Source organism: Nitratireductor sp. GZWM139 (assembly GCF_030068685.1).
GTDB lineage: Bacteria > Pseudomonadota > Alphaproteobacteria > Rhizobiales > Rhizobiaceae > Nitratireductor > Nitratireductor aquimarinus.
Genome location: NZ_JAMQML010000008.1, coordinates 113614 through 169436 on the forward strand (window position 1 = coordinate 113614; position 55823 = coordinate 169436).

General features: G+C 63.6%; 55 protein-coding genes (2 of these 55 only partly in view). 22 read left to right on the plus strand and 33 right to left on the minus strand.

From position 1 onward, the window contains the following. Both acs and NDI72_RS11790 read left to right on the plus strand, forming a co-directional pair. Positions 1-1292, plus strand: partial view of an acetate--CoA ligase gene (acs, locus tag NDI72_RS11785; RefSeq protein ID WP_283800547.1) — the 3' portion only. The gene continues 664 nt to the left of window position 1, outside the view; only the last 1292 of its 1956 coding nucleotides appear in the window; its start codon lies off the left edge, out of view; it ends in the stop codon at positions 1290-1292. Between the two features lie 273 nt (positions 1293-1565). After that, the gene (locus NDI72_RS11790; RefSeq protein WP_283800548.1) at positions 1566-1904 is read left to right on the plus strand and encodes a hypothetical protein; all 339 of its coding nucleotides are present in this window, start codon (positions 1566-1568) and stop codon (positions 1902-1904) included. 224 nt (positions 1905-2128) lie between these two features. Here NDI72_RS11790 and NDI72_RS11795 read toward each other — a convergent pair whose 3' ends face one another. Together NDI72_RS11795 and NDI72_RS11800 are read right to left on the minus strand one after the other, a co-directional pair. After that, a complete protein-coding gene (locus NDI72_RS11795; RefSeq protein ID WP_283800549.1) occupies positions 2129-2584 on the minus strand; it encodes a thermonuclease family protein in 456 nt (151 codons plus the stop codon). Positions 2585-2624: 40 nt separating this feature from the next. Beyond that, entirely contained in the window at positions 2625-2831 is a 207-nt protein-coding gene (locus tag NDI72_RS11800; RefSeq protein ID WP_283800550.1) for a DUF1674 domain-containing protein, read from the minus strand. 119 nt (positions 2832-2950) lie between these two features. Between NDI72_RS11800 and htpX the strand changes: the two genes are divergently transcribed. The 3 genes from htpX (at position 2951) to NDI72_RS11815 (ending at position 7233) form a co-directional block, all read left to right on the plus strand. Further along, positions 2951-4000 (plus strand): zinc metalloprotease HtpX, encoded by a 1050-nt coding sequence (gene htpX, locus NDI72_RS11805; RefSeq protein WP_283800551.1) that lies wholly within the window; start codon positions 2951-2953, stop codon positions 3998-4000. After that, positions 3997-5406 carry an RsmB/NOP family class I SAM-dependent RNA methyltransferase gene (locus tag NDI72_RS11810; RefSeq protein WP_283800552.1) on the plus strand — a complete coding sequence of 470 codons (1410 nt, stop codon included), beginning with the start codon at positions 3997-3999 and terminating at the stop codon, positions 5404-5406. Before htpX ends, NDI72_RS11810 begins: the two co-directional genes overlap by 4 nt. A gap of 105 nt (positions 5407-5511) precedes the next feature. Continuing rightward, complete coding sequence (locus NDI72_RS11815) at positions 5512-7233, plus strand: heparinase II/III family protein (protein WP_283800553.1); 1722 nt, start codon at positions 5512-5514, stop codon at positions 7231-7233. Between the two features lie 60 nt (positions 7234-7293). Here NDI72_RS11815 and NDI72_RS11820 read toward each other — a convergent pair whose 3' ends face one another. Continuing rightward, entirely contained in the window at positions 7294-8313 is a 1020-nt protein-coding gene (locus tag NDI72_RS11820; protein WP_283800554.1) for an alpha/beta hydrolase family protein, read from the minus strand. A gap of 402 nt (positions 8314-8715) precedes the next feature. Between NDI72_RS11820 and NDI72_RS11825 the strand changes: the two genes are divergently transcribed. Further along, positions 8716-9729 (plus strand): helix-turn-helix domain-containing protein, encoded by a 1014-nt coding sequence (locus NDI72_RS11825; RefSeq protein ID WP_283800555.1) that lies wholly within the window; start codon positions 8716-8718, stop codon positions 9727-9729. Here NDI72_RS11825 and NDI72_RS11830 read toward each other — a convergent pair. The 3 genes from NDI72_RS11830 to NDI72_RS11840 all read right to left on the minus strand — a co-directional run bounded on the left by NDI72_RS11830 (position 9720) and on the right by NDI72_RS11840 (position 11489). Further along, positions 9720-10343, minus strand: coding sequence for a LysE family translocator (locus NDI72_RS11830; protein ID WP_283800556.1), 624 nt, complete (start codon positions 10341-10343; stop codon positions 9720-9722). The genes NDI72_RS11825 and NDI72_RS11830 overlap by 10 nt on opposite strands. A 1-nt stretch (position 10344) precedes the next feature. After that, positions 10345-10797 carry an Lrp/AsnC family transcriptional regulator gene (locus NDI72_RS11835; RefSeq protein ID WP_113153449.1) on the minus strand — a complete coding sequence of 151 codons (453 nt, stop codon included), beginning with the start codon at positions 10795-10797 and terminating at the stop codon, positions 10345-10347. Between the two features lie 266 nt (positions 10798-11063). After that, a complete protein-coding gene (locus tag NDI72_RS11840; protein ID WP_206548001.1) occupies positions 11064-11489 on the minus strand; it encodes a GNAT family N-acetyltransferase in 426 nt (141 codons plus the stop codon). Between the two features lie 141 nt (positions 11490-11630). On the opposite strand from NDI72_RS11840, the gene purH reads away from it, so the two are divergent. Beyond that, the gene (gene purH / locus NDI72_RS11845; protein WP_206995341.1) at positions 11631-13247 is read left to right on the plus strand and encodes a bifunctional phosphoribosylaminoimidazolecarboxamide formyltransferase/IMP cyclohydrolase; all 1617 of its coding nucleotides are present in this window, start codon (positions 11631-11633) and stop codon (positions 13245-13247) included. Positions 13248-13362: 115 nt separating this feature from the next. Here purH and NDI72_RS11850 read toward each other — a convergent pair whose 3' ends face one another. After that, positions 13363-14763 (minus strand): MFS transporter, encoded by a 1401-nt coding sequence (locus NDI72_RS11850; protein WP_113153452.1) that lies wholly within the window; start codon positions 14761-14763, stop codon positions 13363-13365. Between the two features lie 28 nt (positions 14764-14791). Continuing rightward, on the minus strand, positions 14792-19591 hold the full coding sequence (locus tag NDI72_RS11855; protein ID WP_206548004.1) for an NAD-glutamate dehydrogenase: 4800 nt from the start codon (positions 19589-19591) through the stop codon (positions 14792-14794). A 125-nt stretch (positions 19592-19716) separates the two neighbouring features. On the opposite strand from NDI72_RS11855, the gene NDI72_RS11860 reads away from it, so the two are divergent. Beyond that, positions 19717-20298, plus strand: coding sequence for a peroxidase-related enzyme (locus NDI72_RS11860; RefSeq protein ID WP_283800557.1), 582 nt, complete (start codon positions 19717-19719; stop codon positions 20296-20298). A gap of 19 nt (positions 20299-20317) precedes the next feature. On the opposite strand, the gene NDI72_RS11865 is transcribed toward NDI72_RS11860, so the two are convergent. Beyond that, positions 20318-20866 carry a L,D-transpeptidase family protein gene (locus NDI72_RS11865; protein WP_283800558.1) on the minus strand — a complete coding sequence of 183 codons (549 nt, stop codon included), beginning with the start codon at positions 20864-20866 and terminating at the stop codon, positions 20318-20320. A gap of 154 nt (positions 20867-21020) precedes the next feature. On the opposite strand from NDI72_RS11865, the gene NDI72_RS11870 reads away from it, so the two are divergent. Further along, on the plus strand, positions 21021-21704 hold the full coding sequence (locus NDI72_RS11870; protein WP_113153456.1) for a response regulator transcription factor: 684 nt from the start codon (positions 21021-21023) through the stop codon (positions 21702-21704). A 53-nt stretch (positions 21705-21757) separates the two neighbouring features. Beyond that, on the plus strand, positions 21758-22213 hold the full coding sequence (locus NDI72_RS11875) for a Crp/Fnr family transcriptional regulator (RefSeq protein ID WP_206548006.1): 456 nt from the start codon (positions 21758-21760) through the stop codon (positions 22211-22213). A gap of 95 nt (positions 22214-22308) precedes the next feature. Here NDI72_RS11875 and NDI72_RS11880 read toward each other — a convergent pair whose 3' ends face one another. The 6 genes from NDI72_RS11880 to tesB all read right to left on the minus strand — a co-directional run bounded on the left by NDI72_RS11880 (position 22309) and on the right by tesB (position 29796). Then, positions 22309-23118: an exodeoxyribonuclease III gene (locus NDI72_RS11880; RefSeq protein ID WP_113156068.1), complete on the minus strand. Its 810-nt coding sequence runs from the start codon at positions 23116-23118 to the stop codon at positions 22309-22311. A 143-nt stretch (positions 23119-23261) separates the two neighbouring features. Continuing rightward, positions 23262-23897, minus strand: coding sequence for an outer-membrane lipoprotein carrier protein LolA (locus NDI72_RS11885; protein WP_283800559.1), 636 nt, complete (start codon positions 23895-23897; stop codon positions 23262-23264). A 108-nt stretch (positions 23898-24005) separates the two neighbouring features. Then, entirely contained in the window at positions 24006-26606 is a 2601-nt protein-coding gene (locus NDI72_RS11890) for an FtsK/SpoIIIE family DNA translocase (RefSeq protein WP_283800560.1), read from the minus strand. Between the two features lie 393 nt (positions 26607-26999). After that, entirely contained in the window at positions 27000-28346 is a 1347-nt protein-coding gene (amt, locus tag NDI72_RS11895; protein ID WP_283800561.1) for an ammonium transporter AmtB, read from the minus strand. 25 nt (positions 28347-28371) lie between these two features. Continuing rightward, positions 28372-28710: a P-II family nitrogen regulator gene (locus tag NDI72_RS11900; protein ID WP_113153460.1), complete on the minus strand. Its 339-nt coding sequence runs from the start codon at positions 28708-28710 to the stop codon at positions 28372-28374. Between the two features lie 219 nt (positions 28711-28929). Then, complete coding sequence (tesB, locus tag NDI72_RS11905; protein WP_283800562.1) at positions 28930-29796, minus strand: acyl-CoA thioesterase II; 867 nt, start codon at positions 29794-29796, stop codon at positions 28930-28932. 131 nt (positions 29797-29927) lie between these two features. On the opposite strand from tesB, the gene NDI72_RS11910 reads away from it, so the two are divergent. The 3 genes from NDI72_RS11910 to NDI72_RS11920 all read left to right on the plus strand — a co-directional run bounded on the left by NDI72_RS11910 (position 29928) and on the right by NDI72_RS11920 (position 32925). Continuing rightward, a complete protein-coding gene (locus NDI72_RS11910; RefSeq protein WP_113153462.1) occupies positions 29928-31172 on the plus strand; it encodes a ubiquinone biosynthesis hydroxylase in 1245 nt (414 codons plus the stop codon). 56 nt (positions 31173-31228) lie between these two features. Next, on the plus strand, positions 31229-31666 hold the full coding sequence (locus NDI72_RS11915; protein ID WP_113153463.1) for an OsmC family protein: 438 nt from the start codon (positions 31229-31231) through the stop codon (positions 31664-31666). 128 nt (positions 31667-31794) lie between these two features. Beyond that, entirely contained in the window at positions 31795-32925 is a 1131-nt protein-coding gene (locus tag NDI72_RS11920) for a Glu/Leu/Phe/Val family dehydrogenase (RefSeq protein ID WP_283800563.1), read from the plus strand. A 62-nt stretch (positions 32926-32987) separates the two neighbouring features. On the opposite strand, the gene msrA is transcribed toward NDI72_RS11920, so the two are convergent. Then, entirely contained in the window at positions 32988-33629 is a 642-nt protein-coding gene (gene msrA, locus NDI72_RS11925; protein ID WP_502888398.1) for a peptide-methionine (S)-S-oxide reductase MsrA, read from the minus strand. Positions 33630-33813: 184 nt separating this feature from the next. Here msrA and NDI72_RS11930 point away from each other — a divergent pair, with 184 nt between their 5' ends. Then, on the plus strand, positions 33814-35127 hold the full coding sequence (locus tag NDI72_RS11930) for an MFS transporter (RefSeq protein ID WP_283800564.1): 1314 nt from the start codon (positions 33814-33816) through the stop codon (positions 35125-35127). Between the two features lie 205 nt (positions 35128-35332). On the opposite strand, the gene NDI72_RS11935 is transcribed toward NDI72_RS11930, so the two are convergent. The 6 genes from NDI72_RS11935 to NDI72_RS11960 form a co-directional block, all read right to left on the minus strand. Further along, positions 35333-36115 carry a succinate dehydrogenase iron-sulfur subunit gene (locus tag NDI72_RS11935; RefSeq protein WP_113153467.1) on the minus strand — a complete coding sequence of 261 codons (783 nt, stop codon included), beginning with the start codon at positions 36113-36115 and terminating at the stop codon, positions 35333-35335. Between the two features lie 12 nt (positions 36116-36127). Continuing rightward, on the minus strand, positions 36128-37975 hold the full coding sequence (gene sdhA / locus NDI72_RS11940) for a succinate dehydrogenase flavoprotein subunit (protein ID WP_113153468.1): 1848 nt from the start codon (positions 37973-37975) through the stop codon (positions 36128-36130). Between the two features lie 8 nt (positions 37976-37983). Then, positions 37984-38367, minus strand: a complete 384-nt coding sequence (gene sdhD / locus NDI72_RS11945) for a succinate dehydrogenase, hydrophobic membrane anchor protein (RefSeq protein ID WP_113153469.1) — start codon at positions 38365-38367, stop codon at positions 37984-37986. Positions 38368-38369: 2 nt separating this feature from the next. Next, the gene (sdhC, locus tag NDI72_RS11950) at positions 38370-38777 is read right to left on the minus strand and encodes a succinate dehydrogenase, cytochrome b556 subunit (RefSeq protein ID WP_113153470.1); all 408 of its coding nucleotides are present in this window, start codon (positions 38775-38777) and stop codon (positions 38370-38372) included. A 224-nt stretch (positions 38778-39001) separates the two neighbouring features. After that, complete coding sequence (locus NDI72_RS11955; protein ID WP_113153471.1) at positions 39002-39364, minus strand: hypothetical protein; 363 nt, start codon at positions 39362-39364, stop codon at positions 39002-39004. Between the two features lie 7 nt (positions 39365-39371). After that, a complete protein-coding gene (locus tag NDI72_RS11960; RefSeq protein WP_113153472.1) occupies positions 39372-39863 on the minus strand; it encodes a GNAT family N-acetyltransferase in 492 nt (163 codons plus the stop codon). 155 nt (positions 39864-40018) lie between these two features. On the opposite strand from NDI72_RS11960, the gene NDI72_RS11965 reads away from it, so the two are divergent. Genes NDI72_RS11965 through NDI72_RS11975 form a run of 3 tightly spaced genes read left to right on the plus strand, consistent with a single transcriptional unit; the run spans position 40019 to position 42553 of the window. Further along, positions 40019-40363 (plus strand): hypothetical protein, encoded by a 345-nt coding sequence (locus NDI72_RS11965; RefSeq protein WP_349632274.1) that lies wholly within the window; start codon positions 40019-40021, stop codon positions 40361-40363. Positions 40364-40400: 37 nt separating this feature from the next. Further along, a complete protein-coding gene (locus NDI72_RS11970; RefSeq protein ID WP_283800566.1) occupies positions 40401-41726 on the plus strand; it encodes a hypothetical protein in 1326 nt (441 codons plus the stop codon). Between the two features lie 47 nt (positions 41727-41773). Further along, positions 41774-42553, plus strand: coding sequence for a COG3904 family protein (locus NDI72_RS11975; protein ID WP_283800586.1), 780 nt, complete (start codon positions 41774-41776; stop codon positions 42551-42553). A gap of 256 nt (positions 42554-42809) precedes the next feature. Here the strand turns inward: NDI72_RS11975 and NDI72_RS11980 are convergent, their stop codons facing one another. Then, on the minus strand, positions 42810-43028 hold the full coding sequence (locus tag NDI72_RS11980; protein ID WP_206545680.1) for a helix-turn-helix domain-containing protein: 219 nt from the start codon (positions 43026-43028) through the stop codon (positions 42810-42812). A 5-nt stretch (positions 43029-43033) separates the two neighbouring features. Next, positions 43034-43579: a DUF2975 domain-containing protein gene (locus NDI72_RS11985; protein WP_283800567.1), complete on the minus strand. Its 546-nt coding sequence runs from the start codon at positions 43577-43579 to the stop codon at positions 43034-43036. 83 nt (positions 43580-43662) lie between these two features. Here NDI72_RS11985 and NDI72_RS11990 point away from each other — a divergent pair, with 83 nt between their 5' ends. From NDI72_RS11990 to NDI72_RS12005, 4 genes are all read left to right on the plus strand, one after another. After that, positions 43663-44280 carry a hypothetical protein gene (locus NDI72_RS11990; RefSeq protein ID WP_283800568.1) on the plus strand — a complete coding sequence of 206 codons (618 nt, stop codon included), beginning with the start codon at positions 43663-43665 and terminating at the stop codon, positions 44278-44280. Positions 44281-44503: 223 nt separating this feature from the next. Continuing rightward, positions 44504-45205, plus strand: a complete 702-nt coding sequence (locus NDI72_RS11995) for a gluconate 2-dehydrogenase subunit 3 family protein (protein WP_206548013.1) — start codon at positions 44504-44506, stop codon at positions 45203-45205. Between the two features lie 2 nt (positions 45206-45207). Further along, on the plus strand, positions 45208-46977 hold the full coding sequence (locus NDI72_RS12000) for a GMC family oxidoreductase (protein WP_113153478.1): 1770 nt from the start codon (positions 45208-45210) through the stop codon (positions 46975-46977). 11 nt (positions 46978-46988) lie between these two features. Further along, entirely contained in the window at positions 46989-48329 is a 1341-nt protein-coding gene (locus tag NDI72_RS12005) for a cytochrome c (RefSeq protein ID WP_283800569.1), read from the plus strand. A gap of 187 nt (positions 48330-48516) precedes the next feature. On the opposite strand, the gene leuC is transcribed toward NDI72_RS12005, so the two are convergent. The 9 genes from leuC to NDI72_RS12050 form a co-directional block, all read right to left on the minus strand. Then, complete coding sequence (gene leuC / locus NDI72_RS12010; protein WP_113153480.1) at positions 48517-49932, minus strand: 3-isopropylmalate dehydratase large subunit; 1416 nt, start codon at positions 49930-49932, stop codon at positions 48517-48519. Between the two features lie 395 nt (positions 49933-50327). Beyond that, a complete protein-coding gene (locus NDI72_RS12015; protein WP_113153482.1) occupies positions 50328-51149 on the minus strand; it encodes an amino acid ABC transporter permease in 822 nt (273 codons plus the stop codon). Between the two features lie 62 nt (positions 51150-51211). Beyond that, complete coding sequence (locus tag NDI72_RS12020; protein ID WP_283800570.1) at positions 51212-52018, minus strand: transporter substrate-binding domain-containing protein; 807 nt, start codon at positions 52016-52018, stop codon at positions 51212-51214. A 173-nt stretch (positions 52019-52191) separates the two neighbouring features. Next, a complete protein-coding gene (gene rplS / locus NDI72_RS12025) occupies positions 52192-52716 on the minus strand; it encodes a 50S ribosomal protein L19 (protein ID WP_113153484.1) in 525 nt (174 codons plus the stop codon). Positions 52717-52928: 212 nt separating this feature from the next. Next, on the minus strand, positions 52929-53282 hold the full coding sequence (locus NDI72_RS12030; protein WP_206545672.1) for a DUF4260 domain-containing protein: 354 nt from the start codon (positions 53280-53282) through the stop codon (positions 52929-52931). Beyond that, positions 53279-53980, minus strand: coding sequence for a tRNA (guanosine(37)-N1)-methyltransferase TrmD (gene trmD / locus NDI72_RS12035; protein ID WP_206545671.1), 702 nt, complete (start codon positions 53978-53980; stop codon positions 53279-53281). Before trmD ends, NDI72_RS12030 begins: the two co-directional genes overlap by 4 nt. Further along, positions 53977-54594 carry a ribosome maturation factor RimM gene (rimM, locus tag NDI72_RS12040; protein WP_283800571.1) on the minus strand — a complete coding sequence of 206 codons (618 nt, stop codon included), beginning with the start codon at positions 54592-54594 and terminating at the stop codon, positions 53977-53979. The genes trmD and rimM overlap by 4 nt, the downstream gene beginning before the upstream one ends. 51 nt (positions 54595-54645) lie before the next feature. Beyond that, positions 54646-55008: a cell division protein ZapA gene (locus NDI72_RS12045; protein ID WP_206545669.1), complete on the minus strand. Its 363-nt coding sequence runs from the start codon at positions 55006-55008 to the stop codon at positions 54646-54648. Positions 55009-55017: 9 nt separating this feature from the next. Then, entirely contained in the window at positions 55018-55290 is a 273-nt protein-coding gene (locus NDI72_RS12050) for a DUF4164 domain-containing protein (protein ID WP_206545668.1), read from the minus strand. 444 nt (positions 55291-55734) lie between these two features. Between NDI72_RS12050 and tkt the strand changes: the two genes are divergently transcribed. After that, positions 55735-55823, plus strand: partial view of a transketolase gene (gene tkt / locus NDI72_RS12055; protein WP_206545667.1) — the beginning only. 1906 nt of this gene lie beyond the right edge of the window; only the first 89 of its 1995 coding nucleotides appear in the window; the start codon lies at positions 55735-55737; its stop codon lies beyond the right edge, outside the window.

Consider the following 55823-nt stretch of genomic DNA (forward strand, 5'->3'; position numbering starts at 1 on the left):
AGCGCACCGCCGGCAAGATCAACTGGTTCGAGGGCCGCGACCTCTGGTACCACGAGGAAACCGCGAAGGCGGAGCCGGTGTGCGAACCGGAGAAGATGAACGCCGAAGATCCGCTGTTCATCCTCTACACGTCCGGCTCCACCGGCAAGCCAAAGGGCGTGCTGCACACCACGGGCGGCTATCTCGTCTACGCCTCGATGACGCATGAATATGTGTTCGACTATCACGAGGGCGACGTCTACTGGTGCACGGCCGATGTGGGCTGGGTCACGGGCCACAGCTACATCGTCTACGGTCCGCTGGCCAACGGCGCCGTCACGCTGATGTTCGAGGGCGTGCCGAACTATCCGGACGCATCCCGCTTCTGGCAGGTGGTCGACAAGCACAACGTCAACATCTTCTACACCGCCCCCACCGCCATCCGCGCGCTGATGGGCGCCGGCGACGACTTTGTCACCTGCACCTCGCGCAGCTCCCTGCGCATTCTCGGTTCGGTCGGCGAGCCGATCAATCCGGAAGCATGGGAGTGGTATTACAACGTGGTCGGCGAGAAGAAGTCGCCCATCGTCGATACCTGGTGGCAGACGGAGACCGGCGGCATTCTCATCACGCCGCTGCCCGGCGCAACGGATCTCAAGCCCGGCTCGGCCACCCGCCCCTTCTTCGGCGTGCAGCCGCAGCTCGTCGATGGCGAGGGCAAGGTGCTCGAAGGCGCGACCAGCGGCAATCTGTGCATCACGGATTCCTGGCCCGGCCAGATGCGCTCGGTCTATGGCGATCATGAGCGCTTCATCCAGACCTACTTCTCCACCTACAAGGGCAAGTATTTCACGGGTGACGGCTGCCGCCGCGACGAGGACGGCTTTTACTGGATCACCGGCCGCGTCGATGACGTGATCAACGTGTCCGGCCACCGCATGGGCACGGCCGAGGTCGAATCCGCGCTGGTCAGCCATGACAAGGTGTCGGAAGCCGCCGTCGTCGGTTACCCGCACGATGTGAAGGGTCAGGGCATCTACTGCTACATCACGCTGATGGCCGGCGAAGAGGGTTCCGAGGAGCTCAAGAAAGAGCTGGTTGCGCATGTGCGCAGCGAGATCGGCCCGATCGCCTCGCCGGACAAGATCCAGTTCTCGCCGGGCCTGCCGAAGACCCGCTCGGGCAAGATCATGCGCCGCATCCTGCGCAAGATCGCCGAGGACGATTACGGCGCGCTGGGCGACACCTCGACGCTCGCCGATCCGGCCGTGGTCGACGATCTGATCGACAACCGTCAGAACAAGAAGGGCTGACGCCCTGCCCGGAGCCGGAAGCGGCTCCCGGGCGCATACAAACGGACTTTGGGCAGAACGCCGCGCATTCACCCGAATGCGCGGCGTTTTCTTTGCCCCTTGCACGAGGCGGCATCCATCTCCACATTGTGTGTATCGTCAACGAACCGAAAGGGGGTGATCCAATGTCGAGTGATTTCCGTTCAAACGTGGTCTCGATGGATTGCCTTCACGGGGAGCAGACTTCCCGCTGAAGCGCATGAAACGCGGACGGCCTGCTTCGGCAGCCTGACCATGACCGCGTGCGAATTCGAAAACACGGGGCCGTTCCTTCGGGAGCGGCCTTTTGTTTTGGGGATGGGTTCAGCAGCCGATTTCGGCACGGATTTTGTCGACGATTTCCTTGTTTGGACAAACATTCTCGCAGGGAATACCGTCCTTGTCGGCGTCAGCGCGTTTATAACCTTCACACCACATGATCACGGCCTCGCGGCACGAGCTGACCGATTTGCAAGTTCTTCGTCGTTGAACGAGCAGAACCTTGCCATTTCCGGCCCAGGTAGAAGACGGCCTGATCAAATCCGCATTCGCCGGTGGCTGAGCCACAAGCAAAGCACCGCACGTCAGCAGTAAAGTGAAAATCCCCCGTCCCATCGTGAGAATATGAGCCGGCAACGGTACAAGTTCAAGCAGTCTGCATAATACCAAAGCGGCTAAGCGTTCTGCCAGAATGCCTAAGGCAGTTCCAGGCATCCAGGGAACGAGCTAAAGGCCCATGAGGCACTGCCCTTCTAGACTTGTCGAACAGTGATAGCGCTGGATGAGGGGCGAGCGCCGACGCTTCAAAAACCGCCCCATCAGCAGACAAACGAAACCCGCCGGCCACCGCCATAGGCAGCCACCAGCTGCGCATCGAGCAGCCGCGCGGCCACATCGCCACCCGGCTCCGTCGCGACATCGGCCAGAACCCGCCCGTAATATTTGCCGCCGCTGATGGCGCTGATCCAGACCGTTCCGCCATCCAGAAGCGCTTCAAGCGCAGCCTTCGCCTGGCGGGCCGCCGCCTTCTCGGCGGCGCATCGGCTGCGAAGCTCCGGCGCATCGACGCCGCGAATGCGCACACTCACCGTGATGCGCTGCCCCGGCCATATATGCGCCTCGGCAATGAAAGTATCGCCGTCAACAACGCGCAGAACGCTGGCCCGCACAGGGCCCGGTATCGCCTCTCTGCGCCCGGCAAGCGCAGCCGTCTGCCCGCTCCAGAAGAGCGCGAGCAAGACAAAGACCATGCATTTCAGGCGAGACCGGATCATGGAAGGAATATATTCCTTCATTGGGATCCGGGCAACCCTGTCAGAAATCGGTGGCGATGCCCTTCACTTCCCAGTCGCCGTAGCGCGCCGGGTCATGGCCGCCGCGCCCGCCCAGCTCCTTCGGAGCCTTTGCCGCAGCAGCCTCGATGTCCTTCAGTCGCGCCTCGGCTTCCGCCAGCGCACGCTCGGCTGCCGGCGAGAGAACCTTTGCCGACGCATCTTCTTTTCGGTCCGTTTCGTCTTTCACCGCAACTTCCTCTCGAAAACCGGATTATTGAATACACGAAGCGCGTACCCCATCATATAAGCGATTGGTCGCGCGGTCGAAAATGCCCGGCGCGGCCTGTTTCTGGAGCTTGGACAACAATGAACACGATACGCACCGCGATGCTCTTGGCCTTCATGACGGCCCTTTTCATGGGCGTGGGCTATCTGATCGGGGGCAGTGGCGGCATGATGATCGCCTTCCTGTTTGCCGCCGGCATGAATCTGTTCAGCTACTGGAATTCCGACAAGATGGTGCTCAAAATGCACCACGCCGTCGAAGTGGACGAGCGCAACGCCCCGGAATATTACGCCATCGTGCGCGATCTGGCGGCCCGCGCCGGCCTTCCCATGCCGCGCGTCTACCTGATCAAGAACGACCAGCCCAACGCGTTTGCCACCGGCCGCAACCCGCAGAATGCCGCCGTCGCAGCCACCACCGGCCTGCTCGACCGGCTGAGCTATGAAGAGGTCGCCGGCGTGATGGCGCACGAGCTCGCCCATGTGCAGAACCGCGACACGCTGACCATGACGATCACCGCGACGCTGGCCGGCGCGATCTCCATGCTCGGCAATTTCGCCTTCTTCTTCGGCGGCAACCGCGACAACAACAATCCGCTCGGCTTCATTGGCGTGCTCGTTGCGATGATCGTCGCTCCGCTCGCCGCCATGATGGTGCAGATGGCCATCAGCCGCACCCGCGAATATTCGGCCGACCGGCGCGGCGCGGAGATCTGCGGCAATCCGCTGTGGCTCGCCTCCGCGCTCGACAAGATCGCCCGGCGCGCCAAACAGGTGGTCAATCAGGACGCCGAGCGCAATCCCGCCACCGCACACATGTTCATCATCAACCCGCTGTCGGGCGAGCGCATGGACAATCTGTTCTCCACCCACCCCGACACGGACAACCGCATCGCGGCCCTCTACGCCATGGCGGAGGAACCCCGTGGCGGCGGGCGGCAGGCCCGGCCTTCCGCCCCACAGCGCGATCCCGCCCCCGAAGAGGATGCTAACCACGGTCCGTGGGGGGCAAGACCGGGGGCGAGACCGGACGCACGGCAAGACGAACCGCCTCAGCGACCAAAGCCCGCCCCAAAGCCCCAGCAGAAATGGGGCCGTGACGCCGATGGATCGAAAGGCCCCTGGTCGTGAGCCGCCCGAACGCACGCCGCACGCCCGGGAAGAAGCCCGCCGGTCAGAACCGCCCGACAAATCAGGAGCCTGATAAGCCCGATCTTGCCAAACCGGGCCTTGAAACGCGCCGCGTGGCGACAAAGCTGCTCGCCGCCGTCGTGGATGCCCACGCCTCGCTCGACGGGCTTACCGACCCGGCCCATGGCCAGCCCAATTTCCGCGCGCTCGATGCACGCGACCGGTCGCTGGTGCGCGCCATCCTGATGAGCGCCCTGCGCCATCGCAGCACCATCGAGGCCCTGCTCGCGCGCCGTCTGGAGCGCCCCCTGCCGGCCAATGCCCGCGCGCTCTCTCACGCGCTGCATGTGGCGGCAGCACAGATCCTGTTTCTCGAAGTGCCCGACAGCGCCGCCGTCGACCTCGCCGTCACCCAGGCGAAGAGCGACCCGCGCCTTGCCCGCTTTGCCGGTCTCGTCAATGGCGTGCTGCGTAATCTGATCCGCGTGAAGGCGCGCGCACTGCCCGCCGCCCTCGACCAGACGCGTGAAGCGCCGGACTGGTTTGCCGGGCGGCTGGAAGCGGCCTATGGCGCGGAGACCACCGCCGCCATTCTCGCCATGCATCGCGTTGAGCCGCCGGTGGACTTTACCGTCAAGGAAGACCCGCAGCGCTGGGCCGAGGCGCTGGGCGGCATCGTGCTGCCCACGGGCACCGTGCGGATCGCCCGGCTCGAGGCCGGCGTCGACACGCTTCCGGGCTTCGAGGAGGGCGCGTGGTGGGTGCAGGACACGGCTGCAAGCCTGCCCGCAAAGCTGCTCGGCGACATTGCCGGCGCGCGCGTGGCGGATCTCTGCGCCGCCCCCGGCGGCAAGACCGCACAGCTCATCCATGCCGGCGCAAATGTCACCGCCGTCGACCTGTCGAAGAGCCGCCTGAAGCGGCTTGCCGAGAACCTGACGCGGCTTCGCCTCGACGCTGAGATCGTCGAGTCCGACATCCGCAAGTTCCAGCCGGACACGCCCTTCGACGCCATCCTCATCGACGCCCCCTGCTCGTCCACCGGCACGGTGCGCCGCCACCCGGATGTGCCGTGGACCAAGTCGCCTGAAGACATCGAGAAGCTCGCCGCCCTGCAGCGCGCCCTGCTCGACCATGCCGTCACGCTGGTGAAACCCGGCGGGCGGATCGTGTTTTCCAACTGCTCGCTCGACCGGGCCGAAGGCGAGGACATGCTTGAAGCCTTCCTGGCCGAAACGCCGGACGTGGCGCTCGATCCCATCCAGCCTGACGACGTGCCCGGCATCGCCGCCTTCGTCACGCCCGAAGGCTTCCTGCGCACCACGCCCGCCGACACGCTCGGCGAGGATCCGCTGGCGCGGGGGCTCGACGGCTTCTTCGCTGCGCGCCTCATTCGCCAGCGCTGAGCCGGCCCTGCCATCTGTGCGTCCTGATATATTTCAACTTCGCACAAATCTTTGAATCATTTAGACTCTCGCCTGATTTGGGGTCACAGAAAGAAAACTCGGTCGTTGGATCAAGCACGAGGACATTCCCCCCACGAGCTGTGGGGCCTTGTTGCGCGGCAGGCGTGGGCGCGCCTGCGCCGCCGCTTGCGCGCGGGCCCAACCTATCGCTGGCGCTATTCCGGCCGCACGCCCGAGCGGGTGCTGATCGCCCCGCCTGATCTGCGCATCGCAGACCCGCAGGTGGCGCGCGACATCTATCACGGCCAGTTCCTGCTCGCCGGCCAGCTGGTCGAAACACGCGGCCAGTCGCCGTTCCGCGTTCCCGTTACCGACCGCCCCTGGCAGGAGGCCCTGCACAGCTTCCGCTGGCTGCGCCACATGCGCGCCGCCCAGAGCGACCTCGCCTCTGCCAATGCCCGCGCGCTGGTGGAAGAGTGGATGACGCTCTACGGCAAACGCATCTCCGGCACACCATGGGAGCCCGGCACCACGGCCAAGCGTCTCATCGCCTGGCTACAGCATTCCTCGGTGGTGCTGCAGGGAGCGGAGCTGCCCTTCTATCGCCAGTTCCTGAAAATGCTCGCCGTGCAGATGCGCTATCTGCGCACCAACACCCGCGAGATGCCCGATGGCGAAGACCGGCTGCGCGCCCGCATCGCGCTCGCCTTCTGCGCCCTTTCGCTGCCGGCCCCCGCCGCCGCGGTCAAGACAGCGAGCCGCAATCTCGCCCAGGAGCTCGAACGCCAGATCCTCGCCGATGGTGGCCATGTATCGCGCAATCCGCGCGCCATCATGGAGCTTCTGACCGACCTGTTGCCGCTCCGGCAAACCTACACCAATCAGGCCGAGCAGCCGCCGCAGGCGCTCATCGACGCCGTGGAGCGCATGCTGCCGGCGCTGCGCTTCTTTCGCCACCGTGACGGCTCGCTCGCCCGTTTCAACGGCATGGGCATCACCCAGCACGACAGCGTCGCCGCCATCCTGCGCTATGACGACACCGGCGGCGCGCCGCTCCTGCATGCACCCCATTCGGGCTATGAGCGGCTGGCGCTCGGCGCCACCACGGTTATCGCCGACACGGCCGCTCCGCCACCGGCAGACCTCTCCCATTTCGCCCATGCGGGCTGCCTCTCCTTCGAGATGTCGTCGGGCCGGCACCAGTTCGTGGTCAACAGCGGCATCGACAATTACGGCGATGACAGCTACCGCCCGCTTGCCCGCACCACGGCGGCCCATTCCACCGTCACGCTCAACGACACGTCGCAGGCCCGCTTCAGCCTCTCCTCGCGCTGGAGCGAGCTGATCGGCACGCCGCTCATCGGCGGCCCGCGCAAGGTCGAGTGCCAGCGCGACGACGCCAATGGCGTCCATCGCTTCACCGCCAGCCACAATGGCTATGTCTCGCGCTTCGGCCTCCTGCATGAGCGCGCCCTCTCCCTTTCCGAAGACGGCGCATTTCTCGAAGGCGTCGACCGCGTCATGCGCCCGGACGGCTCGCCGTCCATGGCTGTCGGAAACGATGCCGTGGCCGTGCGCTTCCACATCCACCCCGACATCGACATCTACCGCGATCCCGAAGGCCGCCACATCCTCGCCGGCGAGGCGACCGACACCTGGCTCTTCACGGTCGAGAACATCGTTCCCGTGGTCGAGGAATCGATCTTCTTCGCCGGCCTTGGCGGCCCCCGCAAGAGCCGCCAGATCGTGCTTTACACCGCAGCTTCCGAGAACCCGGAAATCCGCTGGCAACTGCGCAAGACACACGCGATCAACGGCAACAGCTAGATCAGCCCAGATTGGGCGAACCACGCACGACGCCAATGCAGCCAAGTGTCACGCGCTGGCTCAAAGCCCGGCAAACGCCGCGATCTCCTCGACAATCGCCTCGTGAACCGCCGCCCGGTCCGCGCCTTCCGGATCGTCGCACACCGGATCGTCCTTTTCCTCAGCCAGCATTGCCGCCCCTTCCGGCTTGCACTCCGCGAGGAAGGTGAAGTGATGCGCCGGGGCAATCGTCTTCAACACGGCAGAGGGCAGCTTTCCGGCAAGATCGCTCCCGTCCGGCCCCACATCCGCCGCCTTGAACAGATGCGCCTCCCCAAGATTGATGAGCAGCACCGGCATGTCGGTCCCCGCAATGCTTTCAGGCGTCGCCGCATAGGTCATGCCTGGATCGATGGCGATGGCCCGTCCGATGCGATCATCGCGCAGTTCCGCGCCAAAGCCATCCGGCAATGCATTCAGATCGACGCCACCCTTGGCGAAGAACACGCAGTCCTGACCACCATCACCAATCCAGGCGCAATAGTCGGCAAACGCATCAGGATCGAAGCGCAGCCCGGCAAGGTTCAGCGCCGTAGCCCCGCCCAGCGAAAAACCCAGCGATGCGATGCGGGACCGATCCACGTGATCGGCAAAAGCCGGCTCATCAAACAGCGCATCCAGCACAGCGCTCAGATCGGCCGCCCGCTCATCGAGCCGCACCGAGCGGCGTGGCGAGGAATCGCCCGACGTGCTGCCCGGGTGGTTCACCGCCAGCACCATCGCGCCGCGCAAGGCAAGCGCTGAGGAAAGCCACGAGATGGCGTCCATATTGCCGCCCGAGCCATGCGACAGCACGAACAGCGGAAACCGCCCTTCCGCCACCCCCGCACCCACATAGGCGGACGTGCCCTGAAACACCGCATTGTCGCCCACCAGCCCGCGATAGGTCGGCGTGCCCGCCGGATACCACACCGAAGCCGCCAGAACCGACGGGCGGTGATCCGCCTTCACGGTCAGTCGGTCATAGCCGGCAAACGGCTGGGCCAAGGCCGCGCCCGTCAGACCCATGCCAATGAGAAAAGCAGAAAGCAGTTTTTTCATATCCGTCATCCTTTCATCTGGATGACGCCAATCTGCCCGGGCCACCGGCAATCCGCGTCCTTGAACCGGTTTCAGGTCGCGCCAAACCGAATTTCGCACCATGGGTTCTGGATGCCGTGCGTGGTTCGACAAGCTCACCATGAGGGATGGCATTGGTTGTGCCCCCCCTCAACGGAAGCTCTTTGCAAAGCACCACTTCCCTCATGGTGAGCTTGTCGAACCACGCACAACGTCAACGCAGTGGAAACACCGCGTACCGAATTCGAACGCACAGAAGGCGTTTCACCCTACCGTACAAGCACCGGAGCATCGGAAACCCGGAGACCACTTTTTGATCCGATGCTTCGGCGGATATTGCCACCGGCCGGTGGCGATGCCACAACCCAAGCCCTTGCAGGAAACATGCAGACACCGCCCATGCTGGTTCTTCCCATTCCGGTGATCGTCGCGCTCGTGCTCGGTGCGCTCCTCATCCGGATCGCCATTTCCGGCGAGCGCCCGCCATTCCTGATGGCGCTTCTTGCGGCCTGCGCACTGCAGAGCCTCATCGTTTCGCTGCGCCAGCATTACGGCATAGACGCACTCCTGCCCCTTCAGCCCGTCACCGCCACCTTCGTGCCGCCGCTCACATGGCTGGCATTCCAGACGGCCTCGTTCCGGCCATTCTCGCTGCCGCGCGATCTCGTGCATCTGACGGCGCCGGCCTTCGCCGCCTTCTGCGTCATCTTTGCGCCCGGCACGCTGGACGTTGTGGTGCCGGGCGTCTTCGTTCTCTACGGGGTCGCCATTCTGGTGAAGCTGCGCCGCAGCGGCGACGACCTGCCTCTGGCGCGGCTTGAGGCCGGTCGCCTGCCGGCCCGGCTCTGGGGCGGCATCGGCCTCGCTCTCATCCTGTCCGCGCTTAGCGACGCGCTCATTGCGCTCGCCGTCATGACCGGCCAGAGCTGGCTGCCGCCGCTCATCATCAGCGTCTTCTCGTCAGCCGCCCTGCTCGCCATCGGCCTGTTGAGCGTGTCGCCCAGCGCCACCGGCGAGCCAGAGCCGGAAACCATGGCCGAGCCCCCGCATCCAAGCGAAGAAGACGCCCATCTCGTCCAGCGGCTCGACGCGCTGCTTCAGTCCGAAACGCTCTATCTCGATCCCGCACTCACACTTGCGCGGCTCGCCCGACGGCTCCACGTGCCGGTCAAGCAGCTCTCTTCGGCCATCAATCTGGTGAGTGGAGAGAACGTCTCGCGCTACATCAACGCGCACCGCATTCATCATGCCTGCCGCGCGCTGGAGGATGGCGCGAATATCACCGACGCCATGCTCTCAAGCGGCTTCAACACCAAGTCCAATTTCAATCGTGAATTCCGGCGCATCACCGGCACGACGCCAAGCGAATGGAAGCCCGGCCCCGCCGATCAGAGATAGGCGAACGCCACCGACCCGATTGCGAAAGCGGCGAACGCCAGAAGGATCACGCCGGAGATGCGCGACACCCAGCGCGACAGGCTGTCCGGCAGCCGCGTGCGCGCCAGCGCCACCCCGCCGCTCAGAATGAACCACCAGAGCAGCGAGCCGAGGAAGACGCCCACAACCACCACCAGCGCATCGGCGGGATGCGGAGAATCCGCCAGCCCGAGCCCGGCAAACATCGCCGCAAAGGCCAGAATGGTCATCGGGTTGGTGATCGTCAGGAAAAAGGTCGCGGCAGCCGTTCCGGCGAGATCGCTCGCCCGCGCCTCCGCTGCGGCCCGAACAGGCGCAGGCGACAGGCTCTTCCAGCCCAGCCAGGCGAGAAACGCCCCGCCGACAAGCTTGAGCGGCACATCCACGACCGCCAGCGCGGCCGCGAAGGCCGCAAACCCGATGGCCGCCAGCGCGGCATAGACGGCATCGGCCAGCGCCGTGCCCAGCCCGCCGGCAACACCGGCCCACAGGCCATGCTCCAGCGTCCTGTTCACACACAGGGCGCCAATCGGTCCAAGGGGCGCTGCCACGGCCAGCCCGAGCAGCAGGCTTTTGCCGAACAGCAGCGTGTCCATGTCAGGGCTTCTCGACCGGTGCGAAGGAGCCGGGCTCCACGGTCGACAGTGCGACGACAGACTCGCTGCGCGCCAGAAAGCCATGCTTCTTCATGTCGTCCAGCACGCTCTCCACATCGGCCAGCTCCGGCACCCGCGCCTTGATCAGATAGGACCACGGCCCCGTCACATGGTGGCATTCCTCCACCGCCTTGTGCGCGGAGGCAAAGATCCGGAAGGCCTCTTCATTGACGTTCTGAACCAGCGACACCCAGATGAAGACCAGAACCGGGCAGCCAAGCGCGTCAGGATCGGCGTCCACCGTGAAACGCCGGATCACGCCGCTCGCGGTCAGCCGGCGGATGCGCTCATTGACCGCCGATGCGGAAAGCCCCACCACGCCGCCAATATCGGCAAGCGAGCGCCGGGCGTCTTCGGCGAGAAGAGTCACGATTTTACGGTCGATCTGATCCATGTCAGGCCCTGATCCTGAGAAACAAACTCAATACCGTATATTTTATCGCAAATTGAATTGCAATATGCAAAATATATAGTTTTTAGAGTTTATACCGCATAATTTGCGGTTCCGCGTCACTTCTCACGTTCAGGCCGTCATGCTTGCCTTTGGCAAAACGGCAGCGCGTTCCTTTTTGCCACAGCCAAAGGCGTGGGTCGAGCGCCACCCCGTCCAGCGTCCATGCCCGGCTTCAGGGCAGGAGAACCATTTCTGCGGCCAGCGGTCTACCGCTCCCGACCGTGCCAGAACGCATCGCTGATCCGGTTCATGCCGATGCGCTCGTAGAAGCCCACCGCATCCGGCACGGAAGCCAGCATCAGGCTCACCTCCGGGCCGAGTTCGCGGCGGGTCGCATCGATCAGCCCCTGGCCGATGCCAAGCCCCTGCGCCTTCGAAGAGACCGCGAGGTCGGAAAGATAGGCGCACCACGAAAAGTCCGTCACCGAGCGGGCCACGCCCACCAGCGGCTTTCCCTCCACATTGCGCCGCGCCGTCATCACCAGACCAGCGCCCGCAATCATGCGCTGAAGCCGCGCCTCGTCATCCACCGGGCGGATCGCATCCAGACCGGACTCGCGCAGCACCTGGGCAAACTCGGACACCGGTAAATCCGGCTCGCAGGCGTAAAGAACAGCGGGTTTCTCCATCATGACGCGCAGCAATGCCTTTTTGCCCCGACAATGCAACCCGTTTCAGTGGCAAAAGCGCCCCGCAACCCGCGCCACGCTTGATTTGCATGCCGCCTGCCGGTACGTCCCCAGCATCCTTTCCCAAAGCCGGAGCCGCCTCGCATGTCCGTTGCAGCAAAGAACATTCCCGCACCCGATCTCGTTCCCGTCCGCCGTGCGCTCCTGTCGGTCTCCGACAAGAGCGGCATCGTCGATTTCGCCCGCGCGCTTTCGGGCCGCAATGTCGAGATCGTCTCCACCGGCGGCACGTCCAAAACACTCGCCGGCGAAGGCATCGCCGTGCGCGACGTTTCGGAGCTGACCGGCTTTCCCGAGATCATGGACGGGCGCGTGAAGACGCTGCATCCGGGCGTTCATGGCGGCCTGCTCGGCATTCGTGACGATGCGGACCATGCGAGCGCGATGAAAGAGCACGACATCGCGCCCATCGACCTTCTGGTCATCAATCTCTATCCGTTCGAAGAGGTGCGTTTCGGCGGTGGCGATTATGCAACCACGGTCGAGAACATCGACATCGGCGGCCCGGCCATGCTGCGCGCGGCAGCCAAGAACCACGCCTATGTGGCCGTGGTCACGGAGCCGGCAGACTATGCCCGCATCCTTGAGGCCCTGGCCGAAAACGATGGCGCACTGCCCTACCGCCTGCGTCAGGAACTGGCCGCCAAGGCCTTTGCCCGCACCGCAGCCTATGATGCGGCCATCTCCGGCTGGTTTGCTGAAACGCTCGAGGTCGACGCACCGGATTTCCGCGCTGTCGGCGGCAAGCTCAAGGAAGTGATGCGCTACGGCGAGAATCCGCACCAGAAGGCAGGCTTCTACGTCACCGGCGAAAGCCGCCCCGGCGTCGCCACCGCGACCCAGCTTCAGGGCAAGCAGCTTTCCTACAACAACATCAACGACACGGACGCCGCCTTCGAACTCGTCTCCGAGTTCTCGCCGGAGCGCTCCGCTGCCGTCGCCATCATCAAGCACGCCAATCCGTGTGGCGTGGCCGAGGGCGCGACGCTGCGCGAAGCCTATGAGAAGGCGCTCGCCTGCGACCCCGTCTCCGCATTCGGCGGCATCGTGGCGCTCAACCGCCCGCTCGACGCGGAAGCGGCCACCGAGATCGTCAAGATCTTCACCGAAGTCATCATCGCGCCCGACGCGACCGAAGAGGCGCGCGCCATCGTCGCCGCCAAGAAGAACCTGCGCCTGCTCGTCACCGGCGGCCTTGCCGACCCGCGCGCACCCGGCCTCTCCGTCAAGACCGTGGCCGGCGGCGTTCTGGTCCAGTCGCGCGACAATGGCGTGGTCGATGATCTCGACCTCAAGGTCGTGACCAAGCGCGCGCCGAGCGAGAAGGAAATGGCCGACCTCATCGTCGCCTTCCGCATCGCCAAGCACGTCAAGTCGAACGCCATCGTCTATGTCCGCGACGGCGCGACCGTGGGTGTTGGCGCCGGCCAGATGAGCCGTGTCGATTCCGCCCGCATCGCCGCCCGCAAGGCGGAAGATGCAGCCGAAGCTGCCGGCAATGCAGAGCCGCTGACCAAGGGATCGGTCGTCGCTTCAGACGCCTTCTTCCCCTTCGCCGACGGTCTTCTGTCCGCCGTTGAGGCCGGCGCCACCGCCGTCATCCAGCCGGGCGGTTCCATGCGCGACGACGAAGTCATCGCCGCCGCCGACGAGCATGGCATCGCCATGGTCATGACCGGCATGCGCCACTTCCGCCACTAGAGCAATTCCAGGAAAAGTGGGACCCGGTTTTCCGTCCGGACTTGCGCAAATACAATAAGCTAGAGCGTTTTCGCAGTTCCAGGAAAAGCGGGAACGCTACCCCTGAACAGACAGATCAGGAGGCATCCGCCTCCTGATGCCTGCTCTTCACGAAGGGCACCAGCACAAGGCCGATGAGGAACAGCGCCAGGATCGGCGTCACGCCGAGACGCTGTGCATCCTCATTCGAAAAGCCGAAACTCTCCGAAGCGAAATAGCCCGTCGCAATGGCGATGGCGAACGGCCCGATAAAGGCCGTGGCCTTGCCCGAAAGGGCATAGAGCCCAAAGGCTTCCGTCACCCGCTCGCGCGGCACCTGGTCCACCAGAAGCGTGCGCGACGCCGCCTGTATCGAACCGCCCGCAGCCCCGATGAACGCACCCGCCACGAAGAAGGCGATGTCCGGCAGGCTGCTTGCCCCGCCGCCGCTGATCGGCATGAACAGGAGCTCGTCGCGCGTGGTGGAGATCACCAGAAGCGCGCACAGCGTCAGCACCACGATGGAGATGCTCACCACGAGTTTCGGCCCGAAACGCCGGTCCATCCGCCCGCCGAGCCACGCGCCCAGCGCGCCCGTTACATTGGCGAGAATGCCGAACAGGCCGATCTGCGTGATCGACCAGGACAGCACGCCCGCCGCATAGATGCCGCCAAAGGCATAGAGCGCGTTGAGCGCATCGCGGTAGAACATGGATGACAGGAGGAAGCTGAAATAGCTGCGCTGTCCCGGCAGCCGCTTCAGCGTGCCGCCCAGCCGCTTCATCCCCTCGCGGATCGCTCCCGTCGCTGCCCTGCGGCGCGGCGCGTCCGGCGTGAACAGGAACATCGGCAGCACGAACAGCGCATACCACAGGGCCGTCAGCGGCCCCGCCGCGCGGTCGCCCTCATGCGTCGCCGCATCAAGGCCGAAGATCGGCTCGAAGCCGAGTAGCGTGCGGCCCGTGTCCGGCTGCGCCGCCATGAAGCCAAGCACCAGCACCAGCGACAGAAGCCCGCCAATATAGCCAAGCCCCCAGGCCGAGCCCGAAAGCCGGCCAAGCTCGGAGCGTGGCACAAGGTCCGGCATCATCGCATTGTTGAAGACGGCGGCGAATTCCATGCCGAACACGGCCAGCGCGACGCCCATGAGAATGAGCGTGACATGCCCGCCGCCCGGCGTGGCGAACCACAGCGAGGCGCAGGCGATAATGCCAATCAGCGAGAACACGAAGATCCACGGCTTGCGCGGCCCCGTCGCATCGGCAATCGCGCCAAGAATGGGCGAGGAAAGCGCAATCGTGAGACCGCCGATCCCCGTCGCCAGCCCCCACAGCTCCTGTCCGCGCGCCGCATCCGGCGCCACGGAGGCGGCGAAATAGGGCGCAAAGACGAAGGTGATGATGAGGGTATGAAAGGGCTGCTGCGCCCAGTCGAACAGCATCCAGCCCCAGATGCCACGGCGGGGCACAGTCCTGTGCTCCGCCTCTGGCCGGTTCATAACCGCGTCATCCGGCGCCCCGGCTGCATCAGACACTCAGGTCACTCATCAGACCGGACGCGACGGTGAGACGCGAAACGGTCAGGTCACCGCCCTCCACCAGCGAGTGCAGACGTTCGCGCACGCGCACGACATGCTCGCCGCCGGCCTCGACCCATTTCGCAGCCGGATCGTCGTCCTTCGCGTAATCGGTGAGTGCTGCAATGCTCATGCCACGACGGGCCGCGCTGATCATGTCGGTGGCGCGGAACAGCGCCAGCCCGTCATAATAGTCCGACGGCACGATGGCATGCGCGGCATCCTCGATCCGGCCGATGCGGAAGGCCTCGGTGACACCGAAGAACGCCCTTGCGGCCTTCTCCAGCGGCGCACCGGATTTCTCCGCCACCAGTTCGATGTCCGGCACCATCTGCGCAACCGAGAGGAAGGCGAGACGCCTGGCCAGTTCCTCCGGCGCACCCGACGCCACAAGCTGCGCCTGACGGTTGTCCAGACGCTCGCGCATGAAGGCCGGCAGCATCGGCAGAAGCTTCGGCTCCAGCGCCTTGCGCGCGGCCAGCAGGCGCTCGATGCGCTGCCCGACGGTTTCCTTGCCGCTCACATTCTTGAGCTGCCAGGAGGTCGCCGCGTAAATCAGACGCCAGACGAGCTGGTAGAGCTCGAGCTGCGCCATGCCGTCGATCCGGTTGTCCAGCGCGTCGATGGCCCTGTAGACGTCACGCAGTTCGAAGCCCTCGCGCACCACGGCAAAGGCGGCGACGATATCGGCAGCCGGCTGCCCCGTCAGATCCTGCAGGCGCGTCACGAAGCTCGGCCCGCCACGGTTGATCACATCGTTTGCCAGTTCGGTGGCGATGATCTCGCGCTTCAGACGGTGCGCACGGATTTCCGTTTCGTACTTTTTCGCCATGCGGTCGGGGAAGTAGGCGAACAGATCCTCTTCCAGATGCGGCGCATCCGGCACCGGGCTCGCAACGATCTCATCGAACAGCACGATCTTGGCATAGGCCAGAAGCACGCCGATCTCCGCACGCGTCAGCGGCTCGCCGCGGCTTTCGCGGTCGGCCAGCTCCTGCGGCCCGGGCAGGAACTCGACCGCCCGGTCGAGAAGCCCGCGCTGCTCGAGCAGCGTCATCATGCGCGCCTGGTGCGGCATTTCCGGCATGCCCCGCTTGACCACCTGCGAGATGGCCAGCGTCTGCTGGTAGTTGTTGGCAAGCACCAGCCCGGCAACCTCGTCGGTCATCTCGGCCAGAAGCTTGTCGCGCGCAGGCCGTTCGAGCCCGCCGCCACGCATCGCCGCCGCCAGCGCGATCTTGATGTTGACCTCCACGTCCGACGAGTTCACGCCGGCCGAGTTGTCGATGGCGTCGGAGTTGCAGCGGCCGCCCTTCATGCCGAACTCGATGCGGGCAAGCTGGGTCATGCCCAGATTAGCCCCTTCGCCGACCACTTTCGCGCCCACTTCACGCGCAGCCACGCGGATCGCGTCATTGGCGCGGTCACCCACATCCTGATCGCTTTCGCCAGCGCCGCGCACATAGGTGCCGATGCCGCCGAACCACAGAAGGTCCACCGGAGCGCGCAGGATCGCCATCATGATCTCGGTGGGAGACGCCGTCACCTTGTCGAGCCCGATCGCGTCAGCAGCCGCCTTGGGCAGCGTGATCGACTTCTGCGACCGCGAGACGATGACACCGCCCTTGGAGAGCTTGTCCTTGTCGTAGTCCTGCCAGCTTGAACGCCCCATGTCGAAGAGGCGCTTGCGCTCGGCATAGGAAACCGCCGTATCCGGATCGGGGTCGATGAAGATGTCGCGGTGATCGAATGCCGCCACCACCTTCGTGCAGGTGGAAAGCAGCATGCCGTTGCCGAACACGTCGCCCGACATGTCGCCCACGCCCACGGCGGTGAAGGGCTCCGTCTGGATGTCGCGGTTCATCTCGCGGAAATGCCGCTTCACGGCCTCCCACGCACCGCGCGCGGTGATGCCCATTTTCTTGTGGTCGTAGCCGGCCGAACCGCCCGAGGCGAACGCATCGTCGAGCCAGAAATCATGCGCCTGGCTGATGCCGTTTGCCGTGTCGGAGAACGTTGCCGTTCCCTTGTCGGCGGCCACCACGAAATACGGATCGTTGCCGTCATGGCGGACCACGCCTTCCGGCGGCAGAACCCTGTCGCCGTCCAGATTGTCGGTCAGCGACAGTAGGCTGGAGATGAAGTTGATATAGGCTGCACGGCCCGCCTCGAAGACTTCCTGGCGGTTGCCGCCAACGGGCAGACGACGCGGGTAGAAGCCGCCTTTCGCGCCCACGGGCACGATCACGGCATTCTTCACCTGCTGCGCCTTCACCAGTCCCAGCACCTCGGTGCGGTAGTCCTGCGCACGGTCGGACCAGCGCAGGCCACCACGCGCCACCGGGCCGTAGCGCAGATGCACGCCCTCCACTTCCGGACCGTAGACGAAGATTTCGCGCCACGGGCGCGGCTGCGGCAGGCCGGTGATGGCGCGGGAATCGAATTTCAGCGCCAGCGACCGCACCGCCTCGTCCTCCTTCGGACGATAATGGTTCGTGCGCAGCGTGGATTCGATGAGGTTCAGGAAGCGGCGGATGATCGTATCATCATCCAGGTTCGGCACCGCATCCAGATCGGTCTCGATGGCCTTGCACAGCGCTTCGGCCTCGTCCTTCGCGCTGGCCTTTTCGGCCCGCGCCGGGTCGAAACGCACCACGAAGAACTCGAACAGCCTGCGCGCGATCTGCGGATAGCGGTTCAGCGTCGCCGCGATGAAGCCCTGGCTCTGCGGAATGTTGGCCTGCGCCAGGAAGCGGCTGTAGGCGCGCAGAATGGCGATCTCGTCCACCCGCAGGCGCGCGGTCTGCGCCAGCGCGTTGAGGCGGTCGTCATCATGCTCGCTGCGCCAGACCGAAAGGAACATCTCCTCGAACAGCGCACCCTCGTCCGAAAGGTCGATGGCCCCGTCAAAGGCGTTCTCCAGCTCCATGTCATGCACGAAAATCTGGGCGCTGTCGGTGTCGTCGGCGTCGCCGACCTCGAAGGTCCGCTCGCTGATCACACGGAAACCCATGTTCTCCAGCAGCGGAACGCGCTCGGTCAGCGGCACCGGCGTATCGTAATGATAGATCTTCAGCGCTGCCTGCGCCTCGTCCTGATCTTCATGACGATGGAAATCGATGGCGATCGGGTTCTTTCTGGAAAGCCGGCTGATGCGCTCGGCATCGATCAGCGCCGTCTCCGCCGAAAAACCGTTGCGGTAGCTGTCGGGGAAGCCAGCCGCCACCTTGGCGAGCTTGATGTCGGCGCCGGTTTCTTCCACCGCCTCCTGCAGCGCGTCGTCCCAGGTGCGCACGATCTTGCGGATTTCGGCTTCCAGCGTCTCCGTCTCGATGCGCGGGGTCTTGCCGCCCGAACGCCCGATGATGAAGTGAACACGCGCCAGCGTGCCTTCCGGGAAGGCCGGATAATAGGCCGAGACGCGACCCTTGAAGACGTCCTTCAGGTAATTGCCGATCTCCACGCGCGCCTGCGAATCGTAGCGGTCGCGCGGCACGAAAACGATCACCGACACGAAGCGGTCGAACTGGTCGACGCGGTAGAGGGCGCGCACGCGCGGGCGCTCGCCCAGCGCAAGGATCGCCTCGGCATGCTTGCGCAGGATCGGCAGGCCGATCTGGAAAAGCTCGTCGCGCGGATAGGATTCCAGCACATTGGTGAGCGCCTTGCCCGAGTGATCGGTGGGCGCAAAGCCGGATTTGACGATCACGGCTTCCGCCTTGGAGCGCAGATACGGGATCTTCATCACCGAGCGCGTGTAGGCGGTGGAGGTGAACAGGCCCACAATGCGCAGCTCGCCGGTCAGCTTGCCCTCATCATCGAACGTCTTGATGCCGATATAGTCGAGATAGGCGCGGCGGTGCACAACCGTCTTCGCGTTTGCCTTGGTCACGATGAACGGATCGGGACCATGCAGGAAGGCGCGGATTTCCGGCGTCGTCGAAACGGTCTCATTTCCGCGACGCAGAACCAGAACGTCGGGATCGGATAGGATGCCGAGGCCCTTCTTGTCGGCGCGCTCCAGCGTGCCGCTTTCCTCACCGCCGGTGTAGAGGAATTCGCGCATGCCGAGGAAGGTGAAATTGTCGTCGCGCAGCCATTCCAGGAAGGCAATGGCCTCGGCCACGGCGTCTTTTTCCAGCGGCACCGGCGCGTAGCGCAGCTCGGTGATCTGCTGGTCGAGCCGGGCCAGCATCGGCTTCCAGTCGGCAACGGCCGCGCGCACCTGCGCCAGCGTCTTGTCGAGCTGCGCCTTCAGGCTCTCGCTCTGCTCGTCGGTCAGTTTCGGCAGGTGAACATGGATAAGGCTCACCTTGTCATCGTCGGGGCCGACCTTGGTGTTCGCCACGTCGCCGACGATCTCGTCCACACCGTTCTTGCCATGCCGGACCACCAGAACCGGGTGCAGCACCAGCGTCGCCTCGACGCCGAATTCGCTGAGTTCGCTCATCACCGAGTCGAACAGGAACGGCATGTTGTCGTTCACGAGCGTCACCGTCGTGACGCCCCGGCCGCAACGCTCCACGCCGGTACTGTTGTCCACGCGAACCACGCTGGTGCCGGGCTTGTGCGCCGAAATCGCCGACGCTGCGTCCTCGGCCGCCAGCAGCAGTGCGGCGTCCTCATACGCGCGAAGGTCCTCCGCTGGCGCGCGCGACAGAATGATCTGATGCACGCTCTCCACGCCTCCAGTCTTGCCCTTGGCTCCGCCCTTCTTGGCGGTCTTGGAGGTCTTTGCTTTGGCTACCATGCCGAAAAATCCCTGTTGGTTTACCAAACTGGCCCATCGTATTCAGACAAAAGCGGTTTGACGACCCGTCATTCCACCATGCAGGCTCCATACACCTCTATTCCTATCGAAAGGGTGTTCGCAAAATGACGCAACCGGTCACTGCATTGCATTTTCCGCCTCTTGAAGGGCTGAGCGAAGAGACGGAAGCCTATTTCGCAAAGTGCCGCGAAAAGCTGGGCCTCGTTCCCAACGTTCTGCTTGCCTATGCCTTCGATGAGAGCAAGCTCAGGGCGTTTACCCAGATGTACAACGACCTGATGCTGAGCGATTCGGGGCTTTCCAAGCTCGAACGTGAAATGATCGCCGTTGCCGTCTCCAGCGTGAACCACTGCTTCTACTGCCTGACCGCCCATGGCGCGGCGGTGCGCGAGCTTTCGGGCGATCCCGTGCTTGGCGAACTGATGGTCATGAACTACCGCGCGGCCCGGCTCGATCCGCGACAGAAGGCGATGCTCGATTTCGCGGTGAAGCTGACCGAAACCCCTGACAAGATCGAGGAAAAGGACCGGCAGGCGCTTCGCGAGAACGGATTTTCCGAGCGCGATATCTGGGACATCGCCGCCGTCGCCAGCTTCTTCAACATGACCAACCGCATGGCCGCTGCCGTCGATATGCATCCCAACCCCGAATATCATGCCGTGGCGCGGGAGCCCGCAGAGAGGTAACCGGCCCAGGGTCCTGCCCCTAGCGGTGAACCCTGATTCGGGTGCGCGGGCCGATCAGCGGCAGAATGCGGGCCATGGCCTGCGGCGAAACCGCGATACAGCCTTCGGTCGGCGGAAAACCGGGCCTGGCGATGTGGAAAAAGATCGCGCTGCCGCGATTGCGCATTGCCGGGCGCATGTTCCAGTCGGAGACCATGCACACATCATAGAGCCGGTCTTCACGCTCCATCCGTTCATGGCTTGCCGGATAGGGCAGCCGGACGGGGCGGTTGTAATTGCGGTCGCCGGAAGCATCGCACCAGCCATCGCGCGGATCGATGCGCGTCATCGCAAGGCGGGATGCGGGCGGGCCGGCGCGGGCGCGGTCGCCGCGAAAATAACCGTAGAGCAGGCGCATCCGGGTGAGCGGCGTTGCGCCGTCGCCCTCGCGTTTCAGCATGGTCGTGCCGCCGCGCCCGAGCGCACAGGGAAAAACGAGCGGCCCGACCGTCAACAGCGCCTGGGTCGGTTTTCCCGGCCTGCGCCGCACCTCGATCAGATCAACCTTTTTGCCGGCTTTGTACTGCATTCTGGGAAAAACCCGCGTCTTCGAATATGTTGCCCTGTGGAACAAATGTTCGCCATGGTCTTTTCGCACTGTCACGTTCCGCATAAAGCTGGAATGGTCAACACTGCAATTCCATTTGAACCAGCAAACGTTTTCCTGGATAGTGGATCGAATTATGACGTCACGCACCATCCTAATCGTTGATGATGATGAAGACCTGAGGACGACTCTCGTCGAGCAATTGTCGCTCTATGAAGAGTTCGACATTCTTCAGGAAGAAACGGCAACGAAGGGCATACAGGCTGCGCGCAGCGCAATTGTCGATCTGCTCATCATGGATGTCGGCCTGCCCGACATGGATGGCCGCGAGGCCGTCAAGCTTCTGCGCAAGGGCGGTTACCGCGCGCCGATCATCATGCTCACGGCGCAGGATACCGATTCGGACACCATTCTCGGGCTCGAGGCCGGCGCCAACGACTATGTGACCAAGCCGTTCCGCTTCGCGGTGCTTCTGGCCCGCATCCGCGCACAGCTTCGCCAGCACGAGCAGAGCGAGGACGCGACCTTCGCGGTTGGCCCCTACACGTTCAAGCCATCGCAGAAACTTCTCCTGGACGAGCGCGGCGGCAAGATCCGCCTGACGGAGAAGGAAGCCGCGATCATCAAATATCTCTACCGCGCCGAGCAGAAAGTGGTGACCCGCGACGTGCTCCTGGAAGAGGTATGGGGCTACAATTCGGGCGTGACGACGCACACGCTTGAGACACATGTTTATCGCCTTCGGCAAAAGATCGAGCGTGATCCTTCCAAAGCTGAAATTCTTGTGACAGAAAGCGGTGGTTATAAGCTCGTTCCGTGAGTCAGCGCGTAAGGCGTTTACAGATCGTCGGGGACGGGTCGGGGACGACGTAAATGGCGCTGGACGATGACATTCGCATTCTGTCCGGTGTGAGTCTTTTCGAAGGGTTCACGCGGGAGCAGTTGCGCCTCATGGCCTTCGGCGCCGAGAGCATGACGCTTTCCGCCGGACGGGATATCTATGGGGAAGGCGCTTTTGCCGACTGCGCCTTCATTGTCGCCTCGGGAAAAGTCGTCCTTTTCACCGAACATGACGACAGGCGGCAGATCATCGAAACGCTTGGGCCGGGCCAGATCATGGGCGAATTCGCGCTGATCGCGGAAGGCCGGCGCATGACCAGCGCGATGACCGAAAGCGAAACACGGCTGATCCGCGTCAGCCGCTCGACCTTTCACCGCATTCTCGAAGAATTTCCCGAAACGGCCATGCGCCTGCACCAGCGGATTTCGAAAAATCTGCAGGCGATGATCGCGCGCATGGAAGAGGCTGCGTCGCGCCTTATCCGGTGATTCGCACGGTTTGGGGATTTTTCCGGAATTTGCTCTGAAACGGGCTCGTTTTACGCCGTTTCAGGAAAAAACCGGAAAAATTCCGAAAAAAGAAATCAGCCGAAATCGAAGCCGGCAATCACCGGCACATGGTCCGACGGACGGTCCCAGCCACGCGCCTCGCGCAGCACCTCGATCCGGCTGAGCGCCGGCGAGAGGTTGGGCGACGACCAGATGTGATCGAGCCGGCGACCGCGGTCGGAAAGCGCCCAGTCCTTCGCGCGGTAGCTCCACCAGGTGAAGATCTTCTCTTCCGGCGGGATCTTCTCGCGCATCAGGTCCACCCAGCCGCCTTCCCTGCGCAGCCGTTCCAGCCCTTCGGTCTCGACCGGGGTGTGGCTGACCACTTTCAGAAGCTGCTTGTGCGACCAGACATCGGTTTCCAGCGGCGCGATGTTCAGATCGCCGACGAGGATCGAACCGGAATTGCCGTCCTCTTCCGCCCGCAGGGCGTGCATTTCGGCAAGGAAATCGAGCTTGTGGCGGAACTTCGGATTGATGTCCGGGTCGGGCTCGTCCCCACCGGCGGGAACGTAGAAATTGTGCAGGAGCACGGAACGGCCGGGCGCAGCCTCGACGGAAACGGAGATGTGGCGGGTGTCGCCCATGCCGCAGAACTCGCGCTTCTCGACCAGTTTCAACGGCCGGCGGGCAACGGTGGCGACGCCGTGATAGCCCTTCTGGCCATGGATCGCGATGTGTTCATAGCCGGCCTTGCGGAAAGCGGCGGCGGGGAACTGGTCGTCAGCGCATTTGGTTTCCTGCAGGCACAGGACATCCGGACTGTAGCGCTCCAGAAACTGCTCGACGAGCGGCATGCGCAGCCGCACGGAGTTGATGTTCCAGGTGGCGATGGAGAAGGGCATGGAAAGGGTCCGGGATTGATCGCTTGCGAGAAACGTAAAATTGCCCGGAAGCCGCCGCGAAGACAAGCGCGGCATTCTGCCGAAAAGGAAAAGGCCGGGCTGTCCACAGCCCGGCCCCTCATAAAACGCGCAGAAACGCCCGGTCAGCGCTTGTTGCGGCTCATCTTGTCGACGCGGCGATAGTCGATCTCGAACACGCTCGGATCGAAGGTCACGCCCTGCTGGACGTTGAAGATCATGACCGTCGTGTCCTTGCCCTGCGCGTCGGTGATGGTCCACTGGCGCAAATCGTAGGAGGCGGAATCGAACATCATGGTGATGGTCGAGTTTCCGAAGACCGACTTGTCGGCCATCTTGATCGTCGTCAGGTCATCGTCCTCGCGAACGGTCTGAACCTTGTCGCCGGACAGGTCGATGCGCTCGTCGAGCAGCAGCTTCAACGGCGTCTTGGACAGCGGATAGAGATCCGCCGTGTTGAGCTTCTTGTTCATGATCACCACCGAGCTGCCGTCGGAGGTAACGCGGAAGCCGGAGGGGGCTTCATAGTCGAAGCGGATCTTGCCCGGACGCTCGATATAGAACTTGCCGCCGGTCTGCTCGCCACGCGGCCCGAACTGCACGAACTCGCCCATCATGGTGCGGACGCTGGAAAAATGCGCCGCAATCTGATCGGCGCTCTGGGCGGCCTGCGCCACCGTCGGCGCGACAAGAGATGCCGCCAGAGCCAGTGCTGCAATGGCTGCGCGTCGCGCCAGAAAGTCGGTTGCCCGAAAAATCATCGTGTTCGATCTCCACATTTGCCCCACCGGTAACCAACCAGTAGGGCCGAATTTTGGCTGCCCGATAACGACCTGACGGGCCCCGGGTTCCAGCGTTGCGGGCCGGTGTCAGACCTCGTCCTGCTCGGTGGGCACGAGGATTTCGCGCTTGCCGGCGTGATTTGCCGGGCCGACGACGCCCTCTTCCTCCATGCGCTCGATGATCGAGGCGGCGCGGTTGTAGCCAATGCCCAGACGACGCTGGATGTAGCTGGTGGACGCCTTGCCATCGCGCAGCACCACGGCCACGGCCTGATCGTAAGGGTCTTCGGAATTGCCGAGATTGCCGCCGCCACTGGAGCCCGAGCCCCCGGAACCGCCATCTTCCTCGTCTTCATCCTCGGTCACGGCGTCAAGATAGTCGGGAATGCCCTGCGTCTTGAGATGCGCGACGATGCTCTCCACCTCGCCATCGGACACGAAGGGACCGTGGACACGCTGTATACGGCCGCCACCGGCCATGTAGAGCATGTCGCCCATGCCCAGAAGCTGCTCGGCGCCCTGCTCGCCCAGAATGGTGCGGCTGTCGATCTTCGACGTCACCTGGAAGGAGATACGGGTCGGGAAGTTGGCCTTGATCGTGCCGGTGATGACGTCGACCGACGGACGCTGCGTGGCCATGATCACGTGGATGCCGGCGGCGCGCGCCATCTGCGCCAGACGCTGCACCGCGCCCTCGATGTCCTTGCCGGCGACCATCATCAGGTCGGCCATCTCGTCGATGATGACGACGATGAACGGCATCGGCTCGAGATCCAGTTCCTCGCTCTCGTAGATCGCCTCGCCGGTCTCGCGGTCGAAGCCGGTCTGCACCGTGCGCTTGATCGTCTCGCCCTTCTTCTTGGCGGCGACGACGCGCTGGTTGAAGCCGTCGATGTTGCGCACACCGACCTTGGACATCTTGCGGTAGCGGTCTTCCATCTCCCGCACGGTCCACTTCAGCGCGACCACGGCCTTTTTCGGATCGGTCACGACCGGGGTGAGAAGATGCGGAATGCCGTCATAGATCGACAGTTCGAGCATTTTCGGATCGATCATGATCAGGCGGCACTGCTCGGGCGTCATGCGGTAGAGCAGCGACAGGATCATGGTGTTGATGGCCACCGACTTACCCGAACCGGTGGTGCCGGCAACGAGGAGGTGGGGCATCTTGGCAAGATCGGCGATGACCGATTCGCCATTGATGGTCTTGCCCAGCGTGAGCGCCAGCTTGGCCTTGCTCGATTCGAAATCGCGGCTGGCCAGAAGCTCGCGCAGGAACACGGTTTCGCGCGTCGAATTGGGCAGCTCGATGCCGATGGCGTTGCGGCCGGGAACAACGGCCACGCGGGCCGCTATGGCGCTCATGGAGCGGGCGATGTCGTCTGCCAGGCCAATGACGCGCGACGACTTGATGCCGGGGGCCGGCTCCAGCTCGTAGAGCGTGACGACCGGGCCGGGCCGCACGTGAATGATCTCGCCCTTGACGCCGAAATCTTCCAGAACGCCTTCGAGAAGACGGGCATTCTGCTCAAGCGCGTCGCGGGAAAGCGACGGATCCTTGGTCGACGTCTTGGGCTCGGCCAGAAGGTGCAGCTCCGGCAGCTCGAACGTGCCGCTATCGAGGAAGGAAGGCTGGGCCTCGCGGCGCACCCGCGCGCCCTCGGCAGGCCGGGGAGCCGGGTTTTCCACGCGCTGCGGCACAGCCGGCGCGGCAGCAGGAGCCGCCTGAGAGACAACGCGTCTCGGCGCGGCGGGCTGCTCCACGACACGGCGTGGTGCGGGCTCATCGAATTCGGGCTCCACATGGACGCGGGGTGCGGCCACGGGCGCATCATTGAAGTCGGGCTCGACGCGCGCCTCATCTCCGAAGTTGTCGCCGAAATCGTCATTGAAATCATCGAAGGGAACATCGTCCTCGATCGGCTCGGCAGCACGCCCGCGACGCCGCTCGCTCCGCTCGCCGCGCACAAGGTTGCGGCGGAAGAAGGCGCAGAACGACAGCCACCAATGGGCCATGTAGCCAAGGATGACCGAACCGCCGCTTTCTTCGTCTTCATCAAGCGTGTCGAAGGGCGTCTCGTCTTCCATCTCGTCGTCGAAGGTTTCGGCGTCGGGGCGCGAGAGAATGCCGGCGCCAAACGCAAGCAGCCAGCCAGAAGGCAGCGCCAGAACGGCGGCGATGACAAAGCCGAAAATGCCGCGCGGATAAGCACCGGTGAACTTGGCCGGAAGGGACAGGATCGCATCGCCGAGAACGCCGCCAAGTCCGGTGGGCAGTGGCCAGGTGGCGGGCGGCGCGAAAGCGCCGACAATGCCGGCAGCCAGAACCGCGCCCAGGAACCATGCGCCGGCGCGCTTCAGGCCGCGGTCGATTTCACGGCCAAGCAGGAGCAGCGCGCCCCAGCAGACGGCCGGAACCAGACCGACCAGCGCGGCCAGGCCGTAGAACTGCATGGCGAGATCGGAGAACACCGCGCCGGGATAACCCATGGCGTTGGTGACCGGATTTGCCGTGGCGTGGCTGAAACTGGGGTCTGCGACATTCCACGTGGCCAGCGCGGCCACCGCGAAGGCCACAAACGCCAGAAGCGCCAAACCACCGATTCGCGCCGCCTGACGACGCAAAAATGCCTGCAGACCGTAGCTGTTTTCACTCATGGCCAGGAATGCCGAAGACCCGGAACTCATGCGCACAATTCTCCGCTCGCGCTTGGTTTCCGACGCGAACCGCGCCGTAATGACTCAAGGCCGACCCTAGCGGCCCGATGGTTAAGGCGGCATTAACCATGGAGGGGTGGGCGATGATTTCTCGCCGCCCGACAAAAAAGGGCCCGGCGAACCGGGCCCATCAGGAAGGCAACCGGCCCGAAGGCCGATTGTCAGGCAAGGCATGCGACGACTTAAGTCATTACTGGAGCATCGGATTCATCCGAAATCCGGTTCCCACTTTTCGGTCCGATGCTTTAGATCGCCGTGCATCCATTTGGACGAACCAAGGACGATCTACATTCTTGCCGGAGCATCGGAACAACCCGAAAACCGGTTCCCACTTTTCGGTCCGATGCTTTTTCGGTCCGATGCTCATCTGCCATGCATGGGCATGAACTCGGGATAGGCTTCCACCCCGACTTCGGCCACGTCGAGACCGTTCATTTCGTCCTCGGCGCTGACGCGCAGGCCCATGGTCTGCTTGAGCACCATCCAGACCACATAGGAGACGACGAAGGTGAACGCGCCATAGGCGACGATGCCAACGATCTGCACGCTGAAGCTGGCGTCACTGTTGGTCAGCGGGACGGCGAGCGTGCCCCAGATGCCTGCAAGAAGGTGGACCGGGATGGCGCCGACCACATCATCGATGCGCAGCTTGTCGAGCAGCGGCACGGTGAGCACCACGATGATGCCGCCGACAGCGCCGATGACGATCGCCATGAACGGGCTGGGCGTGAGCGGCTCGGCGGTGATGGACACGAGGCCGGCCAGCGCGCCGTTCAGCACGAAGGTGATGTCGACCTTCTTGTAGAGCACCTGCGTGAGAAGCAGCGCCGCCACCACGCCGGCAGCCGCCGCGAGGTTGGTGTTGGCGAAGATGCGGCTGATATCGGAAGCATCGGCATTGGTGCCCATGGCGAGCTGCGATGCGCCGTTGAAGCCGAACCAGCCGAGCCAGAGAATGAAGGTGCCAAGCGTGGCGAGCGCCATGTTGGACCCCGGGATCGGCGAGACACGGCCATCAGAAGCATATTTGCCATTGCGCGCACCCAGAAGAAGCGCGCCGGCAAGGGCTGCCCAGCCGCCAACCGAGTGGACCAGCGTAGAACCGGCGAAATCCTGAAAGCCCATGGCGTCGAGCCAGCCGCCGCCCCACTTCCACGACCCGGCGATGGGATAGATGAAGCCGGTGAGAACGACGACGAAGATCAGGAACGGCCACAGCTTGATTCGCTCGGCCAGCGTGCCCGACACGATGGATGCCGCCGTGGCGACGAAAACCATCTGGAAGAACCAGTCGGAGGCGACCGAATAGTCACCCTCATTGGCCGTGCCGGCAGCCGGCCAGCTATAGGGCGCGAAGGAGCCGATATAGCCCGACACATCCACATACATCAGGCTGTAACCCACCACCCAGTACATGAGGCCGGCGATGGAATAGAGCGCGATGTTCTTGAGGAGCTGCATGGACACGTTCTTGGTGCGCACCATGCCGGCCTCGAGCATGGCGAAGCCGGCCGCCATCCACATGACCAGAAAGCCGCCCATCAGGAACAGCAGCGTGTTGAAAATGAAGGCCGTCTCGGCGGCCGAGGCGAATTCGGGCGCTGTTTCCTGCGCCAGCGCCGGCAGGGGCATGGTTGCCAACATGGCCGCCAGTGCGAGCCCGCCCGGCGCCAGCGGACTTGCGGCGCTTTTCAGTGTTCGATACATCATCTGATTCTCCATCGGAATATGCCGCCTAAAGCGCTTCGACGCCGGTTTCGCCGGTGCGGATGCGCACCGCGCGATCGAGCGCGTGGACGAAAATCTTGCCGTCGCCGATCTGGCCCGTGCGCGCGGCCTCGGCGATGGCCTCGACCGCCCGGTCCACCAGGTCGGAATCGACGGCCACCTCGACCTTGATCTTGGGCAGGAACGTCACGGCGTATTCTGCGCCGCGATAGATCTCCGTGTGTCCTTTCTGTCGTCCGTAGCCCTTCACCTCTGTCACGGTGAGGCCCTGAATGCCGAGGCCGGTGAGCGCTTCGCGCACGGCCTCCAGCTTGAAGGGCTTGACGATTGCCATCACGATTTTCATGGCAGTTCACCTTTGCTGTTGCGGGGTTCCCGCGGGTTGCCTGCATCGCGCGAACCGCCATGCGGGCCGCGTCAGCAAAGGAGAAACAAATGCCGTGCCAGTTTGACGGCGCGTCACTCAAGACATTGAAAAAGTTATGAAAAAAGAAAACCGGCGCTGAGAAAGCTCAACGCCGGCAAATCATAAGTGAACAATACTTAGGCAGAATATGCGATTTGCCTATTTTGTGCGCAGGCGCACCAGCCCTTCCTGGGCCACGGAAGCGACCAGCGTGCCATCGAGCGCATACAGGCTGCCGCGCGAGAAGCCGCGCGCGCCCTGCGCGGACGGGCTGTCCTGCGTGTAGAGCAGCCAGTCGTCGAGCCTGTGCGGGCGATGGAACCACATGGCGTGGTCGAGACTTGCCATCTGGATATCGGGATCGAAACCGTTGCGCCCATGGGCGAAGGTGGAGGTATCGAGCAGGGTCATGTCGGAGAGATAGGCAAGCACGGCGGCCTGAAGCGCGCGATCATCCGGCACAGGACCGGTGGTGCGGATCCAGACATCCTGGCGCGGCGGCAGCTTGTCGCGGCTGGTGTAGTGCTCGACGATGACGGGGCGCACTTCTATAGGACGCTCGCGCGCCCAGTAGCGACGGATGTTTTCCGGCACGCTGTCGCCGAACTCCTGCAGGAATTCGCGCTGGGTGCGCAGATTTTCCGGCGGGGTGACATCCTGCGGCATGGGGATCTGGTGGTCGAGGCCGGGCTCTTCCTTCTGGAAAGAGGCCGAAAGCGAGAAGATCGCATGGCCATGCTGGATGGCGACGACGCGGCGCGTGGTGAAGCTGCCGCCATCGCGGATGCGGTCGACCTCGTAGATGATCGGCACGGCGGGATCGCCCGGCCGCATGAAATAGCAGTGGAGCGAATGGACATGGCGGGCGGCGTGGACGGTGCGCTGCGCTGCAACGAGGGCCTGACCGATGACCTGACCGCCAAAAACACGTTGCCAGGCCGATTGAGGGCTGCGACCACGAAACAGATTGTGTTCCAATGTCTCAAGATCGAGTATGGCGAGTAGGTCTTGCATGGCCGACGACATTAACGGATCCCCTCCGGCAGCTTGAAACAATGGCTGACGGTTTCCAAGACGAAGGCGGGGGTCAAGTCAAGCCAAGCAGTGACACGCCCGGCGAATACGGGCACAGAACCGGTGACGAACGAGGTAACGGCATGGCCAAGAGCACGAAACAGACTTCCACGCGTGAGCTGGACATCCTGATTGCCGGGGCGGGCTATGTGGGCCTGGCGACCGCCGTCTCGATCTGCCGCGCGCAGCCGAACCTGAAAGTGGCGCTGGTGGATGCCGCGCCCGAAGGCGTGTGGCAGCGCGACGGACGCGCATCGGCCATCGCCGCAGCGGCCTGCCGGATGCTGAAGCGTCTCGACTGCTGGGACGAGATCGAGCCGGAAGCGCAGCCCATCACGGAGATGGAAATTACCGATTCGCGCACCGCCGACCCGGTGCGCCCCGTGCTCCTGACCTTTGGCGGCGAAGCCGAAGCGGGCGAGCCCTTCGCACATATGGTGATGAACCGGCACACCAACGGGGCGCTGCGCGCCCGCGCCGCCGAATGCGGCATCGAGATCATCGAGGGCGTGGCGGTGGAGGGTTTCACCGATATGGGCGGCCATGTGGAGGCCAGCCTTGCCGACGGCTCCACCTGCCGGGCACGCCTGCTGATCGCCGCCGATGGCGTGCGCTCGCGGCTGCGCGACATGGCGGGCATCAAGACCGTGCACTGGGGATATGGCCAATCGGGCATTGTGTGCGTGGTGGCGCATGAGCGCCCGCATCACGGCCGCGCGGAAGAGCATTTCCTGCCGGCCGGCCCCTTCGCCACCCTGCCGCTGAAAGGCAACCGCTCGTGCATCGTGTGGACCGAACGCACCGAGGATGCGGAGCGGCTGGTCAATGAGGACGACCTGGTGTTCGAGCAGGAGCTGGAGCTGCGCTTCGGCCTGAAGCTCGGCGAGATCCGCGTCGAGGGTCCGCGCCGGGCATGGCCGCTGGGACTGACGCTGGCGCGCGACTTCGTGAAGCCGCGCTTTGCGCTGGCGGGCGATGCGGCGCATGGCATCCACCCCATCGCCGGACAGGGGCTCAATCTGGGCTTCAAGGACGCGGCGGCGCTGGCCGAGGTGATCGTCGAGGCCGAGCGGCTGGGCGAGGATATCGGCGCGCTCGACGTGCTGCAGCGCTATGAGCGCTGGCGGCGCTTCGACACGGTGCAGATGGGCGTGACGACCGACGTTCTGAACCGGCTGTTCTCCAACGACATCGCCCCGGTGCGGGCGCTGCGCGATTTCGGCCTCGGGCTGGTTGAACGAATGCCCTCCATGAAGCGTTACTTCATCCAGCAGGCCTCGGGCATCGCCCCCGGCACGCCGAGACTGCTGCGCGGAGAGGCAATCTAGGGCGATCTGGCCTTTCCGTCTCAACGCACTATTTCAACGAGGAGAAGACCATGGCTATGAAACGGCATGCGAACGTCACCTGGAAGGGATCGCTGGTTGAGGGCTCAGGCAGCCTCGACACGCAAAGCGGTGCGCTTTCGGGCCTCCCCCTCGGCTTCAAGGCCCGCTTCGAGGACGAAAGCGGCAAGACCGGCACCAATCCGGAAGAACTCATCGCGGGCGCGCATGCAGGCTGTTTCGCCATGCAGCTCTCGCACATGCTGGCCGGCAACGACACGCCGGCCGACAAACTGGACGTGCGCGCCGATGTTTCGCTGCAGCCGGCCGAGGGCGGCGGCTTCGAGATCACCAAAAGCGCGCTGACACTGGTGGGCAGCGTGCCCGGCCTCGATGAAGCGAAATTCATCGAGATCGCCGAGAAGGCAAAGGCCTCCTGCCCCGTCTCCAAGGCGCTTGGCGCCATCGAGATCACGCTGGACGCCAAATACGGCTGACGACACTTTCGCGATGAAAACCGTCGGCCGACGCAACGGAAGGTCGTTCGATGGACACACTTCGCAACCAAAAACCGGGTGATGCAGCTAGACTTTCCTTACGGAACAAGTCGTTCGGGAGGAATGGCATGCTGCAGACCCACACACCGCGGACGCTGAAAACCGCGGCGCAGAAATCGACACTCACAATCACCGACATCACGGCCGAGGCCGCGAAGCTGGACGCGTTCGACAATCACGAGCGCGTCTGGCACGGCCGCGATGAGGTACGCGGCCTGAACGCCATCGTGGCGATCCACAACACGGTGCTTGGCCCCGGGCTGGGCGGCACGCGCGTGTGGCCGCACGAAACCTTCGAGGCCGCCCTCACGGACGTTTTACGCCTCTCGCGCGGCATGACCTTCAAATCAGCCGTGGCGGGTATGGCGTTCGGCGGCGGCAAGGCGCTGATCATCGCCAATTCCAAGACCGACAAGACGCCGGCTCTTCTGGAAGCCTATGCCGAGATGCTAGCCGCACTGGAAGGCCAGTTCTTCACCGGCGAGGATGTGGGCTTCACGGTCGCCGATGCGGACTTCCTGCGCGCCCGCACCCCCAATGTGACGGGCACCACGGTGGGCGGCAGCGGCAACCCCTCGCCCGTGACGGCGCATGGCGTTTTCCTGGGCGTGAAAGCGGCGCTGAAGCATCGCGGCGTCGACACACTTGAGGGCGTGCATGTGGCCGTTCAGGGACTGGGCTCGGTCGGCTGGACGCTGTGCGAGAAACTGCATGCGGAAGGCGCGCGGCTTTCTGTGACCGACATCGACACGGCCCGCATGGAACAGGCGAAAGAGGCGTTCGGCGCAGAGCCTGTCGCGCTTGATGCGATCCTGCAGGTTGAGGCGGATGTGTTTGCGCCATGCGCGCTGGGCGGCGTGCTTTCGGCAGAAACAATCCCCCTGCTTGGGGCAAAGATCGTTGCGGGCGCGGCCAACAATCCGCTCGTGAACCATGAAGACGCCCAGCTTCTGATGGAGCGCGGCGTGCTCTATGCGCCCGACTATGTGATCAATGCCGGCGGGCTGATCAATGTGGCGGCAGAACTCGCGCCCGGCGGCTATGACCGCGAGGCGACCATGGCGAAAGTGGCGAAGATCCCCGAAACGCTGACCGACATCTTCGAGCGCGCGGAAGCGCAGAAGCGGCCAACCAATGACGTTGCGGCGGAGATTGCCTTTGAGCGCATCGACGCCGCGCGGAACGACGCTGCGGGATAAGGCTCCGATCCAAGCTTGGGCGACGGGCGGGGAACAACCCGCCCCGCCCTGCCGGATGAGGATTACCTGATGCCGGTGAAGGCGGCGTCGCCCCAGACCTGCTGAACGCGCGCATCGCGGCCACAGCCCTTGCGATACCCCTTATAGGCATCCTTCTTCTTCACCAGTCCGAAGCGGGAGAGAATGCGCTCGTCGCTCTGATAGTAGTTCTGGTGATAGTCTTCCGCCGGCCAGAAGGTGGCCGCGCCAAGAACCGGCGTGACGACCGTGCCGCCGAGCGCCGCATTGGCCTCTTCCTTCGCCTTTTCGGCAGAGGCTTTCTGCTTGTCGCTCAGCGCGTAGACGGCGGTGGAATAGCTTTCGCCCCGGTCACAGAACTGGCCGCCGGCATCGGTGGGATCGACCGAGCGGAAGAAGATTTCCAGCAACCGGTCATAGCTGACCTGCGCATCGTCAAAATCGATCTTCACCACTTCACGGTGCCCGCCCGAGGCATAGTTGCGGTAGGTGGGGTTCTCGGTTCTGCCGCCGGCATAGCCGGACACCGTGTCGAGCACGCCCGGCACCTTGTCGAAATCCGCCTCGACACACCAGAAGCAGCCGCCGGCGAAAATGGCCGTCTGCTTTTCAGCCGATGCCGGCTGCGACACCGCCACCATGGCGGTGAAGGAAAAGGCAGCAGCCAAAAGGGAACGTCGCAACATGAAAATCTCTCCTGTGTTCCCGCACAGAGCTACCGCGCCGGGCGACGAATTCAAATCAAGCCGCTACACGCTTGCGTGAGGTGACGGGGTGGCGGGCCGCCTTCCCGCAACGGCATGCCGCCATGGACACACAGGCTGCCGGGAGGCAGTATCGCGACCCAACGAACGCGCAGGCAGGAAGACGATGCTCGGCATTCTCAGAAACCAGACATATAACCGGCTTTTCACCGCTCAGGTGATCGCCCTTCTGGGAACCGGGCTGATGACCGTGGCGCTGGGACTGCTTGCCTATGAACTGGCCGGAGCGGATGCGGGCGCGGTGCTGGGAACGGCGCTCGCCATCAAGATGATTGCCTATGTGGGCGTTGCGCCGGTGGCGCAGGCGCTGTCGGACAATCTGCCCCGGCGCGCGCTGCTCGTGTCGCTGGATGTGTTTCGCGCGGCGGTGGCGCTCTCGCTGCCCTTCATCACCGAGGTCTGGCAGATCTATGTTCTGATCTTCCTGTTGCAGGTGGCCTCGGCAAGTTTCACGCCCACTTTTCAGGCGGTCATTCCCGACATTCTGCCGGACGAGGAGGAATACACCCGCGCCCTTTCGCTTTCGCGGCTGGCCTATGATCTGGAAAACCTGATCTCGCCGATGCTCGCAGCCGCACTCCTGACCGTGATCAGCTTCCATTATCTGTTTGCAGGGACGGTGGCCGGCTTTCTGGTTTCGGCGGTTTTGATTCTCAGCATCACACTGCCCGCCGCCAAGGCCAAAACGCGCCGCAGCTTTGCCGAACGCACGACACGGGGGATGCGGATCTATCTCGCCACACCCAGACTGCGCGGCCTGCTGGCGATCAGCCTTGCCGTAGCAGCGGCGGGCGCGATGGTGATCGTGAACACGGTGGTTATCGTGCAGGCGCGGTTCGGCCTGAGCGAGGTGGAAGTCGCGTGGGCGTTCGCAGCCTTTGGCAGCGGCTCAATGGTGGCCGCGCTGGCGCTGCCGCAATTGCTGGACCGGGTTGCAGACCGGCCGGTGATGATCGCGGGGGCGGTTATCCTGACCGTCGGCACCGCACTTGGAGCGGCGGTGAAGAACTATGCGGCCCTGCTGCCGCTCTGGCTGGTGATCGGCATCGGCTACAGCGCCGCGCAAACGCCCTCAGGCCGGCTGTTACGACGCTCGGCGCAGTCGGAAGACCGTCCGGCGATCTTTGCCGCACAGTTCGCTCTGTCGCATGCCTGCTGGCTTCTCTCATATCCGCTGGCGGGGCAGCTTGGCGCGCGCATCGGCCTTGAAGCCACCTTCCTGGTGATGGCCGCGATCGCGGCGGTCGCTATCGTGCTTGCCGTAAAATTCTGGCCGGCAGAGGAGGCAGCGGACATTCCGCATGAGCATCCGGAACTTGCGCCGGATCACCCGCATCTGCGCGAACACAGGACAGGCGGGAAGCACCGTCATGCCTATGTGATCGACGACCTGCACCCACGCTGGCCGAGCGCGGCCTGACAGGGGCCGGGATTCCGAGAAGCGGAAACGAAAACGGGCCGGCAAAAGCCAGCCCGTCAATCTGATCTGAAAGCCTTTCACCCATACGGGCAAAGGCACCCCGGTTGGACGCGGAACACCGTTTCATGGAAACGCCGCTCCGCTCTCTCTGTTTGTCTTCGCAATTCCGGACGGAAAACCGGTTCCCGCTTTTCCTGGAATTGCGCTAGACGCGGCGCTCCACCATCATCTTCTTGATGTTGGCGATGGCCTTGGCCGGGTTCAGGCCCTTCGGGCAGGCCTGCGTGCAGTTCATGATCGTGTGGCAACGATAGAGCCGGAAGGGATCTTCCAGATTGTCGAGGCGCTCGCCCGTCTTCTCGTCGCGCGAATCGATCAGCCAGCGATAGGCCTGAAGCAGCACGGCAGGGCCGAGATAGCGCTCGCCATTCCACCAGTAGCTCGGGCACGAGGTCTGGCAGCAGAAGCACAGGATGCACTCGTAAAGCCCGTCGAGCTTGGTGCGGTCCTCATGGCTCTGCTTCCATTCGGTCGCGGGCTCGGGCGTGACCGTCTGCAACCACGGCTCGATGGAGGAGAGCTGCGCGTAGGGCACGCTGAGATCCGGCACCAGATCCTTGACCACCGGCATGTGCGGCAGCGGGTAGATCTTGACCGCGTCCTGAGCGACCTCATCCATGCCCTTGGTGCAGGCAAGCGTGTTGGTGCCGTCAATGTTCATGGCGCAGGAGCCACAAATGCCCTCGCGGCAGGAACGGCGGAAGGTCAGCGTCGGATCGATCTTGTTCTTGATGTAGATCAGCCCGTCGAGGACCATCGGCCCGCAATCGTCCATGTCGACATAATAGGTGTCGACGCGGGGATTGGCTTCATCGTCCGGCGACCAGCGGTAGATCTTGTATTCGCGCAGGTTGGTCGCGCCCTCGGGCTTCGGCCAGACCTTGCCCTCCTGGACACGGGAATTCTTGGGAAGGGTGATTTCGACCATGACTTCCTCGGCTCAGTAAACCCGCGCCTTGGGCGCGATTTTCTTGGGATCGATGCCGCCGTCTTCCGGCTTCAGCATCGGGTCGGTGTGGACGGGACGATAGTCCAGCGTCACCTTGCCGCTCTCATCGACCCAGGACAGGGTGTGCTTGCGCCAGTCCTCGTCGTTGCGGCCGCCCATCGGACCATCCTTGTAGTCCTCGCGGGCGTGCGCGCCACGGCTTTCCTTGCGCGCCTCGGCGCCGAAGACGGTGGTGATGGCGTTGGCCATCAGGTTTTCCAGCTCCAGCGCTTCCATGAGATCGGAGTTCCAGATCATCGAGCGGTCGGTGACCTTGATGTCGGGAAGCTCTTTCCAGACTGCGGTGATGCGCTCGCAGCCCTGCTCCAGCGATTCCTGGGTGCGGAACACGGCGGCGTCTTCCTGCATGGCGCGCTGCATCTTCTCGCGCAGCTCTGCCGTCGGCTGGGAGCCGTTGGCGTTACGCAGGCGGTCGAAGCGCTCCATGATCCTGTCGCAGGCGGCCTCGTTGAGCGCCGGAACCGGCGCATCGCGGTCGACAACCTCGCCGGCGCGGATGGCGGCGGCGCGGCCGAACACGACCAGATCGATCAGCGAGTTGGAGCCAAGACGGTTTGCACCGTGCACGGAGGCGCAGGCGGCCTCGCCGACGGCCATCAGGCCCGGCGCGATCGCATCCGGATCGTCCTTCGTCGGGTTCAGCACCTCACCCCAGTAGTTGGTCGGGATGCCGCCCATATTGTAGTGGACGGTCGGCAGGACCGGGATCGGCTCGCGGGTCACATCGACGCCAGCGAAGATGCGGGCCGATTCGGCGATGCCGGGCAGGCGCTCGTGAATGACCGCCGGGTCCAGGTGATCGAGATGCAGGTAGATGTGATCCTTGTTCTTGCCGACGCCGCGGCCTTCACGGATCTCGATGGTCATGCAGCGCGAAACCACGTCGCGGGAGGCAAGGTCTTTCGCCGACGGCGCATAACGCTCCATGAAGCGCTCGCCCTCGGAGTTGACCAGATAGCCGCCCTCGCCGCGCACACCCTCGGTGATGAGGCAGCCAGCGCCATAAATGCCGGTCGGGTGGAACTGCACGAACTCCATGTCCTGCAGCGGCAGACCGGCGCGGGCGACCATGCCGTTGCCGTCGCCCGTGCAGGTGTGGGCGGAGGTGCAGGAGAAGAAGGCGCGGCCATAACCGCCCGTCGCCAGAACCACCATCTTGGCGGAGAAGCGATGGATCGTGCCGTCTTCAAGGTTCCACGCCACGACGCCGGTGCAGACACCGTCGGTCATGATGAGATCGAGCGCGAAATACTCGATGAAGAACTCTGCGTGATTCTTGACGGACTGGCCGTAGAGCGTGTGCAGGATGGCGTGGCCGGTGCGGTCTGCCGCAGCACAGGTGCGCTGCACGGGCGGGCCGTCGCCGAAGTTCTGCATGTGGCCGCCGAACGGCCGCTGGTAGATCTTGCCTTCCTCGGTGCGCGAGAAGGGCACGCCGTAATGCTCGAGCTCGTAAACGGCGGCGGGCGCCTCACGGGCGAGATATTCCATGGCGTCGACATCGCCGAGCCAGTCGGAACCCTTCACCGTGTCATAGAGGTGCCACTGCCAGTGGTCGGGGCCCATGTTCTTGAGCGACGCGGCGATGCCGCCCTGGGCGGCGACCGTGTGCGAGCGGGTCGGGAAGACCTTGGTGATACAGGCCGTCTTCAGCCCCTGCTCGGCCATGCCGAGCGTGGCGCGCAGACCTGCGCCGCCAGCGCCGACGACGACAACGTCGAACTTGTGGTCGACATAGGTGTAGGCGTCTGCCGCCTTTTTATCTGTTGCCTTTGCCATAACCGGGTTCAGCCTCCGAAGGCGATCTTGAGAAGGGCGAAGAGGGAGACGACGCCCAGAATGAGGGTGAAGAAGATGTTGCCGATCATCAGGGCGACCTTGCAGCCCTCTGCGTGGATGTAGTCCTCGATGATGACCTGCATGCCGAGCTTCATGTGGTAGAGCACCGACAGGAGCGCGAACGCCAGAAGCACGGTGATGACCGGGTTGGCGATGGTCGCGCGGACCTCTTCATAGGATGCGCCATTGATGGCGATGACGAAGCCGATGAAGAAGATGACGAGCGGGACGTTGGCCACGGAGGTGAGGCGCTGACGCCAGAAGTGATCCGTGCCTTCCTTGGCGGAGCCGAGGCCGCGAACGCGGTTAAGCGGTGTGCGCATGTCGCTCATGATCAAAATCCTCCACGAACGGCGTAGCCGATGACCCACACGAGAATGGTGAGCACGATGGAAGCGGCGATGGTGGCCTTGGCCATTTTCGTCGCGGTGGCCTTTTCGAGGCCGCGGCCCGTGTCCCACACGAGATGGCGCAGACCGCCGATCAGGTGATGGATCATGGCCCAGGTGAAGCCGAACAGGACGATGCGGCCAAACCAGGAGCCGTAAATGCCGTTGACCAGGTCGAAGGTTTCCTTCGAACCGGCGGCGGCGGCCAGCCAGATGACGAAGAGCACCATGCCGAAATAAAGCGCGCCGCCGGTGATGCGGTGCACGATCGACATGACCATCGTCGGAATCGGGCGATAGATTTGCAGGTGCGGTGAAAGCGGCCTGGCTTTGACAGTTGTGGATTTGCTCATGGCTTCCCCAATTCGATACCGGCGCGGCGGGGTGGCTGTTGCGAGAGCGATATCGTATCCCGAACTCGCGCCCTGCGGCTGTGGCTTTCTAATGCGGTTTTTGCAGTGCGTCAAAGCCGCAACAGCGTTCCCTTCAACGAATATATCGCAGGTGTAACGCGTGGCGAGCGGCATTGCGCGGCTTCAAACGATTGAAGAGGATTTTTCGCGCGGCGACCTCCAAATCAGCGACGGCAGGTGATCGGCACCTTGCCGCTGACCATCCAGAGCGCCTCGCCGCCCTCAATCACGACGGCATAAAGCGACTCACCAAAACGAACGTGCTGGCCGGGCGGCGACGCCGGCAGCTCCAGCTCCAGCCCGCGCGGGCTGACGACGGAAATGCTCGAGCCCTTCGGGGTGATGCTCATCTGCATGCCGTCATCGCAGGTGAGCGTGACGGGACCGGTGAAGGCCGGCTTCGCGGCATCCGGCTTTTCAGGCGTTGCGGCGACACAGCCGGCGAGAATGCCCGCACAGCAAATGGCCACAAGCCCTGAAAGGCCGCGCTGGCGCAGCCGCATGAAGGTCGTTCCTGTAGATTTCATAATGCCTCTATTGCGCGTCCGAGCCGGGGGACCGATCCGCACCCTGGTCGAAACGAATGACATGCGTGGTCCAGTCGGCGGGGGCGGCCAGCGCCTCGTAGAGCTTGCGCCCTTCATCCGGCTGACGCGGCGCATTGAGCGCCAGACGGGCCCAGCCACGCTCTTCGGCCTGGTCGGCGATCACATCGACCAGCGCCTTGCCGATGCCCTTGCGGCGGTGATCGTGGTGCACGAACAGATGATCGACGAGGCCGTGCCGCATGCCCGACACCGGGTCCGGCAGGTCGTAGAACAGCGCAAAGCCGACCAGCGCGCCATCAAGGCTTGCGCCGACGACTTCGACCGCGCGGTCCTGCAGAAGCGTCTCGGCGTAATATTCGTCGGGGCGGCGCGGCGCACCGCGCTTCAGCGACTGCGTGTAAGCCGCCAAAAGCGGCGCCAGAACATGCGCATCCTTGAGACGCAGCGGATTGATGTCGATCTGATGATTCTCGCCCATGGAGCACCCTTCCCCGAAATTAACCACGTCTGTCAATCGGCATGTTCGCGCTGCATGCTCGACGTGACAAAGGTTAAGAAAAGCTTAATGTATGAGGATCGAGGGGGCCACGAGGATTTAAGGAGCGATGGCGCATGCCTTTACGATCTTTATTCGTGGCCGCGGCCCTTGTGGCCGCAGCGACGACTGCGCCGGCGCTGGCCGGCAGTTTTGATGGCGCAGGCCAGGGCCGCGTCTATGCGGACGCCTATGGCAATCTGGTGATCGAGAGCCGCGCGGGTTTCAAGCGCATCATGGTCGGCAAGGGCTATATGGCCGGCGACTATCAGGCGCTCGACCTCGAAACACCGCGCGAGACAGCCTATCTGGAGCGCGACGGCGGCAAGCTCTATCTGCGCCGGGCAAACCCGTGCACCGAGGGCGTGCTGATCAAGGGCCGCAGCTACATGTATGGCCTGCCAGACGGCGTGTTGCCGGTTCTGGTCGCGCCCTGCCGCTGAACCATTAAAACCGGAACAGGCGAGCACGGGAGGCCCCATGAGCCGAGAGGCCGAAACCGCCCGCGCGCTGCGCGGCCATATCGACCAGATGCAGACCATGACCCGCTTCGTGCTGGCGACGCTGGCGCTGGCAAGCGGTGTCTACACCTATCTCGGCGTGCGCAGCCTGCTGGACGGCACCGCGACGCTCGTGTTTCTCGCCGCCGTCATCTATTCGGCGGCGGTTTCGGTCGGCATTTACGGGTTCTGGACCTATCTCATCCGCTTTCTGCCGGAAATGCGCGACGCGGGCTCACGCATGGCGCTCTTCGGCGTGATGGGCGTGGGCTGCCTGATGATCGTCGCCATGTCCTCCTGGCTGAACGCGGCCGCGCTGGCGGGCTCGGCTGCGGTGGAGCAGCATCTGGCGGAAACGCTGGAAGACTATACGGGTGATCTCGATCAGGCTCATTCCAATGCGCTGGGCGCGTTATCCCTGCTGCCCGACATTCAGCGCGCGGCGGAACGCTTTTCGCGGCTTGCCGAAGAGGAGCGCAATTCCGGCGCGCTGACCGGCACGTCGGGCTCGGGCAGCGTGGTGCAGCTTCTGACCCAGATGTCTGCGCAAATGCGCGAGCTGGAAAGCACGATCCAGAATTCACGCGAGACGGTGAGCGAGCAGTTTCAGCGCGGGCAGGAGCGGCTTGCGGAAATGCGCACGCTGGTTTCGGCCCCCGGCCCCATCCAGCCGCGCTCCGACCGTTTCGCGGAGGAAGCCGTGGCGCTGGCGGGCGTGATCGCCGCGCTGGAGCAGACCTCCATCGCGCCCTCCGTGGCGCGCGCGGCAGCGGATCTTTCCGCCGGCTTCATCGCGCCGGTTGCGGATGGCCGCTCAGGCGATCTGGCAGACCGTCAGGATGCGGTGATGGCGACGGTGCGCAGCTCGGTCGCCGCCCAGTCCAAGGCGCTGTCGGATGCGGCGGAGGAAATTCTCGCACAGCCGAAAGTGGCGGAACGCCGCTATGTGCCGCTTTCCTCGGCTGAAGCTGTGCTGCGCTATGCAGGCAGCTTCCTGCCGAGCTGGGCAGGCGCGATCTCCATCGACCTATTGCCGGCTGTTCTGGTGGGCGTGCTTGCAGTGGTGTTCGCCTCGATCCGCCGGGGCGAGGCCGAGCTGACCCCGGCAGACCGGATCACGGCGGCGGACATGATGCGCTCGCTCGAGCTGCATGATGCGATCATGGCCCGCAAGGCTGCTGCGGAGACGCAGACACCGCCCGAACCGACAGAAGCGCAGCCTGTTCCGCCCGAAGCAGAGCCGCAGCCGTCGCGCAACATCACCCCGCTTTCCACACTCACCGACCGCAAACGGCAGGAACCATGAGCGACCATCTGGCTTCCCTCGACGAGAAACCGCAGCGCGGCCTTCTGATGCGCTATTTCAGCCGCTTCGATGACGGCAAGCTGATGCGCTGGGCCTTTGTGGGCGTTTTGATTGGCTCGGCAGCCGTGCTGGGCATGGATCTGCGCGAGATGGTGGACCGCAATGGCGGGCTCTGGCCGGCAGAGAGCGCCGACCCGATGAAGCGCAGCGTGACGGTTCTTCCGCCGGCGGTGGAAACGCATGGCGCGCGCGAACAGTCGGCCGATCCGCGCCGGTTCGTGCGGACGGATCGCGATGCGCTGCGTGACCCGGTCAGCTTCACGCTGAAGGCGGGCGGCGTGCTGGCCGCCAATGGCGCAATCGACCAGGGGGCGGCGGCGCGCTTTGAGAGCGAGCTGGAGGCGCGCGGCGAATATGTGACGCATGTGGCGCTCAATTCGCCCGGCGGTTCGCTTGAGGACGCGATGGCGATTTCCCGCCTGGTGCGGGAACGCAATCTGGCGACCAGTGTTGCCGATGGCGCGATCTGCGCCTCGTCATGCCCGCTCATTCTGGCCGGCGGCGTGGAGCGGCAGGCCGGAGACAGGGCCGCCATTGGCGTGCACCAGTTCTATGCAGCGGAAGAAATGAACAACCCGGCGCAGGCGATGGCCGATGCGCAGATCATCACGGCCCGGATCTCCCGCCATCTGGACGAGATGGGCGTTGACCCGGCGCTCTGGCTGCACGCGCTCGATACGCCACCGCGCGCGCTCTACTATCTGACGCCCGAGCAGATGAAGGATTATCGCCTCGTCACCGGCCCGCTGAAACTGGCGCGGAACTAGAGCAATATGAGGGCTTCCTTCTCCCCGCTCGCGGGGAAGAAGGGGCCGGCAAGGGGGGATGAGGGGCTGGCGCGGCGCATGAGAACCTCGCCGTATTGTGCATTCACAGAACCTGGCGCTCGCCCCTCATCCTCACCTTCTCCCCGCTCGCGGGGAGAAGGGGGCGTTGAAGGCGGCGCCTTGATGGAGCCCCCTTCAACAGAAACGGGCGTGAACCCGGAGGTCACGCCCGCTGCACGGTCTAAAGCCTGTCTTCTCAGCCTTCCTCGGGTGCAGGCTGAAATTCGAGCAGGTCGCCCGGCTGACAGTCGAGCGCCTGACAGATTTTTTCCAGCGTCTCGAAGCGCACACCGCGCACCTTGCCGGATTTGAGCAGGGACACATTCTGCTCGGTGATGCCGATCATCTCGGCGAGTTCCTTGGAGCGCATCTTGCGGCGCGCCAGCATGACATCCAGATTGACGACTATCGGCATGGCGATCACACGAAGTCGCGCTGTTCGGCACGGACATCGGCCGCAACGGCCATGAGCCGGCCCGTCATGTACATGATGCAGGCAATGAGAAGCGTCAGCAGCTCCGAACTGCCGAAACCGAGTGTCAGCATCTTTTCTCCGGGCGGATTGCCCATGGTGAGCGCCAGGATCATCAGCATGCGCAGGAGAATGCCGCCGGCGGCCAAGGCGACAAAGGCCGCGCTGGCGCGCCCCATCCAGTGCGCGGATTCGCCCGAAAGCGGCTCTTCGGCAGAAAACGCACCGAACATGCGCCAGACGCTATAGAGCGCGGCAAACAGAAGACCAAGCTGGATGGCAATCAGCGCTGCGGTGATGGCAACCGCAGACGAGGTGAACACAAGCGGGCCTGACAGGTCGAGCTTCTCCCGCACCTGTTCCTCAAAGAACACTGCGTCGTTCAGCGACGCGAAGAAGAACACAGCCACCGCAAGGGCGATCAAAGCCCCGCACACCAGAACAATGCCCTGCATCAGCCGGCTGAGCCGCCGCAGGCGCGTCACGTCTTGCATACCAATCTCCGTTTGATTGAATTAATTAATGTATTACGATAATTAATTATCTCGATTCGTTTCTCATGAAAAGGGCCATACCGATGTTTTTTCGCAAACGCACCGTGACAAGCCTTGCCGGCGTCTTCTGCGCTGCCGTGCTTTCCGCCTGTGTTTCGGGCAATCCCCGCACGCTTTACGAACTGTCAAAGTTCGATCCGCTCAGCGCCGACCCGGCAGGCATCGCCGTGGCGGTCAAAACGGACAGGACGCTTCATCTGAGGCAGGGAGACGTGATGCTGCGCATGGCGCTCGCGAGCGAGGACAAGAACAGGGCTTTCGATGAACGCTTCGTGCTGACGGTGATCGAAGACAAGGAGCCTGCGGGCTTCGGTCAGGCATTGAAGCCCAATGAGCATGTCCTCTCCGCCGCCATCGCGGCAGAAGACCGGCAGCGCTTCAGGGCTGCACAGGCCAGAGCCCGCGCGGCGCGGGCCGAAGATGCAACGGAAGGCAAGGGCTCGATCAGCGTCTCGATCAATGGCGGCTGCACAAGCGGCCCGCTGGACCTGAAGGAAACAACGGTGCGCAGCTATATGCGCACACAGGCCGGCGGGCGCTTCTTTCCGCTGACGGGGGAGATGAAAATCACAGAAGTTCTGGGAAATAAAAAATCGTCAGCGATTCGAATCCCCTCCTGCGAAATAAAATTATCGAAATAAAAAACAAAACAATCCTCTGAAGAATAAAATTACGTCCACAACCAAGGATTTAAAAAGCGAAGTTTAAATCGATACAATTCACTGAATGAAAAAACATTACGTCGCGTTATGTTTTCTGGAGCAATAAATTGAAGTTGTTTGTCGAGCGGGCTCGTCCTAGGAGAGGAACATGCTGCCTTTCCCAGGCAGATTGATGTTCAACCCGCTGGCAGGACACCTTCCCATGACTGACATTCCCGGTCTGCCCAGCCGCAGAAGCTTTCTCAAAGGCTCTGCAGCTGGCGTGGCCCTTTCCGCGCTCGCGACCAGTGCAAGCGCCGAGAAGGCCGAAGCCCCGGTTTCCCTCGAAGACTACAAGCGTGAATTTCTGAACGACGCCGAATGGGCGTTCGTGATGGCCGCGACCGCGCGGCTCATCCCGTCCGAAGGCGACGGTCCCGGCGCGATCGAGGCGCGCGTTCCCGTGTTCATCGACCGCCAGCTCGCAGGCGACTATGGCAGCGCCGAAGACTGGTACATGGAAGGCCCGCACGATGCGTCCGCTTCGCCTCAACTGGGCTGGCAGACGCCGCTGACGCCTGCCGAAGTCTACCGTCAGGCCATTCCAGCCTTCGACGCCTGGTGCTCAAAAACCCATGGCGACGTCTTCGCCGGGCTTGAAGCCAGCCAGCAGGACGAGGCGCTGACTGCGCTGCAGAACGGCGATGTGGAACTGCAGCCGGAGGTGCGCGACTTCTTCTCCATTCTGCTTGCTAACACGAAGGAAGGCTATTTCGCCGACCCGATGTATGGCGGCAATCACGGCATGCAGTCGTGGGTCTATATCGGCTTTCCCGGCGCACGCGCCGCATTCCGCGAATGGCCCGAGCGCCACAACATCAGATATCCGCTCGGACCGGTTTCCATCAGCGGCGAGAGGGCTTGATCATGGCGCGTCAGGAAAAGAAGAAAGACGTCGTCATCGTCGGCCTGGGCTGGACCGGCGCCATCGCCGGCATCGAGCTGGCGCAGGACGGCCTTGAGATCGTCGCGCTGGAGCGCGGCCCGGACCAGTCGACCGTGCCGAACTTCAAGTATCCCAACCAGATTGATGAGCTGAAATACGGCGTGCGTCTGAAAATGATGCAGAAGCTGAGCCAGCAGACGGTGACGGTGCGTCGCAATGAAGACGAGACCGCCCGCCCCTACCGCAAGCTCGGCTCTTTCCTGCCGGGCAATGGCGTTGGCGGCGCAGGCACCCACTGGAACGGCCTCAACTGGCGTCCGATGCCGGAAGAGCTGAAGCTGAAATCCTACGTCATCGAAAACTGGGGCGAGGATATCATTGCCGAAGACATGACCATCGGCGATTACCCGGTGAGCTATGACGAACTCGAGCCGTATTTCACGCAGTTCGAGAAAGTGGCGGGCATTTCCGGCTATGCGGGCAATCTCAACGGCGAGATCCGCGAAGGCGGCAACCCGTTCGAGGGCTGGCGCTCCGAGGACTTCCCGATGCCGCCGCTGCCGCGCACATGGGACAGCCAGAAGTTCCACGATGCCTGTATCGCGTCGGGCTACCATCCATTCCCTGCGCCGGCGGGCATCGCCTCCACCGCCTATGTGAACCCCTATGGCATGCAGATGGGGCCGTGCAATTTCTGCGGCTTCTGCGAGCGCTATGGCTGTTACCAGTATTCGAAATCCTCGCCGCAGACGACGATCCTCGATGCGCTGAAGCGCAAGCCGAACTTCTCCTACCGCACCCATTGCGAAGTGCTGCGGGTGGAAATGGCCGAAGACGGCAAGACGGCGACGGGCGTGACCTATTTCGATGAGGAAGCGCAGGAAGAGGTGTTCCAGCCGGCGGATCTGGTGATCCTGTCGAGCTATCAGCTGAACAATGTGCACCTGATGCTCGTCTCCGGCATCGGCGAACCCTATGACCCGGCCACGGGCAAGGGCGTTACCGGCAAGAACTATGCCTACCAGATGAATGGCGGCATCTCGATGTTCTTCGAGGACGACAATTTCAACCCGTTCGTCGGGCATGGCGCCAACGGCACCTGCATCGACGATTTCGCGATCAACCAGATCGATTTCGGCGAAGAAGGCTTCATTGGCGGCGCTTACTGGCGCTCGGGCACGTTCAACGGCCAGCCGATCCGCAACATGCCGCTGCCCAAGGGCACGCCCGCATGGGGCGCAGGCTGGAAAGAGGGCATCGGGCGCTGGTACGGCCACGCCATGTCGATCGGCTCGCACGGCTCGAACCTTGCCTATGCGAACAACTATCTCGACCTCGATCCGAACTATACGGACCGTCATGGCCGTCCGCTGATGCGCATGACCTTCGACTGGCACGACAATGATCTGCGCATGAACCAGTTCATGAAGAGCAAAATGGAGCCGCTCGCCAAATCCATGAACCCGGACATCATGCAGGTCGGCTTCAAGGGACCGGGCGCGCATTATGACGTGCGCCCCTACCAGACGACGCACAACACCGGCGGCCACATCATGTCGGAAACCCCGCAGGAAGGTGTCGTCAACCGCTACTGCCAGGCCTGGGACAAGCACAATGTCTTCGTCATGGGCGCAGGCAATTTCGTGCAGAACACGCAGTACAACCCGACGGGCCTGCTCGGCGGCCTGGCTTACTGGACGGTTCAGGCGATCCGCACCCAGTATCTGCCCAATCCGCGTCCGCTGGTCTGAGGAGCATACAGATGAAAACCTTTCTCAGAATCCTCGCCGGGCTCGTTGTGGTGGGCGTCATCGCCCTTCTGGCATTCGTGTTCGTTCCGGTGAAACGCTCCGCCCCCACCCAGAACCTGGCGGCCGACTGGCAGCCGGAAGAGGGCCAGGGCCAGTATGTGATGTATGCGGGCGACTGCGTGGCCTGCCACACGGCGGAAGGCGGCGAACCGCTGGCCGGCGGCCGCCCCATCGAAAGCCCCATGGGCACGATCTGGTCCACCAACATCACGCCCGATCCGAAGACCGGTATCGGCGGCTGGTCGCTTGACGATTTCCGCGCGGCCATGGTCGACGGCCTGATGCCGGACGGCACGCATCTCTATCCGGCCATGCCGTATGAGAACTTCCGCTTCATGAGCGAGGCGGACATCCGCGCGCTGTACGACTATCTCATGAACGGTGTGGAGCCGGTGGAGAACCGGGTGCAGGCGACGCAACTCGCCTTCCCGTTCAACCAACGCTGGGGCCTGCGCGCCTGGAACTGGATGGCGCTCTCACATGAGGCCGGGTTCAAGCCGCTGGGCGCATCGGACATGCAGGATCGCGGGCAGTATCTGGTGGAGGGTGCGGGCCATTGCGCCGCCTGCCACAGCCCGCGCAACGAGCTGATGATGCAGGACGGTGTGACGGCGAGCCAGAAGACGTTCCTCGCCGGCGGCGTGATCGACGGATGGGAAGCGCCGGCGCTTTATGGTCCCAATTCGACCATTGCGGGCTGGAGCGTTGAAGAGACGGCAAACTATCTGGCCACCGGCCGCAACGCGCATTCTGCCGCCAATGGCGAAATGGCGCTGGTGGTGGAGCATTCGCTCCAGCATCTGACCGACGCGGACAATCTCGCCATCGCCGCCTTCCTTAAGGGCAAGGATGCGGAGACCACCGAGGTGGCCGGCGTGATGAAGGCGATGCCACAGCCAGAAGCGGATGCGGCAGGTGAAGAAACCGCAGCCATGCTGACGGAAGCCAGCCCCGACATGCCGCTCGGACCGCGCCTCTATCTCGACAATTGCTCGGGCTGTCACTTCGTGACCGGCAAGGGCGCGCCGGAGATCTTCCCGGAGCTCGAGAACAACCCGATGGTGGTGAGCGCCGAGGTTGGCCCGCTGATCTCCGTCATTCTGAATGGCGCAGAGGTTCCCTCGACCGAGAAGCGGCCAATGAAGCTCGTGATGCAGGGCTATGCAGAGCGTCTGGACGACGCGGAGGTTGCCGAACTCGTCAACTTCCTGCGCTCCTCCTGGGGCAATGACGCAGCCGCCATCTCGGCGGAGGACGTGGCCAAGGTTCGCGCGGCGCAGTCGACGCACTAGAGCAATTCCAGGAAAAGTGGGAACCGGTTTTCCGTCCGGAATTGCACGAAAACAATGAATTAGAGCGTTTTCAAGACTCAGCGAAAAGCGGAAACGCTCTAGAGCGATTCATCGTTTCAAGACAGCAAAAGAAAAGGCCGGTCGCTGGGACCGGCCTTTTTTATTGGTGCGCGATGCGGTGCGCGGATCAGCCCTTCGGCCACTCGCGGATGTCGACGAAGTGACCGGCGATGGCGGCAGCGGCGGCCATGGACGGCGATACGAGATGCGTGCGGCCCTTGAAGCCCTGACGGCCCTCGAAGTTGCGGTTCGAGGTGGAAGCGCAGCGCTCGCCCGGCTTCAGGCGGTCGTCGTTCATGGCAAGGCACATGGAGCAGCCCGGCTCACGCCAGTCAAAGCCGGCAGCCTTGAAGATCTTGTCGAGACCTTCGGCCTCGGCCTGCGCCTTCACGAGGCCGGAGCCCGGCACGATCATGGCGTTGACGCTGTCCTTGACCTTCTGGCCCTCGGCGACCTTCGCGGCTTCGCGCAGATCCTCGATGCGGCCATTGGTGCAGGAGCCGATGAAGACGCGGTCGACGGCGATGTCGGTGATCTTCGTGCCCGGCGTCAGACCCATATACTCAAGCGCGCGCTTCTTGGAGATACGCTTGGTCTCCTCGGCGATGTCGTCCGGGTTCGGCACGACGCCGGTGACGGAGATGACATCCTCGGGCGAGGAACCCCAGGTGACGATGGGCGGCAGGTTGGCGGCATCGAGACGAACGATGCGGTCATACTCCGCGCCCTCATCGGTGCGCAGCGAATCCCAGTAGGCAAGCGCCTTCTCCCATGCATCGCCCTTCGGCGCGCGCGGGCGGTCCTTGATGTAGGCGTAGGTGGTCTCGTCCGGCGCGATGAGGCCGGCGCGCGCGCCGCCTTCGATCGACATGTTGCAGACGGTCATGCGGCCTTCCATGGAAAGCGCGCGGATTGCCTCGCCGGCATATTCCATGACGTGGCCGGTGCCGCCGGCGGTGCCGATCTCGCCGATGATGGCAAGGATGATGTCCTTGGCGGTGACACCGGCGGGCAGCGCGCCATCGACCTGGATCAGCATGTTCTTGGCGCGACGCTGGATGAGCGTCTGCGTGGCCAGAACGTGCTCGACCTCGGAGGTTCCGATGCCGTGCGCCAGAGCGCCGAACGCGCCATGGGTGGAGGTGTGGCTGTCGCCGCAAACGATGGTCATGCCCGGCAGGGTGAAGCCCTGCTCCGGCCCGACGATGTGGACGATGCCCTGACGCTCGTCATTGGCGTCGTAATATTCGATGCCGAAATCGGCGGCGTTCTTTGCCAGCGCATCAACCTGGATGCGGCTTTCCTCGTTCTTGATGCCGAACTTGCGGTCGGGCGAGGTGGGCACGTTGTGGTCGACGACGGCGAGCGTCTTTTCCGGATGGCGCACATCGCGGCTGGCCATGCGGAGGCCCTCGAAGGCCTGCGGGCTCGTCACCTCGTGCACGAGGTGGCGGTCGATGTAGAGCAGGCAGGTGCCGTCGTCCTGCTGGTCAACCAGGTGGTCGTCGAAAATCTTGTCGTAGAGCGTGCGTGCTTTGGTCATTTTGTTCATCCCTAGCGGAGCGAAATGGAAGGCTGGCCGGCTAATCTCTTGTCTCGTTGCGTTCCCGCGGAGCGTTGCGGACGGGAAGGCCGAGCCGGTTGGCGTGTCCGCCTAAGGCAGTCGGCTCAGAAGCGAGCCGGAAACCCGCGCAAAGAAGCGGCCCGGCAGGCGCTTGACGTCCTGCAGAACAAAGCCCTTGTAGGCCGGATTTCCAAAAAGTGCTTCCATGAGAGGGCTAATACCAGCCTTTCCCGGGCTCGGCAATCTATCCGTGCCGGGCGTCTTCGGCAGAAGGCAAATGCCTGCCGCAATGCGCGCATGACGGCAGGAATTGCGCTACCGGGGCATGGGCGCGACAGCCGGCCCCGGTTGCGGTGGTCTCCAGGGTCAGGACCCTAACGCTTTGCCTGATTCTTGCGCAGGCGCTGTTCCAGCCCGCGCAGGGCCAGCGACAGGCCGATGGTCAGGATGAGATAGATATAGGCGACAATCGAGTAGGTTTCGAAGAAGCGAAACGAGCCCGAAGCGTAGATCTTGCCCATCTGGGTAATGTCGGCGACGCCGAGCACGGAGACCAGCGAGGAATCCTTGACCATCGCCACGAAATCATTGCCGAGCGGCGGCAGGATGGTGCGGATCGCCTGCGGAAGGACAATGAGGCGGAAGCGCTGGAAGCGCGACAGACCGAGCGCCTTGGCGGCTTCGATCTGGCCTTCGTCAACCGACTGGATGCCGGCGCGGAAAACCTCGGCGATGAAGGCCGAATAACCGATGGTGAGCGCGATGATGGCGCGCCACAGAAGTGAAATGTCGCGCACCCGTAACTCGCCGAGAACGCCCGCCTCCTGCAAAGGCGCGGTGACCGCATTCCAGCCGGTGACGATGATCGGAACACCGGCAAAGGCGATCCAGAACAGGAGCACCAGAACGGGGACGCCGCGAATGATCTCCACGTAGAAACGGGCGATCTGGCGCAGCACCAGAGATCCGGACAGGCTCATCAGCGCCATGCCAAGGCCGACGGCCGTGGCCAGCGCAAAGCCCACCACCGTGACGAAAACGGTGATGCCGATGCCCTTGGAAACGATGGAGAAGACCTGCGCGTAGAGTTCGCTGGTGGCAATGAGGATTGCGACGCCGACGGCGATGACCCCGGCGGCAACAAGCCACCAGGGGAAATCGCGTTTGGCGGCGGGTCTGGAACCGGACACCGCCATGGGCTCTAGAGTTTCCTCGACGGGCGGCCGGTCAGGCCGGCAGGACGCGGGGCAACCACGTCCTATTCACCCATCTTGTATTCAAGGAACCATTTCTTGTTGAGGGCGTCGAGCGTGCCGTCGGCCTTCATGGCGGCGATGGCAGCGTTGACGGGTTCGACCAGATCGGAGCCCTTGGCGAAGATGAAGCCGAAATCCTCGGAGCCGAGGGCCTCGTTGAAGAGCTGGAGAGCGCCATCGGAGGCATCGACATAGCCCTGGCCGCCGGTGCTGTCGGTCAACACCATGTCGACATCGCCGGAGCGCAGCGCCTGAACGGACGCGCCAAAGGTCTCGAAAAGCTTGATGCGCGGATTGGCTTCGTTGCCGTCGAGCACTTCATAGACGGCGGTGTAGAAGGGCGAGGTGCCGGGCTGTGCGCCCACCAGACCGTCTTCATAGGCCGCGAAGCTTTCAGCGTCGGAGAAATTGTCTTCGTCGCTGCGCACAAGCATGAACATTTCGGAGCGCAGATAGGGGGCGGAGAAATCCACCTTTTCCTTGCGGTCGTCACGAATGGTGATGCCGGTCATGCCGATGTCGTACTGACCGTCGGCAACCGACTGGATCATCGCGTCCCAGCTCGTGTTCTGGTAGGTGAGCGAGAAATTGAGACGCTTGGCGATCTCGTTCATCGCATCGTATTCCCAGCCGATCTGCTCGCCCGACTTGGGGTCGATGAACTGAAGCGGCGGGTAGGCATTCTCCGTGACCACCACGACTTCACGACCCTCAAGGTCGGGCAGCGTATCGGCAGCGACGGCAAAACCGGAAAACATGAAAGCGGCAGCGGCGAAGGACGCAGCCTGAAGGGACGTAAGCAACGTCATGGACCAATCTCCCTGTGGCGGACCGATGCTCGGCCGGGTGATGGTCTTTTCCTTAAAGCAGAGTGTTTCCCAGTAAAAGAGCCAGAATGACGGCAAGCGCCGTAAAGGAAACCAATCAAAACAAAAAAGGCGCACCGAAGTGCGCCTTTCTTAAAAACCCAATGCCGGAGAGACTACTCGGCGTTGTTCTCTGCAGCAGCAGCTTCCTGCGCCTTGGCGGCTTCTTCAGCTGCCTTCTCGGCGGCCAGAGCCTCGGCGGCAGCGCGCTTCTCAGCTTCGATGCGCGCCTTTTCTTCGGCAGCAGCCTGACGCACGGAATCGTTGAGACGACGGGCGCGGACGCTGGTGTTCTCGGTGATGCGTGCGGACTTACCGCGACGGTCGCGCAGGTAGTAGAGCTTCGCGCGGCGAACCTTACCGCGGCGGACCACCTCTACGCCCTCGACGAGCGGGGAGTAGATCGGGAACACGCGCTCGACGCCTTCGCCGTAGGAAATCTTGCGAACGGTGAAGTTCTCGTGGATGCCGGCGCCGGAGCGGGCAATGCAGACACCTTCATAGGCCTGCACGCGGGTGCGGGTGCCTTCGGTGATGCGAACCAGAACGCGAACCGTGTCGCCGGGCTGGAATTCGGGAATCTTGCGCTGAGCTTCGATTTTCTCGGCCTGCTCGGCCTCAAGCTGACGGATAATGTCCATCTCACTGTCCTCTTGTTCTTCTCGAACCGTCAGAGCGCTCATCCCAATGGCAGTTGTGCACCGCCTGAAGAGTGCCCTCCCAAAGGAGGAACAGGAGCGAATTCACGTGTTCTTTGGTTAGATCCAAACCGGCCGGAGCCGTTACGTTGGGTGCGCATACACGACATTGCGGGGAGAATCAATATGGAACGGCGGCTGCCGCGCCCGAAATCTCAGTCCGAACCGATCCGCCCCAGATGCGTATCACGAAACCCGCTCTCATGTTTCAGCCCGTAGCCAAGCGCGCGGTCTGCGCCGATATGGGCGGCGAGAATGAGCGCCAGATGCGTGGCGAGCGGCGCGTCCAGCACCAGTCCGACGAGATAGACGAAAACCGGAGCAGGCCAGGCATGGACGAGATTGTAGCACCATGCGCCGACGCGCGGGCCTGCGAGATAGCCCAGCATGGCGAGATCCGGCGCAAACAGAAGCATGGCGAACAGCCACCAGTTGCCGCCGGAAAGCTGATAGAGAATAAGGGCGAGAACCGCCAGAGATGCGCCCTCGAGCCGCAGAAGGCGTTTCACTTTCCGCCGTCCTTATAAGCCGCCCAGAGATCGGGACGGCGCTCGCGCGTCAGCCTTTCGGCCTCTTCGCGCCGCCAGGCGGCGATTTTCGCATGATTGCCCGACAACAGGATCTCCGGGATCGGACGATCCTCGAAGAGCTGCGGGCGCGTGTATTGCGGGTGCTCCAGAAGACCACCCTCGAAGCTCTCTTCGTCGCCGGACGCATCATTGCCCATGACGCCGGGCAGAAGCCGGATCACTGCATCGAGCAGAACCAGCGCTGCCGGCTCGCCGCCGGAGAGCACGTAATCGCCGATGGAAACCTCTTCGAGACCGCGCGCCTCGATCAGACGCTGGTCAACGCCCTCGAAACGGCCGCACAGAATGACCGCGCCCGGACCGGCCGCCAGCTCACGCACGCGCTGCTGGTCGAGCGGGCGGCCACGCGGGCTCATCAAAAGGCGGGGACGCGGATCATCGGCCGGCGCGGCATCGTCGATGGCGCGCGCCAAGACGTCGGCGCGCATGACCATGCCTGCGCCGCCGCCAGCCGGCGTGTCATCGACATTGCGGTGCTTGCTCGTGGCGTAATCGCGGATCTGGACCGTTTCCAGAGACCAGCGACCGGCCTCGCGCGCCTTTCCGGCAAGCGAGAGGTCAAGCGAACCGGGAAACATTTCGGGATAGAGAGTGAGGATCGTTGCGCGAAAACTCACGGCGCATCCCCATCGCCCGGCATGTCTGGATTGTCTGGCCCGCCCGCATCGTCAAGACCATCGGCATCGTCCAGATCGTCGGCATCCTCATCATCGACAAGGCCGGCAGCGACGCGGTCGATCTCGACGAGCCCCTCGGAGACGCGCACCTGAGGCACGGCAGCCTGCGTGAAGGGAACCATCGCCATTCCGCCCACGGCCAGCGCGACTTCCATGATGTCGCCGCCGCCGAAATCATGCAGCGCCTGAACCCTGCCGACGCGCTCGCCCTCGCCGTCGATGACGGAAAGGCCGATCAGGTCGGCATGATAAAACTCGTCTTCCTCAAGATCGGCGGGCAGTGCGGCCCGCTCGACAAAGAGAGCCGTGCCGTTCAACGCCTCGGCGGCGGTGCGGTCGCCCACCTCGGCGAAGCGGGCCACCACCACATTCTTGGCGGGGCGCACATTCAGAACGGTCAGGGTTCGGCCATCCCCGGTGGAGAGCGGACCGTAATCGCCAATGGCCAGGGGATCGCCGGTGAATGTCTTCACCCGCACTTCGCCGCGCAGGCCCTGCGGGGCGCCGATGACGGCGAGCTGGACGCGGGTATCGTTCTTGCTTGGTTTCTTCATGTGCCTGACTTGCCATTGCCCAAATCGGGGAAAACAGGCTTATGCGTCGTTTTACGGCTTGCCGGCAAGCTTGTCGGCGAGAGTTTCCATGCGTGTGGCAAGATCGCCCAGCATGCCGGTGACGGCGGAATCGTTCCGGTCAGCCTGGCTGACCGCCTCGTCGCGCGTCTTGCGGAGCGTGTTGATCTCGCCCTCCATGCCGCGCGTCTTCTTCTGCAGTTCCACCAGCTCGTCCATGACCATGATGCCGGCCATGACCGCAAGACGGTGGTCGCCGATCTCACCGAACGCATCTTTCAGATGCGTGATGTAGCGGTCGAAACGCTGCGCGAGATTGACGAGATGATCTTCCTGCCCCTCATCGCAGGCCATGCGATAGGACTTGCCGTCAATGGTGACCGTAACCTGTGCCATCGCTTCGCCCTACCGATCCAGCACGGCACGGATCGTTTCCATGGCCGTGACCAAACGCCGCGAAACCTCGCGGTTCACCTCTTCGAGCCGCTGGGCCCGCGCTTCGGACTTGTCTATTTCCTGGGCCAGTCGCGCGCGATCGGCATTCATGCGCTGCACTTCGGCATCGGAATCGACAAATTCCCGATCCCGCTCCAGCCGGGCGTCAACCGCATCCTCAAGCGAGGACATGGCCTTGTCCAGCCGACCGATCACCTCCTTGAGCGTGTTGTCACCACTCATGGCCGCCAACCCCAGTCCTGCATTTCCGGAAGGCGCCCGCCGCATATGCGACGCCGGCACGGATTGTCCGAAAATGTTTTGACACAGGCAATCTTGCTTACTCTCTCTCGCCAAACTGCGCGATGCGCCCGCCTCCCCCGCGCAAACGCCACTGGCTGTCTGCCGGGACGGTGAACGCGAATCGCTGGCGTTACTATACAGTTACGCCCAAAAGATTAGGCGCCGGGTGAAGCCCCCGTCAACAAAACACGTCGGCTAATCCCCCAAATTGGTGTAACAAGGTTGATACATAACGCTCCTCCCCCAGCGGCAGACAATCTGGTGAAAACGGCCCCTTTGTTGACTTCAAGGCCGCAAATGCTATGTGTCGCCTGCTTTTTCCAAGGGGTCAGCGCTGCCCAGGCAGCGCCCCGATAACTGCCTTATGCGGACCAGCGAGCAATCATGATCTCACGCGACAAACACGACCGGATGGCCAATGCGATCCGCTTCCTTTCCATGGATGCGGTAGAGAAAGCCAAATCGGGCCATCC

What these genes read in the sequence shown, in the direction of transcription:
- NDI72_RS11930 (WP_283800564.1), top strand. Translation starts at nt 33,814, where the DNA reads ATGCTCGGCATTCTCAGAAACCAGACATATAACCGGCTTTTCACCGCT.
- NDI72_RS11975 (WP_283800586.1), top strand. Translation starts at nt 41,774, where the DNA reads ATGCGCTATTTCAGCCGCTTCGATGACGGCAAGCTGATGCGCTGGGCC.
- NDI72_RS11825 (WP_283800555.1), top strand. Translation starts at nt 8,716, where the DNA reads ATGCAGACACCGCCCATGCTGGTTCTTCCCATTCCGGTGATCGTCGCG.
- NDI72_RS11860 (WP_283800557.1), top strand. Translation starts at nt 19,717, where the DNA reads ATGACGCAACCGGTCACTGCATTGCATTTTCCGCCTCTTGAAGGGCTG.
- NDI72_RS11980 (WP_206545680.1), bottom strand. Translation starts at nt 43,028, where the DNA reads ATGCCGATAGTCGTCAATCTGGATGTCATGCTGGCGCGCCGCAAGATG.
- NDI72_RS11990 (WP_283800568.1), top strand. Translation starts at nt 43,663, where the DNA reads ATGTTTTTTCGCAAACGCACCGTGACAAGCCTTGCCGGCGTCTTCTGC.
- NDI72_RS11900 (WP_113153460.1), bottom strand. Translation starts at nt 28,710, where the DNA reads ATGAAAATCGTGATGGCAATCGTCAAGCCCTTCAAGCTGGAGGCCGTG.
- NDI72_RS11875 (WP_206548006.1), top strand. Translation starts at nt 21,758, where the DNA reads ATGGCGCTGGACGATGACATTCGCATTCTGTCCGGTGTGAGTCTTTTC.
- NDI72_RS11865 (WP_283800558.1), bottom strand. Translation starts at nt 20,866, where the DNA reads ATGCAGTACAAAGCCGGCAAAAAGGTTGATCTGATCGAGGTGCGGCGC.
- leuC (WP_113153480.1), bottom strand. Translation starts at nt 49,932, where the DNA reads ATGACCAAAGCACGCACGCTCTACGACAAGATTTTCGACGACCACCTG.
- sdhA (WP_113153468.1), bottom strand. Translation starts at nt 37,975, where the DNA reads ATGGCAAAGGCAACAGATAAAAAGGCGGCAGACGCCTACACCTATGTC.
- NDI72_RS11830 (WP_283800556.1), bottom strand. Translation starts at nt 10,343, where the DNA reads ATGGACACGCTGCTGTTCGGCAAAAGCCTGCTGCTCGGGCTGGCCGTG.
- NDI72_RS11855 (WP_206548004.1), bottom strand. Translation starts at nt 19,591, where the DNA reads ATGGTAGCCAAAGCAAAGACCTCCAAGACCGCCAAGAAGGGCGGAGCC.
- NDI72_RS11910 (WP_113153462.1), top strand. Translation starts at nt 29,928, where the DNA reads ATGGCCAAGAGCACGAAACAGACTTCCACGCGTGAGCTGGACATCCTG.
- NDI72_RS11970 (WP_283800566.1), top strand. Translation starts at nt 40,401, where the DNA reads ATGAGCCGAGAGGCCGAAACCGCCCGCGCGCTGCGCGGCCATATCGAC.
- NDI72_RS11995 (WP_206548013.1), top strand. Translation starts at nt 44,504, where the DNA reads ATGACTGACATTCCCGGTCTGCCCAGCCGCAGAAGCTTTCTCAAAGGC.
- htpX (WP_283800551.1), top strand. Translation starts at nt 2,951, where the DNA reads ATGAACACGATACGCACCGCGATGCTCTTGGCCTTCATGACGGCCCTT.
- NDI72_RS11850 (WP_113153452.1), bottom strand. Translation starts at nt 14,763, where the DNA reads ATGAACCGGCCAGAGGCGGAGCACAGGACTGTGCCCCGCCGTGGCATC.
- NDI72_RS11795 (WP_283800549.1), bottom strand. Translation starts at nt 2,584, where the DNA reads ATGATCCGGTCTCGCCTGAAATGCATGGTCTTTGTCTTGCTCGCGCTC.
- NDI72_RS11920 (WP_283800563.1), top strand. Translation starts at nt 31,795, where the DNA reads ATGCTGCAGACCCACACACCGCGGACGCTGAAAACCGCGGCGCAGAAA.
- NDI72_RS11985 (WP_283800567.1), bottom strand. Translation starts at nt 43,579, where the DNA reads ATGCAAGACGTGACGCGCCTGCGGCGGCTCAGCCGGCTGATGCAGGGC.
- amt (WP_283800561.1), bottom strand. Translation starts at nt 28,346, where the DNA reads ATGATGTATCGAACACTGAAAAGCGCCGCAAGTCCGCTGGCGCCGGGC.
- NDI72_RS11890 (WP_283800560.1), bottom strand. Translation starts at nt 26,606, where the DNA reads ATGAGTTCCGGGTCTTCGGCATTCCTGGCCATGAGTGAAAACAGCTAC.
- NDI72_RS11840 (WP_206548001.1), bottom strand. Translation starts at nt 11,489, where the DNA reads ATGATGGAGAAACCCGCTGTTCTTTACGCCTGCGAGCCGGATTTACCG.
- NDI72_RS12045 (WP_206545669.1), bottom strand. Translation starts at nt 55,008, where the DNA reads ATGGCACAGGTTACGGTCACCATTGACGGCAAGTCCTATCGCATGGCC.
- sdhC (WP_113153470.1), bottom strand. Translation starts at nt 38,777, where the DNA reads ATGAGCAAATCCACAACTGTCAAAGCCAGGCCGCTTTCACCGCACCTG.
- NDI72_RS12050 (WP_206545668.1), bottom strand. Translation starts at nt 55,290, where the DNA reads ATGAGTGGTGACAACACGCTCAAGGAGGTGATCGGTCGGCTGGACAAG.
- NDI72_RS11820 (WP_283800554.1), bottom strand. Translation starts at nt 8,313, where the DNA reads ATGAAAAAACTGCTTTCTGCTTTTCTCATTGGCATGGGTCTGACGGGC.
- rimM (WP_283800571.1), bottom strand. Translation starts at nt 54,594, where the DNA reads ATGAAGAAACCAAGCAAGAACGATACCCGCGTCCAGCTCGCCGTCATC.
- NDI72_RS12015 (WP_113153482.1), bottom strand. Translation starts at nt 51,149, where the DNA reads ATGGCGGTGTCCGGTTCCAGACCCGCCGCCAAACGCGATTTCCCCTGG.
- NDI72_RS11915 (WP_113153463.1), top strand. Translation starts at nt 31,229, where the DNA reads ATGAAACGGCATGCGAACGTCACCTGGAAGGGATCGCTGGTTGAGGGC.
- NDI72_RS11790 (WP_283800548.1), top strand. Translation starts at nt 1,566, where the DNA reads ATGACCGCGTGCGAATTCGAAAACACGGGGCCGTTCCTTCGGGAGCGG.
- NDI72_RS11885 (WP_283800559.1), bottom strand. Translation starts at nt 23,897, where the DNA reads ATGATTTTTCGGGCAACCGACTTTCTGGCGCGACGCGCAGCCATTGCA.
- sdhD (WP_113153469.1), bottom strand. Translation starts at nt 38,367, where the DNA reads ATGAGCGACATGCGCACACCGCTTAACCGCGTTCGCGGCCTCGGCTCC.
- NDI72_RS11955 (WP_113153471.1), bottom strand. Translation starts at nt 39,364, where the DNA reads ATGAAATCTACAGGAACGACCTTCATGCGGCTGCGCCAGCGCGGCCTT.
- NDI72_RS11835 (WP_113153449.1), bottom strand. Translation starts at nt 10,797, where the DNA reads ATGGATCAGATCGACCGTAAAATCGTGACTCTTCTCGCCGAAGACGCC.
- NDI72_RS11870 (WP_113153456.1), top strand. Translation starts at nt 21,021, where the DNA reads ATGACGTCACGCACCATCCTAATCGTTGATGATGATGAAGACCTGAGG.
- rplS (WP_113153484.1), bottom strand. Translation starts at nt 52,716, where the DNA reads ATGGACATTATCCGTCAGCTTGAGGCCGAGCAGGCCGAGAAAATCGAA.
- msrA (WP_502888398.1), bottom strand. Translation starts at nt 33,629, where the DNA reads ATGTTGCGACGTTCCCTTTTGGCTGCTGCCTTTTCCTTCACCGCCATG.
- NDI72_RS12020 (WP_283800570.1), bottom strand. Translation starts at nt 52,018, where the DNA reads ATGACGTTGCTTACGTCCCTTCAGGCTGCGTCCTTCGCCGCTGCCGCT.
- NDI72_RS11960 (WP_113153472.1), bottom strand. Translation starts at nt 39,863, where the DNA reads ATGGGCGAGAATCATCAGATCGACATCAATCCGCTGCGTCTCAAGGAT.
- NDI72_RS11880 (WP_113156068.1), bottom strand. Translation starts at nt 23,118, where the DNA reads ATGCCCTTCTCCATCGCCACCTGGAACATCAACTCCGTGCGGCTGCGC.
- NDI72_RS12005 (WP_283800569.1), top strand. Translation starts at nt 46,989, where the DNA reads ATGAAAACCTTTCTCAGAATCCTCGCCGGGCTCGTTGTGGTGGGCGTC.
- purH (WP_206995341.1), top strand. Translation starts at nt 11,631, where the DNA reads ATGTCCGTTGCAGCAAAGAACATTCCCGCACCCGATCTCGTTCCCGTC.
- tesB (WP_283800562.1), bottom strand. Translation starts at nt 29,796, where the DNA reads ATGTCGTCGGCCATGCAAGACCTACTCGCCATACTCGATCTTGAGACA.
- NDI72_RS11935 (WP_113153467.1), bottom strand. Translation starts at nt 36,115, where the DNA reads ATGGTCGAAATCACCCTTCCCAAGAATTCCCGTGTCCAGGAGGGCAAG.
- NDI72_RS12000 (WP_113153478.1), top strand. Translation starts at nt 45,208, where the DNA reads ATGGCGCGTCAGGAAAAGAAGAAAGACGTCGTCATCGTCGGCCTGGGC.